The following is a 56056-nucleotide window of genomic DNA, read 5'->3' as shown; positions in this document are numbered from 1 at the left end:
ATCGACTGGCCACCGCGGGCATTGGCCAGCGCGAACATGGTTTCGTCCGTCAGGTCGTCGCCGATCGCGATCGGCAGGCGGCCCAGAAAGGCGGGCTGCTCCAGATAGGAGGCGACGGCTTCTCCCTTGTCGGCACGGGAGGGACGGATCTCGAAGACCATCTTGCCGGGCTGCAATGTCCAGCCGGGGCCTGCCTCTTCGGCAAAGTCCCGCATGATCTTTTCGAGCGTCCGGTCATAGGCCGGCGCCAGCCGGTAATGCGCCGCGACGGCCGCGCCCTTGTCCTCGATCAGCACCCCTTCCATCCAGGCCGTCTGGTCCACGAGGCGTTGTTTCAACCCCATAAACGCCGCGGTCGCCGAGACGGACGAGACCGTCCCGTCGGCCCCCCTGAAATCCGCGCCGTGCAGGCCCGCGATGGGAAAGCGGAAGGGCGCGAACAATCCGTCGGCGAAGGGAAGGCTTCGCCCGGTGACCAGCGCCAGCGCGCCGCGAAGGCGGGCCGAGACCGCATCGAGGTCAGCGGGAAGCGACAGGGGGACCTGGATCGCATCCGGCGTCGCCGCAAGATCGATCAGCGTTCCATCGATATCGAGGAAAAGCGCCCAGCGCTCCGGCTCGTCGACGAGGCGCCGGACGAGATGGCGGATCGCGGCGTCCGACGGCTGCAGTTTCTCCAGTTCGTTCATCGGCAAGCAAGTAGATCGCAATCGCCGGGCGGCAAGGGCTGATGCGATAGTCGCCGCCGGAACAAGTTTTTCCCCGGCGCATTTCGCCTCACACCGGACAGAGGAGCCGACATGGACAAGCAGGCGAAAACCGAAGAGAACGGCGCCCCTGTCGCCCACGGGGCCGCCGGCCTGCCAACCGTCGACGTGACCAGCTACAATCTCGAACTGCGCGACAAGGACGGCTTCATCGGCGACAGGGCCAACAAATCCGCTTTCCGCGATGCCATCGAGGCCTGGCGGAAACGGGTCCGCGCGGGCGGCTCCGATCCCCTCGGCGACGTGCCGACCGACGATCTTTCCAAGAAGGAGGTCGATGCCCTGCTTGCGGAGGAGAAGACGGAGGCCGCGTCCCTCGTGCTTGCGGCGATCGACGACTTCGCGACGAACCTCGCGGACATCCTTGCGCGCTACCTGAAAGAGGAGACGTGGAAGGGCACCGAGCGGATCGTGGTCGGCGGAGGGTTCAAGGACAACCGGGCCGGCCTCATGGCGATCGCCCGCGCCCAGATCCGTCTCAAGGCCGACGGCCTGAAGGTGGAGATCGTGCCGATCGCCCATCATCCGGACGAGGCCGGTCTGCTCGGCGCCGTGCACCTCATTCCCGCCTGGATGCTGAAGGGCCATGACGCCATCCTCGCCGTCGATATCGGCGGCACCAACATCCGCGCCGGCGTCGTCAAGCTCAACCTCGACGACAAGCCCGATTTCTCGAAGGCCAAGGTCTGGAAGTCGGACCTGTGGCGTCACGCCGACGACGAGCCCCGCCGCACCGCGACCATCGAATATCTCGTGCGGATGATCGAGGCGCTGATCGCCAAGGCGAAGAAGGCGAAGTTCGCGCTGGCGCCGGTCATCGGCATCGGCTGCCCGGGCATCATCGCCTCCGACGGATCGATCGCGCGGGGCGGCCAGAACCTGCCGGGCGGCAACTGGGAAAGCACGCATTTCAATCTTCCCGAGGCCCTGCGCAAGGCGATCCCCGAGATCGCCGGCCAGCCGACCTTCGTCATCATGCATAACGACGCCGTCGTGCAGGGCCTTTCGGCCGTGCTGGACATGGCGGATGCGACGCGGTGGGCGGCCGTCACGATCGGGACCGGGCTCGGCAATGCCAGCTTCGTCCGCAAGGACATGTGACCGGGGAGAGCATTTCCAGTAAAAGCGGAATCGCTTTTACGTCCGGACAATGCGTAAAACAAATGGCTGAAGCGTTTTCGCTTTTCGGAGAAAAGGGGAAACGCTCTACGGCGCCCGCCGCGTGATCTCGCTTGCGGCCAGCGTCCTGTCGCGGCCCGCTGCCTTGGCAGCCAGAAGCGCGGCATCGGCGCGCGCCACGAGCGTTTCGACCGAGCCGCCCGCGGGCGAGGCCGCCACGCCGATCGAGACCGACACCTTTCCGAGGATGCTGCCCGCATGGGAAAGCACGGCGCTGCCGATCTTCTGGCGGATCGCTTCCGCGACTTCGATCCCCTGCTGCTCGCCGAAGGCCGGCAGGAGCGCGGTGAATTCCTCCCCGCCGAAGCGGAAGGCCTCGCCGACGGACGCGCAGCCATCGCGCAGCGTCTGCGCGACGAACTGCATGACGAAATCGCCCGCATCATGGCCGAACTGGTCGTTGAAGCGCTTGAAATGGTCGATGTCGATCATCAGGCAGGCCAGCGGTTCGCCGTTCTGCGCCCGGGCGTGCCGGTGCAGCGTTTCGTCCAGGAAGCGGCGGTTGAAGAGCCCGGTGAGCGGATCGCGCACTGCAAGCCTGGTCAGTTTCTCGCGCAACTGGAGGTTCGCGATCGCCAGGCCGACATTCTCGGCGATCAGTTCCAGATAGAGCCGCGGTCCCGCCGCGCCGAGAACCCCTTCGCCGCGCTCCTCCAGATAGAGCAGGCCGATCATCTCCCCCTGCGCGGTCAGGGGCACGCAAAGGGCCGCCGCGCCGGACGGCGCGACATGCTGGCAGGGGACGTCCGAACCGTCGTCGTTGCTGCGATGCGCGCGGCCGCGCCTCAGTCCCCAGCATTCGGCTGCGGGAAAGGCTGCGGGCGAATGCTGCGGCTCGAGCCAGGCCCCCGCGCGCGCCAGGCACGCGTCGTCGTCGCGCAGGACGTAGAGCCCGCCCGGAAGCCCGGGAAAGATCTGCGGCGCGAAGCGGACGATCACATCCGTCAGTTCCTCCTGGTTCTGGCAGGCCTGCACGCGGTGCATCATCTGCAGGATCAGGTCCTTGGTCTGCTGGTCCGCCCGCCGTTCGGCGTCGAGCCGTTCCCGCTCGATCAGGTTCGTGCGGAAGATCTCGATGGCCTCGTTCATCTCGCCGATCTCGTCGGCACGGCGGTCGACCGGGACCTCGACGCTGTAGTCCTGCCGGGCGAGCCGGCTGACGACACCCGTCATCCGCCGCAGGGGCATCGCCACGCGCCGTCTCAGGACGAAATAGAGCACGGCGACGAACAGCGCGCCCGTCAGGGCCAGCATGAGCTTGGCGACGAGGCTCCACCCGTTGGCGCACAGGCGGGCGGTTTCCAGTTCGGATGCCGTGCGCGTCGCCGTCAGGTCGCGGAAATGGCCGACCGTCTGGAGCAGTTCCCTTTGAAGCCGCTCATGCTCCGGGCCGAACAGGGCCGTCCGGGCCGCATCCCTGTCGCCGCGCCGGAACGCTTCGACCGCAGCCGATTCGATCCTGTTGAGTTCCTCGGCGTCCTTGTCGACCGCCAGCAGGGCCTGCGCCTCGGCGGGCCTCAGTTCCTGGGCGGCAAGCTTCGTCGCGGCCGCCTCCCGCCGCCGCTCGGATTGCTCTTCCGCATGAAACGCCTGCAGGTGGCGTTCCTCGCCGCGCATCACATAGAGCCGCGCTTCGTCGCTCCTCACCTCCGCGCCAAGGGCGAGTTCCTCGGCCAGCGTATCGAGCAAGAGATGCTCCTCGGCCGCCGCGCGCTCCTGGAGCGCGGCGCGCGACGACAGGATGAACGACGCCCCGGACAGCGCCGTCAGGATGACGGTGATGCCATAGGCCCAGTTGGTGATGGTGGTTATCCGCATTCACCTACACTGTCAGATGCGGCTTGAGCGAGGATTGAGAAAGAGAGCGGGCGGCAACGGCGCGGCGGCGGCCGTTCGCGCACCCTTGCCGCGAAAAACAACCCGGAACCGGGCGAAGAGACGGCCGGTCTCATCCGTTGAACAGGTAGTCGCTATGAAATCGACCTTGAAAGCACCAATGAAGTGCTTTATATACTTAGGCATGGCAACAAAATTCACATCCAGCCTCAGGCTCGACCTTCAACCCTCCCCGGACATGCACCGGGCGCTGTCCGAGACACTCGCGGCCTATCGGCAGGCCATGGCGATCCTGGACCGGACCAAGGGCGCCAATGTCGTGGCGCTGCATCAGGCGGCCTATGAGGAGATCCGCATGGCGACGGGGCTTCCCGCCCGCCTCGTGACGCTCGCCCTGCGCGATCACGGCCGCCGCAAGCCGGGCGAGGAGGTCGCGGACATTCCGCTCGATTCCAAGCTCTTCGCCGTCAAGGGCCCGGACAGCGTGAGCATCGCGACGCTCGACGGCCGTATCCTGCTGCCCTATGCCGCGAACGGCTATCGCGACGGCTGGGCGGATTTTGCCGAAGCGCGGCTCGTCTTTTCCGGGTCGTCCATCTGTCTCTATGCCGGCATTCAGCCCGGCATCCATTCGAAGAAGGAGGCTTCCATGTCCAACGAAGGTATCCTCGCCCGCCTCGGGCGCGTCATCGCCGGCGTCGTCAACACCGCGGTCGATGCCGCCGAGGCTTCGAACCCGGTCGCCGTGGCGCAGCAGGCCGTCCGCGAGATCGGTGCGATCGCCGAGGAGGCCCGCACCGCGCTCGGCGTTGCCATGGCCGCCGGCCACCGCCTGAAGGCCAAGGCCGACGATCTCGACGCGGAGATCCGCGACCTCGACGACAAGATCAAGGTCGGGCTGGAAAGCGGCCGGGAAGACCTCGCCCGCGCCGCCACCGGCGTCCAGATCGACCTCGAGGCCCAGCGCGACGCCCTCTCCAGGGCAATCCTCGAAAATGCCGGCGAGATCGCCGAGGCCGAGGCGACGTTGCGCAGCATCGCCTCTGCCCGCGCCGACGCGGCGAAGCGGCTGGAGGACGCGCGGCGCGCCGAGCGCGCGACCCCGCCCGCCGCCACCCCCTCCCAGCGCAACGACCGGCGCCTTGCCGACGCGCTCGAAGCCGTCGAACGCGTCACCGGCGTCCCGTCCAAGCCGGCCATGGAGGGCAACACGGAGGTGGAGGAGCTCGGGCGCCTGCAACGCCTGAAGGCGATCGAGGCGCGCCTTGCCGCCTTCAAGCACGGTGAGCGCTGATGGACTCCATCGTCCACCCGGGCACGGCCCCCTTCTGGATCGCCCTCCTGACGGTGGCGGGCCTCGGCATCGTCGAACTGGTCTCGGTGCTGCTCGGCGCGTCCGCCTCCGGGCTGATCGACGACGGCCTCGACTTCAACGGGCCGGGGGATGCGGAAACGGGCCTTCTCGGCGGGTGGATGTCCTGGCTGAACGCCGGCGGCGTGCCGATCCTCGTGCTCGCCGTCATCCTGCTCTCCGCCTTCTCGGCGGCCGGCTTCGCCCTGCAGGCGGTCATCTCGCAGTTCCGCGAGCCGCTGCCGCTCTACGCCGCCGTCACCGGCGCGCTCGCCGTCGCCATTCCCGTCACCCGCTGGTCGTCGCGCGGGCTGGCGCGGATCATCCCGCGCGACGAGACGAGCGTGCAGGAACAGGCCGATTTCATCGGCCTCGTGGGAACCGTGACGCTCGGGCCGCTCGACCAGGGCCATCCCGGCACGGTGCGCATCAAGGACCGCTACGACAACATCCACACGCTGCGTGCCCGGGCCATCTCCGGACATGTGATCGAGACGGGCGCATCCGTGCTCATCGTCGACGGCAAGGACGGCCTCTTCCAGGCCATTCCCGCCCCGAGCGCGCTCGAAGACAGCCATTATCCCAACAACGGAGGGTAAACGATCATGGACTTCCTTTCGGTAGGAATCATCGCCGCAGTCATCGTGACGGCGGTCGTCGTCATCGGCATCATCATGACCTCGCTCTATACCCGCGCCACGCGCGACAAGGCCTATGTACGCACGGGCCTCGGCGGCAAGAAGGTCGTACTTGACGGCGGATCGGTCATCCTGCCGATCTTCCACTCCTATTCCTGGGTGTCGCTCAGCACGCTGCGGCTCGAGGTCAAGCGCGCCGAGAATGAATCGCTGATCACCAAGGACCGCATGCGCGCCGACATCACCGCCGAATTCTACGTCCGCGTGAAGCCGGATTCGGAGAACATCGCCCTTGCCGCCCAGACGCTCGGCGACCGCACGAACGACGCGGATGCGCTGAAGACGCTGGTCGAGGCGAAGTTCGTCGACGGCCTGCGTTCGGTCGCCGCCACCATGTCGCTGCGCGACCTCCAGGAACAGCGCGCCGAATTCGTCAAGTCGGTGCAGGCCGCCGTCGCGCACGACCTGCAATCGAACGGCCTCGAACTGGAATCGGTATCGCTGACCCGCCTCGACCAGACGGATATCAAGCATTTCAACCCGAACAACAGTTTTGACGCCGAGGGCCTGACCGCACTCACCAAGATCACCGAGGAGCGCAAGCGCGAGCGCAACCAGATCGTCCGCGACAACGAGGTGGAGATCGCCACCAAGGACCGCGAAGCCAGTTTGCGCCGCCTTACCATCGAGCGCGAACAGCGCGACGCCGAACTCACGCAGGAACGCGACATCGCCAACAAGACGGCCGAAACCCGCGCAGAAGCGGCAAGAGCCGAACAGCTTGCCCGCCTCAGCGAGGAAACCGCCCGGCTCGACACGGAAAAGGGCATCGCCGAACGCGACTCCCAGGCGCGCCAGGCCCGCGAGACCGCCCGCATCGATGCCGAGCGCGGCATCGCCGAGCGCGAGGCGGAAGCCCGCCGCGTGACGGAGACGGCCCGCATCGACGCCGCCATCGCCGTCGCCGAGAAGAGCGAGCAGGAACAGGCCGCCCGCGCCAAGGCCGACGAGGCGAAGGCCGCCGCCATCACCGCCGAGGAACAGGTCACGACGGCACGGGAGGTCGAGATCGCCGAACGCGCCAAGCGCATCGCGGTGCTCGACGCGCGCAAGGCCGCCGAACAGGAGGCGACCGCCATCACCGTGAAGGCCGAGGCCGAGCGCCAGGCCGCCGAAAACCTCGCCGCCGCGACCAAGATCCAGGCGCAGGCCGATGCGGAAGCCGCCAAGATCAAGGCGACCGGCGTCGTCGAGCTCGGCCAGGCCGAGGCACAGGCCGAACGCGCGCTCAACGAAGCCCGCAACGCCCTGTCGGCCAGCATCATCGAGTTCGAGCTTGCCCGCGCCCGCGTCGCCATCATCCCCGCGGCGCTCGAACAGGCCATGAAGCCCATCGAGAAGATCTCCGATATCCGCATCTTCAGCGCCGGCGGCCTCGCCGGTGCGCTGGCGGGCAACGGCGGCAATGGCGCGGGACATGCCGTCGGCGACCTCAGCAGCCAGCTTCTCAGCTTCACCGCCCAGAAGCCCATCCTCGACGAGATCCTCGCGCAGGCCGGATTCAAGGGCGAGGACCCGACCCAGGCCCTGCTCGCCGCTTCCATCGGCAATGCGGCAGCAAAGCCGGTCGGCGACGGGCCCAAGGCCGGCAACGCCGACTGACCATGCGGCCGCCAGACGACCGGCGCGCTGTTGCGGCTCATTGGGGCCGGCCTCGACTATGTCGTGACCGGCCACAGCGACTACACTGTGGAAACTGATATACGACACCTTCGCGAGGCTAAGGCTTGTCAGTTGCTTTCAGCGGATGAAAAGCGCCTGGAAGCTCACAAAGCGCTTCCTCGACCGCCGGGTGCCGGACGCCAAGCGGCACAAAAGGCCGAAAGGCCGAAAGGCCGAAAGGCCAGGCGCCACCGAACTGGCGCGCAACATCCGGAAGATATCAAGGCAAGATACCGAGAGGTCTCTCGTTTAGGACTGACGCTCTGGTACGCGAACGATCAAGCCATCGAGAGCGTCGGAAACTGTGATCTGACAGGAGAGCCGCGAGGCGTGGCGGACATCATGCGCGAAGTCGAGCATGTCCGCCTCGATCGGACCGGGCGAGCCAACCTTCTCCTGCCAGGCTTCGTCGACATAGACGTGGCAGGTCGCACACGCGCACGCTCCTGCGCATTCGGCTTCAATGCCTGGCACGGAATTGCGGACGGCGTTCTCCATGACGCTCGTCCCTGGCTCGGCCTGGATTTCGAATGACGCGCCATCCTTTGCGACAACAGATATTTTCGGCATGGAACACCCGATGCTGATTGCCGGCCGCTGCCGGGCAGGATTACAGAAGCAGGGCCTTGAGATCGGTGGCCGGGTCGCTGACGGTCTCCGCGGAGGGTGACCTGCCGGCTTCGATCAGCCTTTTGGCCACCATGTAGACCCGCGGCTCGTTCATCGCGTCAACCGCCAGGAGTTCTTCGCCGCGATAATACCAATAGGACACGCCGCCCGCCGCGCCGACCCGCGTCGCCACGCTGTCGTAGCCGGCCGAAAGCCCTGCGATCTGCAGCTTCACATCATACTGGTCGGACCAGAACCAAGGTTTTGCGTCATAGCGGCTGAGCGTTCCGGTGAGGGATCGCGCCACCGCTTCCGCCTGTTCGATGGCATTTCCGACACTCTCGAGGCGAATGCGGCCAGCCCGCCAGGGAAAGGAGGCGCAATCGCCGGCGGCGTAGATTGCCGGATCGGAGGTCCTGCAGGTCTCGTCCACGGCGATACCATTGTCGATCGAAAGGCCTGCGGCTTCAGCCAGTTCGGCGTTCGGAGCGACGCCCACTCCGGCAATGACGAAATCGACAGGGACGCGCGCGCCGCCGACGAGCCGTGCCGAACGGACATGCCCGCCTTCGCCTTCCAACGCCTCAAGGGCTGCGCCTTCGAGCAGCGTGACGCCTTTCTGCTCGTGCAGATTTCGGAAATAGGCAGCGGTTTCAGGACAGGCGACGCGTTGAAGGATGCGCGGCGCGGCCTCGATCACCGTCACCGTCAAGCCCAGCTTGGCCGAGACGGCCGCCGCTTCGAGGCCGATATACCCTCCCCCGACGATGAGCACGCGTTGTCCCTCGCGGAAGCGCTCGGCCATGGCGCTGATGTCGGCAAGATTGCGAACGTAGAAGACACCGGCAAGATTGCCGCCGAGTGCCGCCGGCAAGGTCCTCGGCCGCGCGCCGGTGGTCAGGATGAGGCGGTCGTAGGGGATGGCGGTGCGCTCGGCGAGCGCGATCACCTTCCGCGCGCGATCGATGGCCGATGCGGTCACCGAGAGCCTGAGATCGATGGACCGCTCTTCATAGAAGGACAGCGGGCGGAAATAGAGGCGGTCCTCGGTGATCTCGCCGAGAAGATAGCCCTTCGACAAGGGCGGCCGCTGATAGGGCGGATGCGCCTCCTCGCCGATCAACGTGATCGGCCCCCGATGCCCGAGGTCGCGCAGCTTGGCGCAGGCGGTAAAACCCGCCTGCCCCGCCCCGATCACCACGATGCGGGCGCAGGAATCGATCGGCTCGTCACGCATGGACCACCTCTTTCCGTTTCAGTTCGCGCGAAGCGGCGCCATCGCCTTCTGGATGCTGGCGATCAGCGCATCGCGATGGGCCGAAAGATCCGCCGGCGACTGGCCGTTGGCCTCCTCGGTGACGCCGGCGACGAGCGTTTCGGCGACCGCGGGGTCGAGGTGGAGCACGCCGAGATCGTCCCACCAGCGATTGAAGCTGTCGGTGTAGCGCTCGCAGAAGGCCGCAAGGCCGCCCTCGCCGGCGCCAAGGTGGAAGAGCATGGTCGGCCCCATCGCCGCCCAGCGCAGGCCGGGACCGGCCCACATCGCCTTGTCGACGTCCTCGACACTGGCAACCCCGGATTTGACGAGATGGATTGCCTCGCGCCACACCGCCGCCTGGAGGCGGTTGGCCACATGGCCCGGTACCTCGCGGTTGACGCGGATGGTGACCTTGCCCACCGCCTCGTAGAAACGCTCGGCCGCTTCGACGACACCGCCCGCCGTCCGCTCGTTGCCCATCACCTCGACGAGCGGGATCAGATGCGGCGGATTGAAGGGATGGCCGAGGACGAAACGGCCGGGGTCCTGCCAGCCTTCCTGCATTTCACTCAGCGTCAGGCCGGAAGCGGAGGTCGCGACCACGGCGTCTTTGCCGAGCGACGGTTCGATTTCCTTGAAGAGCGCGTGTTTGATCCCGATGCGCTCGGGCACGTTCTCCTGCACAAAGGCGGCACCTTCGACGGCCTCGGCGGCCGACGTGCAGAAGCGGACCCGATCCGGGCTGCCGCCCTTCACGAGGCCGAGGCTTTCAAGGGTCGGCCAGGCGCGGGCAACATAATCCCGCACGGTCTTCTCGGCGGTCGGCGAATTGTCGTAGACTGCGACGTCGCGGCCGGACGCGAGGAAAAGAGCCGTCCAGCTTGCGCCGATCACACCGGCACCCAGTACGGCGGTTTGCTTGAATTCGGTCATCAGAATAATCCTGGTTGAAGGGGTGATGCGGCGGTCAGGCCGCCGTCGATGGTGATGCAGTGGCCGGTGACGAAGGCGCTTTCGGTGGAGATCAGCCAGGCGACGACATTCGCGACGTCCTCCGGCTTGCCGAAACGGCGGGCGGGATGGCGGGCGATGGAATCGGCGCGCGCCTTTTCCGGGTCGTTTGCCAGCGCAAAGCCGCTTTCCGCCATCTCGGTCATGATCCAGCCGGGGCTGACCGCATTGCAGCGCACCTTCGGACCATGATCGACGGCGATCGACCGCGTGAGGCTGTGAACGAAGCCTTTCGAGGCGTTGTAGATCGCCATCGACGGATCGGCCACCATGCCTGAGATCGAGCCGAGATTGACGATGTCGCCGCCGCCTTCCGCCATCAGCGGGATGACCGCACGGCACATGTTGAAGACGCCCCGGCAATTGATGCCGACAAGCCGGTCCCACTCGTCGTCGGTCGTATCGGTCACCGTCTTCTCGATCTGGATGCCCGCATTGTTCACCAAAACGGCGATTTCGCCGTGTTCAGACGCGGAGGCCGCGATGCGACTTGCGTCTTCCGCGCGGGACACGTCAGCCGTGACCCAGATGATATCGGTCGGAAGATCTCCGGGACGCTCACCGCGCCCACAGGTGACGACGGTCGCCCCGTCCCGCCGCAGGCGCTCGACGATGGCGCGGCCGATGCCCCGGCCACCGCCCGTGACGATCGCGATCTTGCGTTTTGCTTCTGCCATCAGCCGCCCCTATCCGTGCGAGACCATGACGTGGCGGACCGAGGTATAGGCATCCAGCGCATGGATGGACATGTCGCAGCCCGTGCCCGACCCTTTCATGGCCGACCAGGGCATTTCCGGCGTGGCGACGCCATGGGTGTTGACCCAGGTGAAGCCGTAACGCAGGCGGCTCGTCACCTCCATCGCCCGGCCGACATCCCGCGTCCATACCGAGGAGGCGAGCCCGTAGCGACCGGCATTGGCGATGGAGAGCGCCCCGTCGACATCGGAGAAGCGGGAGAGCGTGACCACCGGGCCGAACACCTCGCTGGTGGCGATCTCGGCATCGTTGTCGACATTGGCGATGACTGTCGGCTTGTAGAAGAAGCCCTGTCCTTCGCCGCGTTCGCCACCGACGACGATCTCGCAGCTCTTGCGGGCGCGCTCGACGAAGCCGGCTACACGATCCGCCTGGCTGGCCGAGACCACCGGCCCCATCTGGGTGCCTTCGGCCTTCTGGGCACCGATACGGATTTCCCCGACCGCACGCGCGGTCGCGGCCACGAGTGCATCGTAAAGACCGTCCTGCACCATGATCCGGCACGGTTGCGCGCAATCCTGCCCGGCGTTGAAGAAGCTGCCGTAACGGATCGTCTGCGCGACCGCATCCACATCCGCATCGTCGAACACGATGACGGGAGCCTTGCCGCCGAGTTCCAGATGGACGTGGCGGATCTGCTGCGAGGCCGCCCGCATCGCCGCCATGCCCGTGGCGGGCGAACCGGTTACCGCAATCGCTTCGATCTGCGGCGCGTTCATCAGCCTGTCGCCGATCGTTGCCCCGCGGCCATGGACGACGTTGAAGACGCCCTTGGGAAGAATGTCGGCGAAGAGTTCCGCCACCTTCAGCGTGGAGAGCGGCGTGATCTCCGATGGCTTGAGGACGATCGTGCAGCCGGCCGCAATTGCCGCGGCGATCTTCCACGCCGCCATCATCAAGGGGTAGTTCCAGGGCGTGATGGCCGCGACCGGGCCGACGGCCTCGCGGCGGATCATGCTGGTGTGGCCGGAAACATATTCACCGGCGACCGGTCCCGTCATCGTGCGGGCGGCACCGGCGAAGAACCGGAACGTGTCGATGGTCAGCGGCATCTCGTCGTCATGGGCGGATGGCCAGGGCTTGCCGACGTCGAGGCTTTCGAGTTCGGCCAGTTCCCGGCTGTTCCGTTCGAGCACGTCGGCCATCTTGAGGAGGAGGCCCGCTCGCTCGGACGGCGTCGTGCGGGAAAACCTGTCGAAGGCGGAAGACGCTGCCGAGACCGCAGCATCCACCTGCTGCGGGCTCGCCTCGTTGATGGCGACGATCTCGCCGCCCGTCGCGGGATCCAGGATGGGAAGCGCCTCGCCGCCACCGGGGACAAAGGCACCGTTGATGAAGAGGTTCGTCTGCATCAGAAGCCCACCTTGTCGCCGCCCTTGAGGCCGAGCCGTTCGCGCGCTTCGGCGGGTGTCGCGACGGTGAGGCCGAGCCTCTCGACGATCTCGCGGATGCGGCGCACCTGCTGGGCATTCGACGTTGCAAGCTCGCCCTTGCCGATGAACAGGCTGTCCTCCAGACCGACCCGCAGGTTGCCGCCGAGCAGCGCGCTCTGGGTCGCGAACGGCATCTGGTGGCGACCGGCGGCCAGCACGGACCATTCGTAGTTTTCCGGGCCGAACAGCCTGTCGGCGATCTTGTGCATGTGGACGAGGTTTTCGAGATCGGCGCCGACGCCGCCGAGGATGCCGAACACCATCTGCACGAAGAAGGGCGGCTTGATCAGGCCCTGATCGATGAACCATTTGATGTTGTAGAGATGGCTCAGGTCATAGCATTCGAACTCGAACTTCGTGCCATGCGCCTCGCCGAGGTTCTTCAGCGCATATTCGATGGTCGCAAAGGTGTTCGGGAAGATGAAATCCCGCGTCATCTCCAGGAATTTCGGCTCCCAGTCATGCTTCCATTCCTTGTATTTGCCGAGCAGCGGAAAGATGCCGAAATTCATCGATCCCATGTTGAGGCTCGCCATTTCAGGGCTGGCAGTCGTCGCCGCAAGCAGGCGCTGGTCCATCGTCATGCCGAGGCCGCCGCCGGTCGAGATGTTGATGACCGCATCCGTGGACTGCTTGATGACGGGCAGGAACTGCTGGAAGATTTCGGGGCGCGGATCGGGCTTGCCCGTCTCGGGATCACGGGCGTGGAGATGAATGATCGAGGCGCCCGCTTCCGCCGCCTCGATGCTGGCCGTCGCGATCTCGGCCGGCGTGATCGGCAGATAGTCCGACATGGTGGGCGTGTGGATGCCGCCGGTCGGAGCGCAGGTGATGATAACGGATCTTGCCATGTCAGAGCCTCATTTGCTGGACCTGAGCGGAAAGGCCGCCGTCCAGCACCCATAGTTGTCCGGTTGCGTAGCGGGCTTCGTCGCTCGCCAGCCAGTTCACGAGATTGGCGATGTCGTCGGGCGTGCCGTAGGTACGGATCGGATGAACGTTCCGGACGGCCTCCTTCAGGCTGTCGATCGTCCCGCCCTTGCCGCCCGAGCCGGCGCCGGAGAAGAAGCTTTGCAGCATCGGCGTATCGACATAGCCGGGGCAGATCGCGTTGACCCGGATGCCTTCCGGCCCGTGATCGACGGCCATGGCCCGGGTCAGCGCGTGCACCGCACCCTTGGTCGCGCAATAGGCCGCAAGGCCCGGATCGGCGATGAACCCGTCATAGCTGCCGAAATTGATGATCGAGGCGGTCGTGCCGCGCGATGCAGCCCTGCGCAGCAACGGCAATGCATGTTTTGCGGCGAGGAAGGTGCCCGTCACATTGACGGCGAAGCTCCGGTTCCACTCTTCCAGCGTCGTATGCTCGATCGTCTTCTCGAGCTCGATCCCGGCGGCGTTGACCAGGATGTCGAGCTTGCCCGACAATCGCTCCGCCTCGGCCATCGCGGCGATGGCCTCGTCCTCGGACGTCACGTCCAGACGGACGAAACGGCCGTCGTTCGCCGGCGCCGCGCCCATGCTCCCGGCATCGGAGAGATCGGCGGCATAGACCGTCGCGCCCTCCCGCACGAAGCGGGCGCAGATCGCCCGGCCGATGCCGCCGCGCCCGCCCGTGACGAGCGCGATCTTTCCCTCAAGACGTCCAGTCATCCCGATGCCTCCCCATCCGGCTTACGCAGCAGTCTTCGCATAGGCGCCGAGGACAAGGCCGTGGAAGTGATGCACGGCGTGCTCGGATTGGCCGGAGCCATCCGGGTCATTGACGATGCGGCCCTGCGTGAAGGCGGGGGTGTTCATGCCCTTCTGGACGCTCTCGACGATCTTGATGTCTTCGACCTGGAGCACCTCGTCGAGATACTTGATGGTCTGAAGCTCCATCTCGTTCGGCTCGGTGTCTTCGAGGAAGAAATCGTAGGTTTCGAGCGTACGATCGGGGCCGGCCGGGATGATGTTGAGGATGATCATCGAGGAGCGGCCGGGGTAGCGCATGATGCAGGTGTTCGGCCACAGCCACCAGACGGCATGGGTCGTTACGGTCGCGTTCGAGACGTCATAGGCGCTGTTGCTGTTCTTGCCGGCGTCCGCCATATGGCTGGAATAGATGCCGTGCGTCGTCACCTTGTAGGTGTCCATGTCGACGAGCGTGCAGAAATCCTTGTGCGCGGTCGGGCAGTGGTAGCATTCGAGGAAGTTGTCGACGACGTTCTTCCAGTTCGACTTGATGTCGTAGGTGAGGCGACGCGCGAAGGTGAGCTTGTCGATATCGGGCGCCCAATGGCGGATTTCGGTTTCGAGATCGCCGCTCTGCGACGCCAGCGACGGCGCGTTCGGGTCGAGATTGACATAGATGAAGCCGCAGAATTCCTCGACCTGCACCTGGTCGAGACAGATTTCCTTGGTGTCGAATTCTTCCAGCGTCTCCGTATGCGGGGCCCGCACGAGCTGGCCATCCAGGCGGTAGACCCATGCATGGTATGGACACATGATACGGGTGGACTGGCCCTCGCCTTCGAGCAGGGCATGGGCCCGGTGCTTGCACACATTGTAGAAGGCCCGCAGCACTCCTTCGCGGTCACGGACAACGGCGATCGGCTGGCCGGCGATTTCGACGGTCACATAGCGGCCCGGCTCGCGAACCTTCTCGACATGACAGACCCATTGCCACGTCCTGGCGATGATCTCCTTGAGATCGACCGAATGCCAGCGCGGATCGGTATAGGCGGCGGCGTTCAGCGACAGCGAGCGAGAGGCATTCGGCGAATAGCCCTTCTGGATGGCGGCGAACTCGTCCTTCGACGGAAGCAATGTCATGGCGGCGTCTCCCAGGTCCGAGGCAACATGTTGTTACCCTTCACGATGACCTAGCTTCCCGCCAACCGAAGCCCCTTTCTATGCGCGGTACGCCGTCGATTTAGCTTTTTTCGCCGCCCTCAGGTGCTGCCTGGTTTGCGATGCATAGGCCATGCCCGGAACTCGAAAGGAATTCTGCCGTCTACCCGATCCGTACGCGGCGGCAAGCCGAAGCGCTCCCGGTAAGCGCGGCTGAAATGCACCTGGCTTGCAAATCCCGACGCGATCGCGATCTCCGACATGGGCATGTCGGTTTGGGTGACAAGGCCGCGGGCGCGATCCAACCGGATGTCGCGATAGTAGATGGCCGGCGACTTTCCGACATAGCGCATGAACAGCCTGTTGAGCTGGCGGTGGGAGATTTCAACCTCGTCTGCGATCTCCGGAATGGACAGCGCGTTTTCGAGATGCTGCTCCATCACGATGATCGCCTGCCGGATGGTGTTCGGGACATGCGTGCCGAGAGGTTCGGAATTCGCGGGATTCTGCGATGTTCCCGCTGCGCGCAGGAAGGGATGGAAAATATAGCGGGCAGAGGCATTGGCGAGCGCGTCACCAGAAATCGCGCGGATGATATGAAGGGCGATGTCCGAGGAAGCGATACCGCCTGAACAGGTGAACCGCTTCTCGTCCCGGACGAAGATATCCTCTGAGACGTCGACGTCGCTGTGCAGTTCCTTGAAGGCGTCGATGTGCTCGTAGTGCACGGTCGCACGATGGCCACGCAGCAAACCTGCATCGGCCACGATGAAAGCCCCGGTATCCAGGGCACCGACGATGCTGCCTGCACGGGCCCATTTGCGAAGCGCCGCCAGTAGCTGCGGCGTCTTCTCGGTCTCCGGCGTCCAGCTGGCGGACATGACGACGATGTCTGAGGGATCGCTCTGGACGTCGGTGAGCTTCTGCGTTTCGACCACCAGACCATTGCTCGCCCGGCAGGGACCACCGGGCGCGGACGCCAGTACCCAGCGAAAGCGGGTGACGCCTTCGAGATAGTTCGCGGCGCGGAACGGGTCGATGAATGCCGTCGTTGCAGCCAGATTGAAGTTCGGCGTGACGAGGATGTGAATCTGGATTGCGGTCTGGTCCATCTCGGCGCCGTCCAAATATGTAAAATCGATGGCGTGAATAGTTAAAACACGACGTCGCTTTGTGCAACACTTTCATCGGGAACTAAAACACCGGGAGAGTGACAATGCGAAATTTCTACAAGCTCGGCATCTCGACCTATATCGCGGCGCTGTCTGTAACCTCGCTGCAGGCCGCCGAACTCGGCGCCAAGGACGAGCCCATCAAGCTCGCCGTCAACGAGTGGACGGGTCAGCAGATCACGACGCGCATCGCCGGCCACATGCTGGAGACCGCAGGCTACAAGGTCGAATATGTGACCGCCGGCTATCAGAACATGTGGCAGGCCGTTTCCGAAGGGCAGCTCGACGCGGCGATGGAAGTCTGGGGCTCCAACGTCACGGACCAGTATCGCCAGCTCAACAAGGAGGGCAAGGTCGAGGACCTTGGTGAACTCGGCCTCGTGGCGCGTGAAGGTTTCGTCTATCCGCCGCATGTCGCCGAGCTTTGTCCCGGCCTGCCGGCATGGGAGGCTTTGAAGGAATGCGCGGCCGCCTTCGCCACCGCCGAGACGCTGCCCAATGGGCGGCTGGTTGACTATCCCGGCGAATGGGGCACTCCCGGCGCTGACCGCATCAAGGCGCTCGGCCTTCCCTTCAAGGCGCTGCCGGCCGGTTCGGAAGGCGCGCTTGTCGCCGAGTTCCGCGCCTCGGCCGAGCGCAAGACGCCGCTCATCGCCGTGTTCTGGCAGCCGCACTGGGCAATCCCGGCCTTTGACCTGAAGTTCGTCGAACTGCCGAAGGGTGCCCAGGAGTGCTACGACGATCCGGCCTACGGCCCGAACAAGGATGTGACCGGCGACTGCGACTTCATCCCCACGCGCGTCTTCAAGGCCGCCTGGCCGGGCCTGAAGGACAAATGGCCGGCGGCCTATGAGATCCTCAAGAACTTCACGCTCACCACCGAACAGCAGCAGCCGCTGATGGGCGCGGTCGATGTCGACGGCAAGCAGACGGAGGCAGTCACGGCCGAATGGCTTGAAGCCAATATCACGACCTGGAAGCCCATCGTCGAAGCCGCAACGAAATAAGGAGCGCGTCCATGTCCCAGCCCTCCTCTCCCGCGGCGATCTCCTGCAAGGGGGTCTGGCAGGTCTTTGGCGCGGATGCGCCCGATCAGCTGAAACGGGCGCTCGCGGAAACCGGGAACGACGCCCGCGCGGCAGCCAGCCTGCTGCGCGAGCGCGGGCTCGTGCCCGCCGTGCAGGACGTCACCTTCGACGTTCGGGAAGGAGAGGTCTTCGTCATCATGGGCTTGTCCGGATCGGGCAAGTCCACGCTGATCCGTACGATCTCGCGCCTTGCCGAAGGCACCGCCGGCTCGATCCTCATCCACGCAGAGGACATCCTGACGGCCAGCAAGCAGCGGCTGATCGAGCTGCGACGAAACAAGCTGGGCATGGTCTTCCAGCATTTTGGCCTCTTCCCGCATATGACGGTGGCGGACAATGTCGGCTTTCCCCTGAAGATGCAGGGCCTCAATCGCCCGGGCCGACGGAAGCGCGCCCTGGAAATGCTCGAGCTTGTCGGCCTTGCCGACCGCGAGAATGCCTTCCCGCGTGAGCTTTCGGGCGGCCAGCGCCAGCGCGTCGGCATTGCCCGGGCGCTGGCGGTCAATCCTGACCTGCTGTTCCTGGACGAGCCCTATTCCGCCCTCGACCCGCTCATTCGCCGTCAGTTGCAGGACGAATTCCTGAAGCTGCAGGCCGGTCTCCAGAAGACGTCCGTCTTCATCACGCATGACATTACCGAAGCCCTCAAGCTGGCAGACCGCATCGCCATCATGCGCGACGGCGTCGTCGTCCAGATCGGCACGCCGGACGAGATCATCGTCAATCCGGTCGACGACTATGTCCGCGAGTTCACGCGCGACGTTCCCAAGGGCCGCTACTCGCATGTCAGCGCCATGATGACGATGCCCGACACGCTGCCCAGGATGCCCGACGATCCGAAGATCGGAGAAGACATGACGATCGACGACGCGCTCGCCTCCTGCATGGCGCTTTATCAGCCCGTTCCGGTCTGGGGACGCGACGGCAAGATGGCCGGCATCGTTCACCCGAGCCAGTTGGCCGGCGCGCTCCAGGCGGAACGGACATGATCGACATCAGCGCGAGTGGAACCGTGGGGTTGGCCAACGGCAGAAGCGAGAGCGGAACGACGCGAACGAACGGGTTGACGCCGGGCGTGCGGGTCGCGCTTCTCTGCGTGCTCGTCGGTGCCGCCTGTCTTCTGCTCGCCCCCAGCCAGGCGTGGATCAAGACCTGGCCGGAGGCGTTGACGCTTCCGGCCACCGCATGGATCGGCAGGGGCCTGACGGCGGCGTTCGAGTTCCTGAAGCCCGCCGCACGGCTCACCGCCAGACTTCTCGAATATCCCATGGCCGGCGCGAACCGGCTTCTCGTCGGCTCGCCCTACGGCTTGACGATCGGTATCCTCGCCGCACTCGGCTGGCATATCGGCGGCAGACGCATGGCCGCGCTCGTGCTTGCCGGGCTCGGTTTCATTCTCGCCAGCGGTTATTGGATCGCCAGCATGAACACACTGGCGCTGGTCCTCGTCTCCGTGCCTCTCGCGCTCATCGTCGGTGGCCTTATCGGCGTGTTCGCCTATGAGTTCCGCTCGGTCCGGCGCGCGGTCGAGACCGTGCTCGACATCATGCAGACGGTTCCGACCTTCGCCTATCTCACGCCGCTGCTGCTGCTCTTCGGTTTCGGTCCCGTGGTCGGTCTCATCGCGTCGGTGATCTATGCCGCACCGCCCATGGCGCGCAACATGCTGCTCGGCCTGCAGCGCGTGGAGCCCGACATACGGGAGGCCGCCATCATGAGCGGCGCGACGCGTGCCCAGCAACTCGTCCTCGTCGAGATCCCGTCGGCTGCCCAGCAGATCATGGTGGGCGTGAACCAGACCATCATGGCCGCCCTTTCGATGGTCATCATCGCCGCGGTCATCGGCGGCTTCAACGATATCGGCTGGGAAGTGCTCCTGACGATGCGCAAAGCCGCCTTCGGCCAAAGCCTGATCGCCGGCGTCGTCATCGTTATCTTCGCCGTGCTTGCCGATCGCATGAGCAGCGGGCTTGCAAAGGACTGCAAGCGGCATTCGTGGAAGGTCACGGCCGCGATCCTGCTCACGGGCATCGTCGTTGCCGCGCTTCAGAGTTCGTTCCTCCCCGCCGCGGGCGACTTCGCCATGTTCAAGGGCGCGACGGCCGTGATCGATCGCCATCTCGGTGCCTTCACCGCGGCAAACGGCGCTCTTCTCGAAGGGATCAAGAACACCACCATGTTCTTCGTGCTGCTGCCGTTGCGCATCGGCCTCGACGAAGCCGTGCTGCCCTTCACCTGGGGCTTTCAGTGGACCAGCGGCATCAGCATTGCCGTCTTCAGCATCGCGGCGGTCGTGGCGATCGTTCTGGGCTTGCGCAACCGCGCCATTGCCGGCCTGTCCGTGCTGGTCGCGACCGGCATCCTCGTGACCGGCATCACCAACCTGCCCTGGCCGTTCGTGCTCGTCGCGCTCGGCGGGCTCGGCTGGCTTGCCGGCGGCCCGAAGCTCTCGGCCTTCGCCGTTCTCATGGTGAGCGTCGTCCTCCTGATCGGGCTTTGGGAGCCCGCGCTTCTCTCGCTTTATCTGTGCGCCGCCTCGGTCCTCATCTGCGTGGTCGTCGGAGGTGGCGTGGGACTGGCCTGCGCCGTCAGCCAGAACGCCTGGCGCGTCATGCGACCGGTCTGCGATTTCCTGCAAACCATTCCGCTCTTCGTCTTCCTCATCCCCGTGCTGATGTTCTTCCAGATCGGCGAGTTTTCCGCCTTCCTCGCCATCTGCGCCTACGCCATCGTGCCGATGATCCGCTATACGCATCACGGCCTCACCTCCACGCCGGAGGAGCTGATCGAGGCCGCCGTCGCGTCGGGGGCAAGCGAATGGCAGGTCATGCGCGAGGTCCGCATCCCCTACTCCGCGCCGACGATCCTCCTCGGCCTCAACCAGACGATCCTCTATGCCTTCTCGATGCTGGTGATCGCCGCCCTGATCGGCACCACGGACCTTGGCCAGCAGATCTACCTTGCGCTCGGCCAGGGCGATGTCGGGCTCGGGGTCGCGGCGGGCGCATCGATGGCGATCCTCGCCCTGGTGGCGGACCGGCTGATCCAGGGGTTCGCGGCCCGTCAGCGGCTCGCCCTCGGTCTCTGAACAACGCCGCGCGGAAGCAACCCTCAGCAGGGAGAGAAACCCATGAACGCCGTTCCCGGGCCGAAGAGCGTGTTCTATTTTCCATCACGCCCGAATTCACGATGCTCGCCTTCACGACCGCGCTCGAAACGCTCCGTCTTGCCAACCAGGTCCTTGGTCGCGACAAATATGCGTGACGGATCGTCTCGGCCGACGGCAGGCCCGTGCGCGCCAGTTGCGGCCTCCAGCTCGGCGCCGATCTGTCGCTCGATGAAGCCAGGGCGCAGACGCGGGCCGCATCGGCGCGCATGGTCATCGTTTGCTCAGGCCAGGATGTCGAGCGATATGTCAACCGAGGCCTCGCAAGCTGGCTCCGCGAATGCCGCAAGGCGCGCATTGCGCTCGGCGCCGTTTGCACGGGCGCACATCTGCTTGCCAAGGCGGGCATCCTCGATAAGCGTCGATGCACGATCCCCTGGGAGAACCTGGCCGCGTTTTCCGAACGCTTTTCCAACGTCCAGCCGAGCCCCCGGATCTTCGCGGTGGATGACGAGATCTACACCTGCGCCGGGGGCAGCTCCCCGCTGGAGATGATGCTGGAGATCATCGGGCGCGAGGAAGGCGCAAGCACGGCCGCCGCGATCTGCCAGCTCGCCATCGTCGCCAGCCTTCGCGACGGGGCCGAACGGCAAAGGCTACATGCCGCCGCTCGGTATCGACAATCCGACTTTGCGGGTGCCGGGCTGTCAGGAAACGGTGGCCGGAGCCGGCGCCTGCAGCGTCGAAGCCCTTCTCGCTCACAGGAAAAACCGCACCGCATTCGCCTCTCGCCGCCTGAGAACATCTCCCACCGATTGTGTGGCAGCCGGCTGTTCGCCGGCCGGTCGTGCATGCCTAGTCCGTTCTGCTCCACGCTCGAATCTGGAATCGGCCAGCGACGAAAATCCTCAAATTGATGTCCAGAATGGTCATGTCACGTCCGGCAGACATGCGAGCCTTCAGCACTGGCCAGGCGCTGAAATCGCCACGGTGCTCGGGATGCGAAAAGGAACCGCCGACGCCGGGAAGCCAGTTTGGGAGGAGCCAACATGTCTGATGAATTGAAGTATCTGGCCAATCTGGTCGCGCGCGGCAAGATGGATCGCCGGTCCTTTCTGGGCCGCGCCGCGGTGCTGGGCGCCTCCGCGCTGGCATCCGGTCTCCTGACGCAGGCGGCACGAGCCGAAGGCCCTGTGAAGGGCGGCACGATGCGCGTCGGCCTTGGCGGCGGCCAGACCACCGATACGCTCGATCCTGCCCTGGCGGCGAGCGAGGGGCCGAACACCCTGATGGCGCAGTTCGGCGAGAAGCTGCTCGAAGTCGACGCCAAGGGCGAGATCGTTCCGCGCCTGGCAACCGCGTTCGGCTCTTCGAAGGACGCCAAGACCTGGACGTTCAAGATCCGCGACGGCGTGACCTTTCACAATGGCAAGTCCGTGACGGCTGAAGACGTCGTGGAGACGATGAAGCGCCACGCCGACAGCACGAGCAATTCGGCCGCCCTCGGCCTGATGGCCGGCATCACGAAGATGAGCGCCTCCGGCAACGAGTTCATCGCGGAACTCAAAGATCCGAATGCCGACTTCCCCTACATCATGGCGGACTACCATCTGCTCATCCAGCCCGAAGGCGGCCGCGCGAACCCGGCGGACGGCATTGCCGCAGGCCCATACAAGGTCGTCAGCCAGCAGCCCGGCGTGCGCTACGTCTTCGAGAAATATGCCGATTACTGGGACGATACCCGCGGCCATGCCGGCACCCTCGACGTGACGATCATCAACGACGACACCGCCCGCATCGCTGCCGTGCAGTCCGGCCAGGTGGACATGATCAACCGCGTCGCGCCGAAGGTCGCCGAACTCGTGGCGAACATGAAGACCGTCGCGGTCAAATCGGTGCCCAGCCGCGGCCACTACGTGCTCGTCATGCGCACGAACGCCAAGCCCTTCGACAACAACGACCTGCGCCTCGCGCTGAAATACGCGATCGACCGCCAGTCCCTGCTCGACCGGGTGCTGCTTGGCCACGGCACGCTGGGCAACGACGTCCCGATCAACAAGTTCTATCCGTTCTTTGCCGACGACCTTGAGCAGCGCGCCTACGATCCGGACAAGGCGAGCTTCCATTTCAAGAAATCCGGCCACGACGGCCCGATCCTGATCGAGACCTCCGAGGTCGCCTTCCCAGGCGCCGTCGACGCCTGCCAGCTTTTCCAGCAGAGCGCCGCGGCGGCGAACATCCCGCTCGAAATCAAGCGCATTCCTGGCGACGGCTATTGGTCCGACGTCTGGAACAAGCGGCCCTTCTGTGCCTCCTACTGGAACGGGCGGCCAACCCAGGACATGGTCTACTCGACGATCTACACGTCGGGCGCCGCCTGGAACGAATCCGCCTATTCCAGCCCGGAATTCGACAAGACCGTCGTCCTCGCCCGCGGCGAGCTCGACGCCGGCAAGCGTGTCGAGCTCTACCGCAAGCTCGCTCTCATGATCCGGGACGAGGGTGGCACCATCGTGCCGATGTTCAGCAACTTCATCGACGCCGTCGGCCAGAATGTCGGCGGATGGACAGACGATCCGAATGCGCCGCTGATGAACGCGCTCGCACCCGTCAAGTGCTGGCTGACGAACGTGTAGCAGCCGATCTGCACGGCGGGCGGCGTGTGATGGCGCCGCTCGCCTCAACCTCATTGCGGAGATCGCCGAACAATGTCCACTCCCCTCACCGTCGTGATAACCGCCGCTGCCTCCGGGATCGGGCGCATCGTCGCCGAAACCTTCGCCGCGGCCGGCCACCGGGTCTTCGTCTGCGATGCCAATGCGCAGGCGGTCGAGGCGATCTCAGCGGCAAATCCCGGCATTTCCGCAAGCCGGGTCGATGTCACGTCGGCCGAAGAAATCGAGACGTGGTTCGCCACCGTGAAGGTCGCGGCGGGCGGCGTCGACGTTCTCATCAACAATGCCGGCATTGCCGGCCCGACCGAACGGCTCGAGAACATCGCCGTCGAGAGCTGGCACCAGTGCATCGATGTTTGCCTCAACAGTCAGTTCCTGACGAGCCGATGCGCGATCCCGCTGATGAAGGAAAAACGGAGCGGCAGCATCATCAACCTGTCCTCGACAGCCGGCCTCTTCGGTTACGGCTTGAGAACACCCTATGCGGCGGCGAAATGGGCCGTCATCGGCCTCACGAAATCGATGGCCATCGAGCTCGGCGACTGGAACATCCGCGTCAACGCGATCTGCCCGGGATCCGTATCCGGCGACCGGATGGACCGCGTCATCGCCGCCGAGGCAGCCCTGCGCTCGACGCCTCCGGAAGACATCCGACGCGAATATACCAGTGGCCAATCCATCAAGCGCTTCACGGAACCGAAGGAGATTGCCGATCTCTGTGTCTTTCTGTCCTCGCCGGCCGCCAGCATGATCAGCGGGCAGGCCATCGCCATCGATGGACATACCGAAACATATCACATCTAGCCCGTGGCGAGGTGCTTGGCCATCCGACCCCGGTTCTCATCTGTCCACATCACAAGCGCCAGTCACGACCGAGACGCAAAGGCAAGTCGTCAAACCGACTGGCGCAAAGGGGAGGTTTGCGATGGGTTCAGCGATTTCATTGCGAGAGGATTTCGACGGCGCTCCGCTTCGACGACTTGCACGGCAGACGAAGGACGCCGCGCAGGCCCGGCGTCTTTTGGCGCTTGCCGTTATTTATGACGCTGGTTCTCGCTTGGATGCCGCTCGTCTGGGTCATGCGCTTTAACGAACGCGGCCCCAAGGGCTGATCGATGGCAAGGCTCCCGGTCGGCCGTCGCGGTTGAACGATCAGCAGCGTGTGGCCCTGGCGCAGGCTATCGAGGACTTTAAAAAAGCGTCCCCGCCGCAGTGGCCGAGATTGCCGCCGGAGCAGCCCGGGGAAAACGGATAGAAATTCACGATGCGCCCGTATCGGACAGAAGAACAAGATCACGCGCCGCTGGGCCAGACGCGGAACGCGGCCCTCAGCGCCGCACGATCAGCACACGAGGCCGGCCTCCATCTTCGGCGCTATCTGCCCGAAGCTTGGCAAGGCGGCCGGCCGGGCCGCTTGCCAATCTCTGGACGAGGGATGTACCCTCGTCTGCATAAGGAGAAAGCCGGCCCGGGGAGGAACGGGTACGGTGGGAACGACGATGTTCGAGGAACACGATCCGTATCTCGTCGCACTTTCGGTGCTGGTCGCGATACTGGGAGGTTATACCGGCTTCGGCCTCGCGGCGCGGATCCGCAATTCGGTTCATACCGGCCGGCGGCTGCTTCTTTCCGGAGCGGCCGGCTTTCTGGCGGTCGGCATCTGGACGATGCATTTCGTCGGCATGATGGCCGTCCCCCTGCCGCAGGATGCGGCCTATCTCGTGCTGCCGACGCTTGTCTCCTTCCTCATCTGCGCCCTTGTCGTCGGCATTTCGCTCTATTTCGTCAGCATCGGCGGTCCCTCGCGCATACGCGTGCTCTGGGCGGCGCTGCTTCTCGGCTTCGGCATCGCCTCCATGCATTATGTCGGCATCCATGGGCTGGCGGGTCCCTTCGCGATTCGCCATGATTATCCGATGGTGGCGCTGTCGCTGCTGATCGCCATCGGCGCGGCCTATGGGGGCCTGCGCATCTATATCGCGCGCCATGGCGGCCTGCGGCTGGCGCTTAGCGCCGTCGCCTTCGGCATCGCCGTTTCCGGCATGCACTATACGGCGATGTACGGCATGCATTTCGAGCCCCACTCCGCCGGCGGGCATGCCATGGCCATGGACGGGCTCGTCGCCTCGCAGCAGGTCCTGTCGCTGGTCGTGGCGCTGCTCTGTTTCCTGGTCGCCGGCGGCTTCCTGCTTCTCCTCGTGCCGGAAGCCCATCTCAAGGCAGAGGCCGAGCGACCCGATCCGGCTGTCTCCGCCGTCCGGGCGAACAGGGCGGCCCCGCTGGCCGGCCTCGGCCAGCCGGCCCGGCCGTTGGTCACCAGGGTTCCCGTCGACGGGGCGGACGGCATCCGGTTCATCGAGACGGCCGATATCCGCAGCATCCGCGCCGATGCGCATTACACGCTCGTCCATGACGGGCAGCGCGAGCGCATGTGCGCCTGGTCGATCTCGGAAATGGAATCGCAGCTCTGTCCCGAGACGTTCCTGCGCGTCCATCGCAGCCATATCGTCGCCGTGCCGCACATCGTGCTGATGCGGAAGGAAGGGGATGGCGCGGTCGTTGAGCTTGGCGGCGCCGTCCCGCACCTCGTTCCGGTGAGCCGGACGAAGATCTCCGAACTGAAGGCGCGGCTGGGCCTCGGCCGGCGCGACGGCCCGCGCCGGGACGACGCCATAGGTCAAAGTGCCTGACGCAATTCGTGCGGGCGAAGCCGCCTTTCGTGCAGAAATCCGGCGCTGGTGCCGGAAAGCCGGCCGTCTCCTTGCCTGTCCGCTCCCCAGGGAAAATGCTGATCCTCCGTATATAGCGGAGGAGACCCATGATACCCGGCCCATTCCAGTTCCATCGGCCGCAATCGGTTGCCGATGCGGTGAAACTGCTCTCCAGCCTCGGGGATGAGGCGCGCCCGCTTGCCGGCGGCCACAGCCTCGTTCCCATGATGAAGCTGCGCCTCGCCTCGCCCGAACATCTCGTCGACCTGCACGGCATCGGATCGCTGAAGGGCATCCGGCGCGAGGGCGACACGCTCGTCATCGGCGCCATGACCACCCAGCATGAACTGGTGACCTCGCCGGAGATCGCGGCGCTCGTGCCGATCGTCAAGGAAACCTCGCTGCAGATCGCCGATCCGCAGGTGCGCTACTGCGGCACGCTCGGCGGCAATGTCGCCAATGGCGATCCGGGCAACGACATGCCGGGGCTGATGATGGCGCTCGGCGCCCGCTACCGGCTGGAAGGGCCGGACGGCGCGCGCGAGGTCGAAGCCGTCGATTTCTACCAGGGCGCCTATTTCACCGCGCTGGAACCCGGCGAACTCCTGACCGAGATCGCCATCCCGGTCCCGCCCGCCGGCCACGGCTACGCCTATGAGAAGCTGAAGCGCAAGATCGGCGACTACGCGACGGCCGCCGCCGCGGTGGTGCTGGCGCTCTCCGGCGGCAAGGTGGCGACCTGTCGCATCGGCCTCACCAACCTATCCGAGACGCCGCTTCTCGCCGAGGACGCCGCCGCCTGCGTGATCGGCACCGCGCTCGACGAGGCAACGCTGGCCAAGGCCGCCGACCTTGCCCGCGCCGTCATGCAGCCGGCCGCCGACGGGCGCGGCCCGGCCGAATACCGCACGCATGTCGGCGGCATCATGGTCATGCGGGCGCTGAAGCGCGCCGCGGCCAGAGCCGCCTAAAGCATTTCCAGGAAAAGTGCGAAGCGGTTTTCCGTCCGGAAATGCGTAAAAACTCTAGGAGGAAACGATGGCAAAGACCCATGTGACGATGCGGGTGAACGGCAGCGAGGTCGAGGGCCTTGTCGAGCCGCGCACGCTGCTCGTGCATTTCATCCGCGAAAACCTCGCCCTGACCGGCACGCATATCGGCTGCGAGACCACCCATTGCGGCGCCTGCACCGTCGATCTCGACGGCATGTCGGTGAAAAGCTGCACCGTCTTCGCCGTGCAGGCCGAAGGCTCCGAGATCACCACCATCGAAGGCATCGCCAATGCGGACGGCACGCTGTCGGCCCTCCAGGAGGGTTTCCGCCAGATGCACGGGCTGCAATGCGGTTTCTGTACGCCCGGCATGATCGTGCGCGCCCACCGCCTGCTGAAGGAAAACCCGACCCCGAGCGAAGAGGAGATCCGCTTCGGCATCGCCGGCAATCTCTGTCGCTGCACCGGCTACCAGAACATCGTCAAGGCGATCCAATACGCTGCCGCCAAGATCAACGGCACGGAGTTCAGGGAGGCCGCAGAATGAACGACATGACCATCACGCGCGCCGAGCGCGAGGCCAAACTCGAAGGCATGGGCTGCAAGCGCAAGCGCGTCGAGGATGTCCGGTTCACGCAAGGGCGGGGCAATTACGTCGACGACGTCAAGCTGCCCGGCATGCTGCACGGCGATTTCGTGCGCTCGCCGCATCCCCATGCCCGCATCAAGTCCATCGACAAGGAGAAGGCGCTGAAGGTGCCGGGCGTGCTCGCCGTGCTGACGGCGGAGGACCTGAAGGGCGTCAACCTCGCCTGGATGCCGACGCTCGCCGGCGACGTGCAGATGGTGCTGGCGGACGGCAAGGTGCTGTTCCAGAACCAGGAAGTTGCCTTCGTCGTCGCCACCGACCGTTATGCGGCCGATGACGGCATCAATGCCGTCGAGGTGGAGTACGAGGCCCTGCCGGTCCTCGTCGATCCCTTTCATGCCATGGACGCGGATGCGCCGGTGCTGCGCGAGGACCTCGCCGGCAAGACGGAAGGCGCGCACGGCCCGCGAAAGCACCACAACCACATCTTCGAATGGACCGTCGGCGACCGGGACCTGACGGATGCCGCCTTCCGCAAGGCAGAGGTGACGATCAAGGAGATGATCTCCTATCACCGCACCCATCCCTCGCCGCTGGAGACCTGCCAGTGCCTTTGCGCCTTCGACAAGGTCAAGGGCGAGCTGACGATCTACGGCACCTTCCAGGCGCCGCATGTCATCCGCACCGTCGTGGCGCTGATCGCCAAGATTCCCGAGCACAAGATCCATGTGATCGCGCCGGATATCGGCGGCGGTTTCGGCAACAAGGTCGGCGCCTATCCGGGCTATATCTGCGCCGCCGTCGCCTCGATCGTCACGGGGCGACCGGTCAAATGGGTCGAGGACCGCATCGAGAATCTATGCGCCACCTCGTTTGCCCGCGACTACCACATGACGACCGAGATCGCCGCGACGAAGGAGGGCAAGGTCACGGGCCTGCGCGTCCATGTGCTCGCCGACCACGGTGCCTTCGATGCCTGCGCCGACCCGTCGAAATGGCCGGCCGGCTTCTTCAACATCGTCACCGGCTCCTATGATTTTCCCACCGCTCATCTCGCTGTCGACGGTGTCTATACCAACAAGGCGCCGGGCGGCGTCGCCTATCGCTGCTCCTTCCGGGTGACGGAGGCGGCCTATTGCATCGAGCGGGCGATGGATATCCTCGCCCAGAAGCTCGGCATGGACCCGGCCGAACTGCGGCTGAAGAATTTCATCCGCCAGGAGCAGTTCCCCTATCACTCGGCGCTCGGCTGGGAATACGATTCGGGCGACTACCACACCGCCATGAAGAAGATGATGGAGGTGGTGGATTATGCCGGCCTGCGCCGCGAGCAGGCGGAAAGGCGCGCGGCCTTCCAGCGCGGCGAGACCCGCGAGATCATGGGCCTCGGCATTTCCTTCTTCACCGAGATCGTCGGCGCCGGCCCCTCGAAGAACTGCGACATCCTCGGCATCGCCATGTTCGACAGTTGCGAGATCCGACTCCACCCGACCGGCGCCGGCATCGCCCGCGTGGGCACGAAAAGCCAGGGCCAGGGCCACGAGACGACCTGGGCGCAGATCATCGCGACGGAGATCGGCATTCCCGCCGACGACATCATGGTGGAGGAAGGCAACACCGACACCGCGCCCTACGGGCTCGGCACCTACGGCTCGCGCTCCACGCCCGTCGCGGGTGCTGCGATCGCCATGGCGGCGCGCAAGGTGAAGGCCAAGGCACAGATGATCGCCGCCTACCGGCTGGAGGTGCACGAGGACGACCTCGAATGGGATATCGACGGTTTTCGCGTGAAGGGCCTGCCGGAAAAATTCCTCGGCATGAAGGACATCTGCTGGATCGCCTACAATGCGCCGCCGCCCGGCATGGAGCCCGGCCTTGAGGCGGTGAACTACTACGATCCGCCGAACATGACCTATCCCTTCGGCGCCTATCTCTGCGTCATGGATATCGACGTCGACACCGGCGTCTACAAGGTGCGCCGCTTCTATGCGCTCGACGATTGCGGCACGCGCATCAACCCGATGATCATCGAGGGGCAGGTGCATGGCGGGCTGACGGAGGCCTTCGCCATCGCCATGGGCCAGGAGATCCGCTACGACGAGAACGGCAATGTGGTGACCGGCTCCTTCATGGATTTCTTCCTGCCGACGGCGGTGGAAACGCCCCATTGGGAGACCGATTTCACCGTCACGCCCTCGCCGCATCACCCGATCGGCGCCAAGGGTGTCGGCGAAAGCCCAAATGTCGGCGGCGTGCCGGCCTTCTCCAATGCCGTCAACGACGCCTTCTCGTTCCTCGGATCGACGCATATCCAGATGCCGCACGATTTCTGGCGCAACTGGCAGGCGGCGAAGAAACTCGGCGCGCTGGCGTGAGGGCGAGGCTGTCATGTCTCACGGTTCCCTCACCCTTTCCCGCACTGAGATCGGCGAGCGGCTGGCGAAAGCCGGCTATATCGCCGACCGGGAGCTGACGGTCGCGCTCTCGCTGATGCAGCGGCTCGCCCGGCCGCTGCTGCTCGAAGGCGAGGCCGGCGTCGGCAAGACGGCGGTTGCCTATGCCATCGCATCGGTGCACGAGACGGAACTGATCCGGCTGCAATGCTACGAGGGGCTGGACCAGTCGGCCGCCCTCTACGAGTGGAACTACCAGCGCCAGCTTCTGGCCATCCAGGCCCGGCAGGGCGAGGCGGCCGGCGGGCTGGAAGACGCGGTCTTTTCCGAAAAATACCTGATGGAGCGCCCGCTGCTCGCGGCGATCCGCCGGCAGAAGGCGCCGGTGCTGCTGATCGACGAGATCGACCGGGCCGACGAGGAGTTCGAAGCCTTCCTCCTGGAACTGCTCTCCGATTTCCAGGTCTCCATTCCCGAACTCGGCACGATCACCGCGGTGACGATCCCGCATGTCGTGCTGACCTCGAACGGCACGCGCGAGCTTTCCGACGCGCTCCGGCGGCGCTGCCTCTATCACCATATCGACTATCCGGATGTCGAGCGCGAGGCGCGCATCATCCTCGCCCGCATCGAGGGGGCCGGCGCGGCGCTCGCCCTGCAGATCGCCCGCATGGTCGAGAACATCCGCAAGGAGGACCTGCGCAAGGTGCCGGGCGTCGCCGAGACGCTGGACTGGGCGGCGGTGCTGGTCGGCCTCGATATCGCCGACCTGAAGGACGATCCCGAAGCCGTGCACGAAACGCTCGCCTGCCTCCTGAAGACCCGCGAGGACAAGGCGCGCTTCCGCCGCGAGGTCACCGAGCGCCTTTTGGGGAGGGTGGCATGAGCTGTTGCGGCGCGCCCCTGACCCCGGAGGAATCGAGCGCGGTCGCCCGCCTCGTCGCGGAAAAGCTCTCGGCCTTCCTGAAAACGCTGCGCGACAACGGCTTTTCGGTCGGGCTCGGCGAGGGCCGGGATGCCGCCGCGCTGATGGCCGCCGGCTATGCGGAAAAGCCCCGCTTGCTGCGCTCCGCCCTGAAACATCTGTTTTCCGCCCGCCGCAGCGAATGGGAGCGGTTCGACGGCATTTTCGATGCCTTCTGGCTGGGAAAGCGCGTCCGCAGCCGGAGTGCGACTTCGGGACATGCCGGCCCCGGCCTGAAAGCGCTGGAAGGCGGCGGGGCGAAGGGCGGCGCGGTTTCGGATCAGGCCCCCGCCGACGGCGGAGAGGGCGCGGGCGGCGGCGAAGGCCGGATGGAGGGCGCCTCCGCGGTCGAGACGCTTTCCGGCATCGACGTCAGGAAACTCTCGGATCCGGCGGATATGGCGCGGGCGCATGATATCGCGGCCGATCTCGCGCGGGCGATGCGCACGCGGCTCACCCGCCGCGATCTTGCCCGCAGGCGCGGCTATCGCATCGACCTGCGCCGCACGATCCACGGCAATATCGGCCATGGCGGCGTGCCGCTGGATCTCGTCCGGCGCCGGCGCAAGGAAAAGCCGCTGCGTCTCGTCATGCTGCTCGACGCCTCCGGCTCGATGACGCCCTATACGGGGCTCTTCCTGCGCTTCATGCATGGCGTGCTGGACGCCTTTCGCGAGTCGGAGGCCTTCCTGTTCCACACCCGGCTCGCCCATGTCTCCGACGCCATGAAGGAGCGGGACGCCCAGCGCGCCCTCGACCGGCTGTCCATGATGGCGGAGGGCACCGGCGGCGGCACGCGGATCGGCGAGTGCCTTGCCACTTTCAACCGCTGGCACGCCGCCCGCGTCATCCATTCGCGCACCTGCGTGATGATCGTCTCGGACGGCTACGAGACGGGCGATGCCGCGCAGCTGGCTCAGGAGATGGCGGCGCTGCGCCGCCGCTGCCGGCGCATCGCCTGGCTGAACCCGATGATGGGCTGGGACGGCTATGCGCCGGAGGCCGCCGGCATCCGCGCCGCCCTGCCCTTCGTCGACCTGCATGCGCCGGCCAATACGCTCGAAAGCCTCGCGGCGCTCGAACCCTATCTTGCGAAACTCTGAGGGAGGTCCCGATGAACGCCCATGTCGATGTGATGGATCTCGCCAACCGCCTCAAATCCGCCGAGGAGGCCTTCGTACTCGCCACCGTCGTGCGCACCGTCTCGGTGACGGCGGCCAAGGCCGGCGCCAAGGCGGTGATCCGCCCGGACGGCACGATCGTCGCCGGCTGGATCGGCGGCGGCTGCGCCCGTGGCGCGGTGCTGCGCGCCGCCCGGCAGGCGCTGATGGACGGCAAGGCGCGGCTGATCTCGGTGCAGCCGAAGGCGCTTCTGGCCGAACACGGCGTTGCGGCCGGCGAGTTGCGCGAGGGCATCCAGTTCTCCGCCAACATGTGCCCCAGCAAGGGCACGATGGACATCTTCATCGAGCCGGTGCTGCCGCGCCCGGCGCTCGTCGTCTTCGGCGCGAGCCCCGTCGCGATCGCGGTGGTGGAGCAGGCCGCCCTGCTCGGCTTCCACATCACCCTCGCCGCGCCCGCCGCCGACCGCGCCGAGCCGCTCGCGGCGGATGTGGTGGTGGACGGATTTGCCATCGCCGAGCCGCCGGCCGGCAAGATTTTCGCGCTGGTCGCGACGCAGGGCAGCGGCGACCTCGCCGCGCTGCAGGCGGCACTCGCCCTTGAGGCCGACTATTACGGTTTCGTCGGAAGCGGGCGGAAGATGGCGGCGCTGAAGGCCGATCTGTCCCACGCGGGCGTCCCGCCCGAGCGGCTCGACCGGATCAAGGGACCGGCGGGCCTCGATCTCGGCGCCATCACCCCGGAGGAGATCGCCCTGTCCATCCTCGCCGAAATCCTCGTCATCCGCCGCCGCGACCAGCGCGGCGAGGCCACCGCACACTGAAAGGACGACCTCATGGACATGAACGGCCGCGAACGGATCGAAGCCCCGGTGCAAGCCGTCTGGCAGGCGCTGAACGACCCGGAGATCCTGCGCCAGTGCATTCCCGGGTGCGAGACGCTGGAAAAGACCTCCGACACGGACATGACGGCGACCGTCGCGCTGAAGGTCGGACCGGTGAAGGCCCGCTTCCAGGGCACGGTCCAGCTCCTCAACCTCGACCCGCCGCATTCCTACACGATCAGCGGCGAAGGCAAGGGCGGCATGGTCGGCTTCGCCAAGGGCGGCGCGGATGTGGCGCTGGCCGAGGACGGGCCGGACGCGACCCTGCTCACCTATGTCGTCAAGGCCGAGGTCGGCGGCAAGATCGCCCAGCTCGGCAGCCGGCTGATCGATTCCACGGCGAAGAAACTGGCGGCACAATTCTTTGCCGATTTCACGCAGAAAGTCGCAAGAGCGCAGGAAGAGGTTGCGAGTTGAGTCGTGAACGCTGCGGTTGCGGCGGCGTGGGCGAGCAAGCAGGCCGCCTGAAACAGACAGGGCGCTCGACCCTTTCGGGGAGCGCCCTGTCAACCCGGACGACGGCGCGCGGCAGGCAAGCTGCGGCGACAAGCGGTCATCAAAACGGGTGGTACGTCCTAGATGATGATCGACATGTCGGTTTTCAAGGCCTCGTGACCGAGTCAATCATGGCGGTTCGCCGACGCGCTCCAGTTCGAAGAAGAATAGCCGATCGTCATCGCTGATCACCATCGCTCCGATCACGCGCTTGTCGTCGATCCGCCGGAAGTGGTCGACGATGGGCTGCGCGTCGTAGACCATGGCGGCGCTCGCCACGCCGTCGAAGGGAAGCGTCCTGACCGAAGCGACGGGACCATTCGCACGCAGGCGACGCTGGAGATAGGCGAAGAGGTTCCGTGCGAACCTCGTCCTGCCGAGGTGATGGAAGCGGAGCGCCAGCCGAAGGGGTATCCACCTGGGGTCTATTGCGACAAGACGGCGCTCCCCCGAGCGGAACAATAGCGCGTCCGCTCTTAGCTCCGCGGTGAACCGCTTGCCGAACCATCCGAGATTTTCCAGCACGCCGTCGAAGGGATGATCCGACGGGATGCCCTGCCCTCGCCACAGGCCGACGAGTTCGTGGGGCTCGATCGGCGGAAGCCGCCGGAACCTCTCGAAGGCTTTATGCTGGCTTTCCAATGGACGATCCGTTCTGGTCATTCCGACTGAACCTGCCCCTCCCTATCGGTCTAGGTCGGCGTGATCCAGGCCGAAGTGGTCCATGACGAGATCGAAATTCCGGCGATTGGATTTGAAGTAGACGTCGAAGACATCGCCAACGACAGGGACGCTGCCGGCCGCAGCGTCGAAACCGACATTGATCAGCATCTTGACGAGCTTGTCGTTCGGAACGCCCAGACGGCGCGCTTCATTGACGATGACGAGGCTGATGGCGGCGGTTGCGAAGTCGCCGATCCCGGGGATCAGGCCGAGCACCGAGTCCGCACCAAACGATATCCGGGTTCCAGGAATGCGCACGGCGGTATCGAGCAGCCGCGCCAGGCCGCGCATGCGCCGGATACGCCTCAACCGCTCAATCGGGTGGCCGCCACCCGTCTGCGTCCCCGATCCTGCACCCTGCCACTCATATGTCATACTGCTGTCATACTGCCGCCTTGTCGCCCCCATCTCCCACTCCGATCACCAGATCCTTCTATCGAGTTGCGTCGCGATCATCGGAACGGCCGCCGCGCCGGGTGCGCCGAGACGAAGGCGCTGAACGAGGCGGCCGAGAAGATAGGTCGTCGCGACCGTCGCAGCAATCCTCAGCCAGGGATGGAGTTCGCCGCGCGGCCGACCGGCGTCAAGGCCCTCCGTCTCACCTCGGATCGCGGTCAGCCGCCTGCGCAGGTCGGCCACCTCCCGGCGAAGCGCCGCGATCTGCTGCTCGGCGGATGGATCGCCGTTTGCCATGCCGGGATCGTCCGCTGGGCTTTCCTCGTCGAGTTCGGCGAGATGTTCCCGCAACTGCGCCGGGCTATCAAATCCCCTTGCTCGAAAATCGGTCATTCTGCTCTTCTCCTACCGAAGGATCGCGGTTTCGGAATGAGGAACCCGCGCGCAGGATGGTTGTTCCCTTGTGATCGCACCACAACCGGCGTCACGATCACCGGGAACCGCACATGTCGTATGCACCGCCGGAGTCCACCCTGCAAAGTGCGCGCGAGGCTCCGTAAAGCCTTGGAGCTTTGGATGGATTCGAAGTAACCTGCGCTCTACTCTAGGTGGAGGGAAGCGCGATGGATTTCACGCCTCTTCGACACCGGCCGTTTTTCAAGGAAAACCCGACGATCGCGCTGCTCAAGGGGCATGGCGTGGTGCGCCAGAGGAAGGGCCTGGCAGGCGTGCTGGATGCCTTCCAGGTCGCATTCCGCGCATCGCCCGACGACGTGGCGGTTCTCAAGTCCAAGGATCGCGCAAAGCTGCCGCTTGCCGGCACCTCCGATTTCGGCGCGTATTTCGAGGGCGAAAGCGCGATGCGCGACCGGCATGACAGGCGGCGCAGCTTCGACAACGGCGTGTCGGCGAATGCCGGCGATCCGCGCACCCGCGAGCAGGCCCGCGCTGCCGATGTGGACAGCGCGGGAGATCGATTTCAGGACGGAGTATCTGAAGAAGACCGAGCAGGAAGCGCAGGGTCGCCTCGGCCCCGCAGCATAGGGCTCAAGACAGGGGACCCATACGGATGAAGATCGGCATCTAGTTCTGCCTGTTGCTGCCGACGGCCAGCAGCCTTGCAAGCTTTCCCGAATCGACCAGCTCGCCGCTCTCCAGTTTCGTGATCTCCATCTCCGTGAGGCCGGATATCAGCGACAACTGCTCGACGGTATAGCCCGTCGTCACCCGCAGTTCGGCAATCGGATTCTTGATATTGATCGTCACGCGTCTTCTCCTGTTGTTGCGTCGCAATATAAGTGTTTTGCAGCGCGCAACAAGAGAGGCAGGCCACGCCGACGACGGACGAGCCCCGCGCGATCCATCGGATAGATCAAACTGCTTCGCATCACGGCAAAACTGACTGGCCCCAAGCGCAGATTTTCGATCGCGGCACGGTCGGACGTGATGCTGGTGGAAGGGCCTTGGCGCTTCCCGGAACTCTCTGGAGTGCCGCCCTGACGACCTCGATGTCGACGCAGCCGGCCCGCCAGCCGCCGAGCGGAATGCAGGCATCGAGGATCGTGCGTCCGAAGCGACGGATTTCTTGTGTTCGAAAAGGGTCCAGTCGCCTAGCCTGATCCTGGCGCCTGGCTTGTCCCAAATAATGGCGAAAGACCAGGATCGCTCTGAAAGTAAAAGGATTTATTCAAATAGATCCTCGATTTCAGGATGCCGGGGCGGCTATTGCCAACCCCTAAAAATAAAAATGTTGAAAATTCTGGAATAGTGCCTACATTCGCCCCATCGAACTTTGCTTGCGACCTTTGTCTTTCGCCATTTTGGCCCGGTCAGATTTCCTATCATCGTCGATTCTCACATGCTCATCTCTAAAAGCGATCGAAAGGAAAGCGTTATGAACACCGGCACTGTAAAGTGGTTCAATGGCACCAAGGGCTATGGCTTCATCGCACCGGATGACGGCTCGACGGACGTTTTCGTTCACATCTCGGCCGTCGAACGCGCAGGACTGGGCGCCCTCGCCGATGGGCAGAAAGTCACCTACGATATCGTTCGTGATCGGAAGTCCGGAAAGGACTCGGCCGACAATCTTCGCGCCGCATAACGAATTGTCGCACCTCTGCGCTGACCACGGATGTACTGGCAGCGAGACGTGATCGACAGGAAGAGGTCGGGTAATGCCCGACCTTTTTGTTTTCAGGGCCAGGAGTCGACTATGAGCCGAAAAATCCACGCCATCGGCGACAAGGTGATGCTCAAGGCTGATCTGTTCCGATCCGCCGATGGGGACAGGAGTTGCCGGATTGTCGGCGTTCTCCCCGCCGATCACGGAGAAGCACAATATCGCGTCCGTCTCGGCAGCGAGGCCCACGAACGCCGTATCGTGGCGAGCGACATAGAACCGGTCGCCGCCCCAGCAGTCCGGAGCACATCGGCTAACGCCTCCTCTCGACATTCTCCGGGAGAATCCTGGCTCAACCCTTCGAGCATCCGGATCAAAAAGTAACTCATAACGGCCGGCGCTGGGCGCCAGCGAAAGGATATATTTTGCAGGTACTTGTGAGAGACAACAATGTCGATCAGGCACTTCGCGTTCTGAAAAAGAAAATGCAGCGGGAAGGTCTGTTCCGCGAGATGAAGGCGCGTAGCGCCTACGAAAAGCCCTCCGAAAAGAGAGTGAGAGAAAAGGCCGAAGCAATTCGTCGGGCGCGCAAGCTTGCCCGCAAGAAGGCGCAACGCGAAGGGCTTCTTCCGGCTCCGAAAAAGGCCCGTTAAACCAACCAGAAACGTCATCTGGGGCAAGAAATGACCGCCACACGAGAGCAGCTTTTCAAACCTGCAAAGTTGAGTGCCGCACAGAAGGCCGAGGAAACCAATTCGGCTGCGTTGAGCATTATCGCGCAGGAAACGGCCGCGAGGGACAAGAAGACGGAAACTCTTCGAGCACTGCGGCTCGCCAAAGAGGCGACAACACCGGCGCCGGCATCAACGAAGGCCCGCCGCTAGAAGCGCGATGGCGGCCGGCCTGTGGAAATCAGACGCCCATCGATGACGGGACAGTCCGCCTCCAACGCCTGCAATCCCGCAGAATGTGATGTGTTCGGAACGATCATCATGATACGGGATTTCCAAACAACGTAACGAGGCGCTTCGATGCTTCCCTGGATTCATCTCGATCGCGCGAGCATTCCCGGCAATGCCGGAGAACTTCGCCTGAAACAGCGCGGTAGCGAGTTCTCCATCATGCTCGGCTCGACGGAGCTCATGAACAGCAGGCTGAGCGGCTCGGAAGAAGCGCTGGCGGTATTGAGCTGCGAGCGGATCGCCAGCCGGACGAACCCGAGCATGCTGGTCGGCGGCCTTGGCATGGGGTTTACGTTGCGGGCCGCTCTGGGCGCGCTGCCTCAAGACGCCCGTGTCGTTGTCGCCGAACTCGTTCCGGCTGTCGTCGAATGGGGGCGCGGGCCGTTGAAGGATATACACGGCGGAACACTCGACGATCCACGGGTCGATATTCATCTGGGTGATGTCGGTGCGCTCATCCGGTCGAAAAGAGCCGCTTACGATGCCATTCTGCTGGATGTCGACAACGGTCCCGATGGACTGACGCGAGCCTCGAACGACAGCTTGTATAGCCATGACGGTCTTCGGGCCGCCAAGACTGCCCTGCGTCCGAACGGCGTACTTGCCGTCTGGTCCTCCGCTCCGGACCGTGCATTCACCCGCCGATTGCGCGAGGTTGGTTTCGCCACGGACGAGGTGAGCGTGCGCGCCAGCAGTAGGAACAGCGGCGCGCGTCATGTCTTGTGGATAGCGACAAGAGGCTGACGGCACTCCGTTATGGCATTGCGACCCGGGCGATCCTGATGGATTCGGGAAATCGGCGGGTTGCCCGTCCCTTCACGAACGCAAATCTGCCGCCCTCGATCCTGTTGTGCTGTCGGTCAGTTCACAACCATCTGGAACCAGATGTCGAGGAACTTGGTGCGTTTTATCGTGTCGCGAAACACGAGAAGCTCGGGACCGAGTTCAATCCTCTGCAGGCTGTCGAAGGCCGTGAAGTCGGCAGGATAGCTGAAGCCGGTGGCGGCAAGCGCCGGCTTGATCTCCGGCGAATGCAGCGCATGAAGGACGATGCGTGCACCGCGAAGGTTCGCTGCGCCCTTTGGCATCAGCACGGTCCACGGAACCGCAAGTACATAGTCCTGCGGCACGGCAATCTGCACGCCCTGCGGCATCGTCCCCCCGGCCGAGAGCGCGGACAGGGGCACATTGTACAAAACATCGACCTCTCCGGCCCGGAATGCGGCCAACAGATCGTCCGTCGTATCGTAGATCCGCGCACTCGCGGCGCCGAAGGCGCGCATCAGCCGCCAGTAGAGCGAGGTGCGGATGGAATCCTGCGAGGCCAGCAGATAGCTGACGTCGTCTATGCCGATATTGACGATGCCGACGCGGCGCGAGAACCGGCCATTGTTCTGTTCCAAAGCACGCACGAGCTCGATGCGGGTGCGGGGCATGCGATCGGGAAACGCGTCCCGTCGCAGGACCATGACGGCGGGATCCGACCAGAAGCCGAATACTTCATGGCGCCATTGCGCATCCGCGGCGATGCCGGTGGGCTCGTCTCCGGCGGCATAGCCCTCATTGGCGACGGAGACCGCGATGTCCGGCGAGGAGAACAGTGCGATGTCGAAGGGTGCATGCGCGCGTTTTGCATCCGCGGCGATCTGCGCGGACGAAAGCCGGACATAGGAGAGATCCGCTCCTGGCAGGCGGGCGGCAAGCGCCGCCATCAGGGGCGCGATCCGCTCTTCGGCAATGACGCCGGCAAGCCGAACCGCCCGGTCCTGCGCCATCGCGGGCGTCGGCAGCATCCAGCCGATCAACAGGAGGCAGAGCGCCGCATTCCGCAGCCGCAGAGCGTTTCGCATCACACGCCCCCGCTTCTTGCGACAACCGGCAGGGCCACCTCGACGACAAGGCCGCCGCCGGCACGATCGGCAACCGAGATCGAGCCGCCGAAAGCGACGGCGACATCCTTGGCGATGGCGAGGCCGAGCCCCGTTCCGGGATGTGAGGAATCCGCCCGCGCGAAACGCTGGAACACCTTGTCCTTGGCCGCGTCCGGTATGCCCGGCCCTCGGTCCATGACCTGCAGGGTTGCCCGCCCCTCCACGACGGCAAGGTTCACATCCGTGGGACCGGGCGCATGGATGAAGGCGTTCTCGATGACGTTGCGCACCATTTCCCGCAGGACGACCGGTTCGGCGACGACGGGGACGGGGGTTTCCTGCATGACGAGAACCAGGGATCGCATCAGGCGCACATAGGCGCTTTCCGCCCGGAGCATCTGCAAGGCGTCCCGGACGGCGTCGCCGAAGTCGACGATCTCGCGGTCCTGCGTTTCGAGGCGGTGCATCGTCGTTGCGTCGGAAAGCAGCATGTTGGCGAGCAACCCTGCCTCGCGGGCATTGTGGTGGATGCGCGAAAGGCGGCGGCGCACCTTCGGCTCCTGCGCCTCTTCGAGACCCACCTCGGCCTGCGCCTGAATGGCCGCGAGCGGCGTGCGAAGCTGATGGGCAGCGTCGGCGGTGACGCGCTTGACGCCGTCCAGCACGGAGCCCAGCCGGTCCATGAATTCGTTCAGCGCGGAAACCAGCGCCGAGACCTCGGCCGGCACCTCCCGCTCGATCCGGCTGAGATCGGACGGGCGCCGCGCCCTGAGATTGCTTTCGATGAGACGCAGAGGCGAGAAGGCCGACCGCACGGATACGAGGATAAGGCCGCCGGACAGGAGCGCGATCGCCACGGCCGGCAGCATGCCGTTGAAGGTCAGCTGCCCGGCGAGTTCCCGGCGGGCCTCCCGCGTTTCGGCGACCATGACGCCGATCCAGCCGCCGGTCCCCGTCGCGGGATCGGCACGGTAGCGCCGGACCGAGGCGATGCGCACCGGGTCTCCCCGATAGACCGAATCATGGAGATGCAGCATCCCGTCCTCGGCGACCGGTATGTCGAGCGCCAGAATGGGGGAGCCGGTCACAAGGCTGCCGTCCGGCGCCGTGACCCGGTAGAAGACCCGGTTGAGACGGGAGGTGCCGAGGATGGCGAAGGCCGAATAGGGAATGTCGACGGTGACGGCGCCCTCCTCGATGCCGACCGTGTCGGCGATGGAGAGGGCCGAGGCCGTCAGCACGCGGTCGAACGCCTCGTCGGCGGCACGCCGGGCATAGGCGCGCACCGTCAGGGCAAGGACGCTGCCGATGACGAGGAAAAGACAGGCCGTGGTGATGAGCAGCCGCCGCTCGATCGACAAGCGCGCCATCAGCTCACCGCATCGTCCCTGACGCGCAGCATGTAGCCGGCCCCGCGATGGGTGACGATCTCGACATCCACGGCTTCCAGCTTCTTGCGCACGCGGGAAACCAGCAGCTCGACGGCATTGGGCGTTCCGACGTCGTCGTGGCCGAAGAGCTTCAGGTAGAGCCGGTCCTTGCTGACGGTGTTGCCGGCATGTGAGGCAAGCGTTTCCAGCACCTCGAATTCCCGGCGCCCCAGCTCGAACGGCCTGCCGTCCACCTTCGCGGCGCGCGAGGACAGATCGACCTCCAGCACGCCGACGCGGATCACGGATTTGGCAAGCCCCCTGTGGCGGCGCGTGACGGCCCTCAGCCGCGCCTCCAGTTCACCGAGATCGAACGGTTTGACGATATAGTCGTCGGCGCCGAGATCGAGCAGGCTGATCTTGTCGTCCAGCTGGTTTCTCGCCGTGATGACCAGGACCGGCGTCGGGGAGCTGCGTTCGCGCATGTGCGCCATCACCTCGAAACCGCTGCGGGCGGGAAGGTTGATGTCGAGGACCACGACGTCGAACTCGCCATGGATCGCCAGTTCCTCGCCCGATATGCCGTCCTGCGCGAGCGTGACGTGGTGTCCGGCCCGCACGAGCTTGGATTCGATCGCCTCGGCAATATCAACGGAATCTTCTATGACCAGGATGCGCATGAGGCTGACAGGACTCTGACAGGAATTTCGCGATACCCGTCATCCTACAGCAAGGGCTTTGCCGAACGCGAGATGGTAAAGTCCTTCGGGAGGAGAAAATGACATACCACCGCAGCCTTGCCGCATGGGGCATGCTGATCGTGTTCCTTGCGACCGGCAGCGCCGCTGCCGATGCGAAACCGTGCCATCAGCGCGCGGCCCTCGACCAGGCCTATTGCGACGCCGACGGGGACCTCGTCGCGGACCTGCCGACGGACGGGTCGAAGCTGCGCGATCCCGACACGCTCGTCTGGGCCTTCGCCCCGATCGAGGACCCGGCCGTCTACGCGCAGCTGTTCCGCCCCTTCACGAAACACCTTTCGACCTGCCTCGGTCGCCAGATCGTCTATTATCCGGTCCAGTCGGTCCCGGCGGAAATCGCGGCCATGCGCACCGGCCGCCTGCATTTTGCAGGCTTTTCCACCGGCCCGACGGTCGAGGCGGTCAATACGGCCGGCGCCGTGCCCTTCGCCGCGAAAGGACAGGGCGGCAAGGTGCGGGGCTATCATCTCGTCGCCATCGTGCGGGCGGATTCGCCCTATCGAACGCTCGCCGACCTGAAGGGCAAGCGGGTCGCCCATGTCTCCGCCGCCTCGAATTCCGGCAACCTCGCGCCGCGAGCGCTCTTTCCCGCCGAAGGTCTCGTCCCGGACACGGACTACCGGCCGATCCTGTCCGGCGCGCATGACAGGTCGATCATGGGTGTGCTTTCCGGCGACTACGACATGGCGGCGGTCGCCTCCGACGTTCTCCAGCGCCTGATGGAACGCGGCGCAATCGACCCCGCCGCCATTCGCGTCCTCTATGAAAGCCCCCTCTTTCCGACGGCGGCCTTCGCCCACGCCCACGATCTCGATCCGGCGCTGGCGGGCAAATTGAAGCGGTGCTTCTTCTCCTTCCGCTTCCCCCCGGACATGACCGCCGCCTTCAACGGCGACGAGCAGTTCCTGCCCGTGCGCTACGACGAGGCCTGGCGAACGGTGCGAGCGGTAAACGACGCGGTCGGCGCCTTGCCGGACTGAAGCCCAAATACACCGTCCAAAACCGGAAGTGATCCCATGACCCTGCAAACCACCTTGCCGGAGGAGCCTTCGCGTCCCCGGCCTGCCTGGAAGAAACTGTCCTATCTCGTCCGCGTCAACAGCGCCGACCCGACGCTCCTGCTCGCGCTCCTGCTGCTCGTCGTCTTCGGCTATCTCATCCTCGCCCCGGTCCTGCTCCTGCTCGTCGATGCGGTGACGGTGCATTTCGCCGATCTTGCACGCACCCGGCAGGATCTCGGGGACCTGACCCTCTACTACCTGAACCGCGTGCTCCTCTCGCCCATATCGCGGGATCTCTTCTGGTGGCCGCTCGCCCACACGGCCATCATCTCCGCGGCCGCGATCGTCATCGCCTTCCTCGTCGGCGGGCCTATCGGGTGGATGCTCAGCCGCACGGACCTCATCGGCAGGAAGTGGTTTTCCACCGCGCTGCTCCTGCCCTACATGCTGCCGTCCTGGACCTTCGCACTGGCCTGGCTGACCCTCTTCAAGAACCGCACGACCGGCGGCGAGCCCGGCTGGATGGAGACCTTCGGCTACACGCCGCCCGACTGGCTGTCTTACGGCGCCCTGCCGATCGCACTCATCCTGGCGCTGCACTACGCGCCTTTCGTCATCCTGCTCTTCGGCAACGCGCTGAAGCAGTTCGACACGCAGCTGGAGGATTCGGCGCGCAGCCTCGGCGCCAGCCCCGTCGTCGTCGCGCGCCGGATCGTCCTCCCGCTGATGATGCCCTCGCTGATCTCGGCCGCGACGCTCATCTTCGCCAAGTGCCTCGGCGATTTCGGCGTCGCCTATGTGCTCGGCGTGCCGGTCGGCTTCGACGTGCTCGCCACATCGCTGTTCCGCACGATATCGACCAGCCAGGCGGGCGCCTCGGCCGTGCTTGCCGGCATGATCGTGCTGCTCGGCACGCTCTCCATCGTGATCGACATGCGGCTTCTGAGAGAGGCCAGGCGCTTCGTGACCATCGGCTCGAAGGGCGCGATAGTCCGCCGCACGCCGCTGGGCAAATGGCAGGTTCCGGCGCTCGCCTGGGCCGTCGCGGTCTTCGTCGTCAGTGCGGGCATCCCCCTCTTAGCGCTGGCCCTGACGACGGTGATGCGCGTGCCCGGCTCGTTCAGCCTCGACAACTTCACCCTCGACTACTGGATCGGCACCGATCTCGGCACCACCGCGCTCCACCAGGGGATCCTGCTCACCGGCGAATTCTGGCTGGCGCTGTGGAACACCGTCTGGATGGTGGGGCTCGCGTCGATCGGCGCCGGGGTGCTCGGCCTGCTCGTCGGCTACAGCGTGGTCCGCTCGCCGGTGGGCTTCGTCTCCGCGGCACTGCGGCAGATCACCTTCCTGCCCTATCTCGTCCCCGGCATCGCCTTCGCCGCCGCCTATCTTTCGATGTTCGCCGTCGCCCGCCCGCCGCTTCCGGCGCTCTACGGCACGCCGGTCATCCTCGTCCTCGCCATTCTCGCGGACCAGATGCCCTTCGCCTCGCGGGCCGGCATCTCCTCGATGATGCAGCTCGGCCGGGAGCCGGAGGAAGCCGGCCAGATCGTCGGCGCCGGCTGGTTCCGCCGCATGCGCTCCATCGTCCTGCCGATCCAGCGCGGCGCGCTCGTCTCGGCGATCCTGCTGCCGTTCATTTCCGGCATCAAGGGCCTCAGCCTGGTCGTCGTCCTCGCCGTTCCCGGCACGGACCTCCTGACCACCTACGCAATCCGCCTTGTCGACTACGGCTACAGCCAGGCTGCCAATGCCGTGGTCGTGATGCTCTGCGTCGTCGCCTTCACCGGCACGATGCTCGTCCAGAAGATCGGAAAGGCCAACCTCTCAGACGGCATGGGAAGCAAATAATGTCCAGCATCACCTTGGAAAACATCCGCAAGAGCTATGGCCGCGGCGGCCCCGCCGCGATCGGCAACCTCAGCATGGAAATCGGCGCGTCTGAATTCCTCTGCCTGCTCGGCCCGTCCGGCTGCGGCAAGACGACGACGTTGCGCATGATCGCCGGCCTCGAGCATCCGACCGACGGGCGCATCCTTGTCGACGGCAAGCCGATCGTCTCCGTGGCGGACGGTGTCTTCACCGTGCCGGAGAAGCGCAACATGGGCCTGGTCTTCCAGAACTACGCGCTCTGGCCGCACATGACGATCCGCGACAACGTCGCCTTCGGATTGACCCTGCGCAAGACACCGGCAGCCGAACGCGATGCCATCGTCGAACGGGTCATGACGAAGCTCGGCATCGCCCGCTATGCCGGCCGCTATCCCGCGCAGCTCTCCGGCGGCCAGCAGCAACGCGTGGCGCTCGCCCGCATGCTGGCGCTGAACCCCTCCATCATCCTGCTCGACGAGCCGCTCTCCAACCTCGACGCCAAGCTCAGGCTCGAAATGCGGGCGGAGCTGAAGCGTATCCATGCCGAGGCGGGCTCGACCATCGTCTTCGTCACCCACGACCAGTGGGAGGCGATGACGCTCGCCACCACCATCGCGGTGATGAGCGAGGGCGAATTGCAGCAGGTCGGCACGCCCGACGACATATACGAGCGTCCCGCCAATCGCTTCGTCGCCGAATTCGTCGGCAGCCTTCCCATGAACATCATCGAGCGGGGACAGGGCGAGGCCGGACCGCTGCACGCCTGGCTTGACCGTCTGCTGGCGCATCTGCGCGTCGATCCGGCACCCGTCGCATCCGCCGGCATCCGGCCGGAGGCAACCCGGCTGGGCGTGCTTGCCGACGAGGAGGCCGCCCGGCATGCGGCCGCGCAGGGAACCATCGTCGACATCGTCCCGACGGGCGGAAGCTGGATCGTCGAACTGGACGTTGAGGGCAGCCGCGTCTTCGCCATCGCAACCGAGAACCCGCGCATGGCCGCGGGCAACCGCATCCATTTCTGGGTCGAAAGGCAGCACCTTCATCTTTTCGACCGGGAGAAGAAACGCATCCCCCCCGGGGATGCGCAATCAGAAGCAACGGAGGAATACCATGCTTAAGACATCCATCCACATCGCGACGGGCGTTTGCGTTCTGTCGATCGGCCTTGCAGGCGCCGCGGCGCAGGAGGCAGGCGAGATCGGCATACCCGACAGCGCCTATTCGCTGGAGGCGCTGATCGAGGCGGCCAGGAAGGAAGAGCCGATCACCGTCATCGACGCGACCGGCAAGATCGTCTCGATGGCCGAGAACTTCTCGAAGAAATACGGCCTGAAGGCGACGGGCGTGAAGATGAGCGGCCAGGACCAGGAACAGGTCATCGCCCGCGAAGCGGCCGCCGGCAACGTGCGCACCGACGTCTTCAACATGAGCAACCTGCCGTCCGTGACGTCGCAGATCCTGCCGCAGGGCTTCGGCGTCTCCTGGCTTGCACCGGACCTCAAGGACAAGATCCCGGCGCAATACCAGAGCCCGGCGATCACCAGCAACAACCCCTGGGTCTTCGCCTACAACACCGACGTTCATGGCGACACCTGCCCCGTCGACAATCTCTGGGCGCTGACGACCGAGGAATGGAAAGGCCGCGTCGCCATTCCCGATCCCCTGCTGCGCAACGAGACCATGTTCTGGTTCAACCAGCTCGCGACCCACGAGGACGCGGCCATGCGCGAGGCCTACAAGGCGCAGTTCGGCGAGGAGCTGAAGACCGACGAAGCGAGCGCGACGGCCGAATGGGTCAAGCGCCTTGCCAAGAACAAGCCCAAGGTCACCAAGAGCGACACGGATGTCGGTCCGATCGTCGGCGCCAAGGAGGAGAAGCCGCCGATCGGCTTCCTCAGCGCGGCCATCTTCCGCGACGCGAAGAAGGACGGCTACGGCATGGGCATCTGCAAGGAGATGAAGCCCTGGATCGGCCAGCTCACCCCGCGCGTGGCGGTCATCGCCAGCGGCACCAAAAGCCCGAACACCGCCAAGCTCTTCGTCCGCTTCATGATGACGGAGGAAGGCATGGCGCCGCAGCTCGGCGATGGGAAGATCTCCACGAACACCGATGCGAAGATGCCCGAGAGCGAAGCATCGGGCGTGGCGAACGTCATCGACCGGCTCTACGTCAACCACTCGGAAACGACGCAGGACGATTTTGCCAGGTTGCAGGACTGGCAGGATTTCTGGCTGATGAACTCGCGCTGAAGCATTTCCGGCAAGGCGCGGAAATGCCCTGGATATCTTTGCCCCACGCCAAATCGCGTGGGGCATTCCAGATCAAGCGCACGTTCCGGAATGCTCGTCCTCGCAAGCTTGGTGGCGACGTTCTCCGCATCGCCCAGCCGTGCGGCATCGATATCAGATTTTCGCCGCAAGACCGGCGGCGGCGATCAGGTCCGTGAGCACACGCCGCAGCATCTCGTAGGGCGCGGTGGTCTCGACGGCCTTGTGATACAGGATCCCCGCATCAAAGCTCCAGATTTCGCGTGTCGTCTCCACCTGGCGAATGCCGATATCGCGAAAGCTCCCGAACAGCGGTGCGGCGAGGCAGGCGAGAAAATCGCCGCTGCGCACCAGTTCGACGACCGCCATGAGGGAGCTCGATTCGACCGCGATCCGCGGCGGGCCAATTCCCAGCGACTTCAGGAAGGCGCTCAGGCGCTCGATGGCGTCCGTATCGGCCTGGTAGAGGACCCATTGAAACCGGGACAGATTGTTAAGGTCGAGGGGCGAGCGCGCGAAGATCGGATGGGCATCGCGCGCGAAGATCCCGCTCTGGATGGTGATGAGCGGCCGAAAGCCGATATGGTCCGGAAGCGCCGACAGGTCATGCGGACTGGCCGAGACCACGAGGTCGAGTTCGCCGGCGAAGAGCTTGGGGTGAATGACGGTGTTGACCCCGACATCGAGGGTCGTGCGGACATCGGGAAAGCGCTGGTGCAGCAGCGTCAGCGCCTTGGGCAGCAGCGTACCGCCCCAGAACGGCCCTCCGCCGATCCTCAGGTGTCCCCGGTGCCCGCTGCGCATCGCTTCCAGCTCGGAAGAGGCAAAGCGGCATTCCGTATCGATCATCTGCGCATAACGCAGCAGCGTCTGCCCATAGATGGTGAGGGTGACGCCGCGCGTGTGCCTGTCGAACAGCGTTATCCCGCATTCTTCTTCAAGCCGCCGGATGTTCCGCGTCAGGGCCGGCTGGCTAAGCCCCATCTTCTCGGCGGCGGCGGTCACGTTGCCCTCCCTCGCAACGTTCAGGAACGATCGCAGCAAGCCGATATTGCGCAGCAGGTCCATAACTCCTCCGTATGGCTTTCGAGCATTTAAGTATTATACGGCATGGCAAAGCTTCACTAGTGTCTGCGACACGAGACGAGGCGGATGCGAACCGACATGGCGGAGAACCCGGAAGCGAAACGAAGCTGCTGCAGCCTGCCGCGACGCGAAGGCGCCGGCAGCGCACCGGCGCGAAACGAAGAGGGCCTGCCGACGACGCCACCGGCGCTTGCGGACATCGCCTGGTTCGACGCGGGCATCGCGACCGTCGGCACCGACAGGCCCGTCATCGACGCGGACGGAGAGGGCCCGGCGCGCCAGGTGGCCGTGCGGGCGTATGGCCTGGACAGGCATGCCGTCACGAATGCGCGTTTCGCCCGTTTCGTGGCGGATACCTGCTATGTCACGGATGCGGAACGTTTCGGCTGGAGCTTCGTCTTCAAGGACTTCGTCGCATCGGGAACCGTGACGAGCCAGCCGGTCGGCCTGCCCTGGTGGCATCGGGTCGACGGCGCGACATGGCGCCTGCCGGGCGGCCCCGGTCCGCTCCGCGCGGATGACCGGCACCCGGTCGTCCACGTCTCCTGGAGCGACACACAGGCCTTTGCCCGCTGGGCGGGCGGCCGGCTGCCCTCCGAAGCCGAGTGGGAGCACGCCGCAAAGGCCGGCCGGGCGCAGATGCGGTATCCATGGGGAGATGACGAGCCCAGCGACCGGGCCATCCGCTGCAACATCTGGCAGGGCCGTTTCCCGCACATCAACTCCCTTGCCGACGGCTATGGCGGCACGGCGCCGGTGGACGCGTTCGAACCGAACCCCTCGGGCCTCTTCAATATGTGCGGCAATGTGTGGGAATGGTGTGCCGACGCGTTTCACGTCCAACCCCTCACGCAGGCCGCAAAGGCGCGCAATGCGCTCGCAGGGCGCAATGCCGAACGCCTTCTCAAGGGGGGCTCCTATCTCTGCCACGTCAGCTACTGCTACCGCTATCGCATCGCCGCCCGCATGGGGCACAGCGCCGACACGTCGACGGGCCATATCGGCTTCCGCCTCGCCTATGACCGGCCCTGACATCCCTCCACAGGACGCCCGGGGCTCATTGGCTGCCTGACGGCCTTTGCCTGTGTCTTCAGGGAGCCCGCGCCTCCTCTGCGCACCAGATCGTCCCGGAACAGCGTCCGCAGGTCGCGGAACGAGCGATAGCCGAGAACGCCCGCGAGGCGGGAGACGGTCGTCGCCGACACGCCGGCCCGCCGCGCGATCGACGAGCAGGTCCCGAAGGCGATGATATCCGGATGCTGCAGGGCGAAGTCCACAAGCAGGGCCAGTTGCCGCGGAAAGGCGGAACCGCTCGCCATGGCGAGGGCATGCAGCTCACCGCAGGTCCGGGGAGGTTTGTGGCCGTGGTTCATGATCCGCTCCTTGCCTGGTGAAAACGGAAAAACGGATATCAGGACCGGCCCGGAATCCCGCGTGCCGGCCATCCGGTGCGGGGCCGCGAGAGGACGCGAAAACCCCCTGCCCTAGAGACGCCGCCCGCTTTGCGGATCGAAAAGATGGATGCGGCCCGGATCGGGCGACAGCCGCACCGCCTGCCCGACCCGCACATCCAGGCGGTCGCGGGCGACGCAGGTGACCTCCTGCCCCGCGAGCTTTGCGACGAGATAGGTTTCGGCGCCCGTCGGCTCCACCACGCAGACCTCCGCGGCAACGCCGTCTTCGCCAATACCGATATGTTCGGGCCGGACGCCGTAGACCGCGCGCCGGCCGACCAGTTCCGGCGCCGGCGCGGCAAGCGGCAGCCGGACGTCGCCGACGAAGAATCCGTCGTCCCGGATCTCTCCCGTCAGAAAATTCATCGCCGGCGAACCGATGAAGCCGGCGACGAACATGTTGACGGGACTGTCGTAAAGCGCCAGCGGCGCACCGACCTGCTCGACGACGCCGTCGTGCATGACGACGATCTTGTCGGCCATCGTCATCGCCTCCACCTGGTCGTGCGTCACGTAGACGGTGGTCGTTCCGAGGCGCTGGTGCAGGCTCCTGATTTCCGCCCGCATGGAAACGCGCAGCTTCGCGTCGAGATTGGAAAGCGGCTCGTCGAACAGGAACACCTTGGGATCGCGAACGATCGCCCGTCCCATCGCCACGCGCTGGCGCTGGCCGCCGGAAAGCTGGCGCGGATAGCGCTCCAGAAGCTTGTCGAGATTGAGGATACGCGCCGCCCGCTCCACCTTGCCCTGGATCTCGCGCTTGTCCGTGTTCTTGAGCTTCAGCGCGAAGCCCATGTTCTCCGCCACGGTCATGTGGGGATAGAGCGCGTAGTTCTGGAAGACCATCGCGATGTCGCGGTCCTTGGGAGGCAGCTCGTTCACGACGGTATCGGCGATCCGTATCGTGCCGCCGCTGATCTCCTCGAGGCCCGCGAGCATGCGCAGGAGGGTCGACTTGCCGCAGCCCGAAGGGCCGACGAGCGTGACGAACTCCCCGTCGTCGATCTGGATGGAAACGCCGTGCAGGGCCTTGAGCGTGCCGTAGGACTTCTGGACGTTGTGAATTTCGACCGAGGCCATCGTCGTGACTCTCCTTGACAGTCTGAAAGGGGAGCCGGTCCCAACCGGGGACCGGCCCGATGGCAGCGGCAGATCAGCCGGCGGCAAGGCTCGGGTGCTGCCCGCGCTCGACATAGATGCCGACCGTCACGTCCCACGGGATGACGCCCACCCGGGCCGCCCAGGCCTGCCACCGGGCCGCAAGGTCGGCGACGATATCGGGATTGTCCGCCGCGAGATCGACGAGCTCCGTGCGGTCGGCCGCAAGGTCGTAGAGCTCCCAGCCGTTCGGCTCTTCGCGCACGAGCTTCCAGCGCCCGACGCGGATCGCGGCATTGCCCGTGTGCTCCCAGTAAAGCGGTGCTTCGAGCAGCGACCCGCCGCGCAGGAGCGGCAGCAGGCTTCGCCCTTCCAGCGGCACGACCGCTCGGCCGAGCGCCGGCGGCGGATAGCTGGCGCCGGCCACGTCCAGGACCGTCGGCGCGATGTCGACGAGCTGCGCCGGCGCATCGAGGACCGCCCCGTCCGCGAAGCCGCCGGCCGGCCAGTGCACGATCAGCGGCGTCGCGATCCCGCCTTCGTGCACCCAGCGCTTGTAGAAGCGGAACGGCGTGTTGGACAGGTTCGCCCAGGCGCGGCCATAGCTCGAATAGGTGTCTTCGGCGCCCGGCACGATGTCCGGCGTGTTGCCCACGCGCATCGGCCTGCCGTCGCGCGTCGCCCGCGGCAGGATGTCGGCCCGCTGCATGAAGGTCTCGACGTCGAACTGGGGCAGGTCCTCCGGCGAGGCGCCGTTGTCGGAAAGGAAGACGAACAGCGTATCCTCGAACGTGCCGCTCGCCTTGAGCGCCTCGACGATCCGGCCGATGCCGCGATCCATGCCTTCGATCTGGGCCGCATAGGCCTGCATGCGCTTGGCCTGCCACGCCTTGTGCTGCTCGGCCGTCCAGGCCGGCTGCGTCGGGTCGCGCTCGCTGAGCGTGGTGCCGGCCGGCAGGATGCCCTCCGCAACGAGGCGCTCCATGCGCTTTTCGCGCAGGGCATCCCAGCCCTCGTCGAAGCGGCCCTCGTAGCGGGCGATATCCTCCTCGGGCGCATGCAGCGGCCAATGCGGCGCGGTGAAGGCGGCGTAGAGGAAGAAGGGCTTGCCCGCGGCCGCCTGCTCCGCGATGAAATCGGCACCATGGGCGGCGATGGCGTCCGTATAGAAGAAGCCGGGATCCAGCGCTTCCGCCGAGGCGTCGCTCTCCCCGCGCGTCAGCGTGCCGGGGGCGTAGAAGCTGCCGCAGCCGGTCAGCGTGCCGAAGAAGCTGTCGAAGCCGCGGCGTGTCGGCCAGGTGTCGTTCGGCGTGTGCATGTCGGTCGCCAGATGCCACTTGCCCGACAGGCATGTGGCATATCCGGCCGCCTTCAGCATTTCCGCCAGCGTCGCGCAACTGCCGTTGAGGTTGCCGGGATATCCGCGCGGCAGGTCATTGTTCGTGAGGATGCCGACCCCCGTCTGGTGCGGGTGGAGGCCGGTCATCAGCGAGGCGCGCGAGGGGCTGCAGCGCGCGGTGTTGTAGAACTGCGAAAAACGAGCGCCGTTGCGCGCAAGGCCATCCAGATACGGCGTGGATATTTCTCCGCCATAGCAGCCGAGATCGGAAAAACCCATGTCATCGGCAAGGACAAGGACGATATTGGGACGCTTGGTCATCGATGCTCTCTCAGTTGATTGCGCCGCCGAAGCGGCTTCGCTTCGGCTGGAAGTGCTCCAGGCACGGCAGGATCGTTCCGCCGGCCCGGGGACCGGCAGTCGCAGGTGTTCGAAATGTCCGTTCCGGAGCCGTCCTGTTCGCGCAGCCCGCCGCACCGCGGCGGGCTGAAGGGATCAGCCCTCGCTACTTCGCAAAGCCGCTTGCCTTGGCGATGTCCGCGAGTTTTGCCTGCAGGCCGTCGAGCGCCGCGGCGACCTCCACCTCGCCCGAGCCGATCTGGCCGACGACCGGCTCGACGGCCTCGAGCATCTGGGCGGCGAAGACGTATCGGATCGAGCCGCGGGCCAGGGGCGCGGAATCGCGGGCCGCCTCCATGATCGGCCGGAGCGCGCCGGCGCCCGAAACGTCGATGTCCTTGCGCGTCGGAATGCCGCCCGCGCCGGCAAAGACCTCCTGCTGCTTCTTTTCCAGCATCCAGACGATGAACTCGGCGGCCGCGCGCTGGCGCTCCGGCGCCTGGCCTGCCGGCACGCAGAGGGACCACACGCCGCTGGCCGGAACCGGCTGGTCGAGCGATCCCGCCGGCACGACCGCATAGCCGCATTTTCCGACGACGGAAGAGCGGGACTCGTCTTCGAGCTGCGGCATGCCGGCCGCCACGAAATGCCCCTGCAGGGCCTGGCCGCTCTGCATGAGCGCGATGCAGTCCGCCTGCCCGACCGTCTGCGGCCGGGACGGCCCCAGTTCCAGAAGGCGGCGGAAGGTCGTCGCCGCGGCCTTTGCCGCCTCGCTGTTTATCGCCGGCACGAGCGAGCCGCCGTCGACGGTGAACCAGTCGGCGCCGAAGCCGTAGAGCACATGCATGAACTCGTAGCTGACCGACTGGCCGCCCGTCGTCGGCTGGCCGCGCGTGACATAGCCGTACCGGACCTCGCCGGCCTCCACCGCCTTCTTTCCGTTCTCGATCGCCTCGTCCCAGGTGCGCGGCACCTGCAGGCCCAGCTTGTCGTAAATGTCCTTGCGGTAGACGAAGAGATCGACGTTGCCGTTGATCGGCAGGCCCATCACCTGCCCGCCGGCCACGCCCAGCCTTCGCTGCCTGTCCCACAGCGGCAGGTTGTCGTAGGTCAGGATGTTCGGATCGAGCGCATAGCCTTCGATGATCTCGTCGATCGGCTTGATCCAGCCGTTGTCATAGAATTGGCCGGTCCACGGCTCGTCGAGCTGGAACACGTCGAAGGCGGCGTTCTTGCTCTGGATCGCGTTGGTCATCTGGGTGCGCATGCCGCCATAGGGGAACGGCCGGAAGGTGATCTTCACGCCCTTTTCCGCCTCATAGGCCGCGGCCGCCTTCTGATAGGCCGGCAGCCAGGGCGTCGTGCCGGTCAGCACGATCAGCTCGCTGACCTCGGCAGCGGCCGCCCCCCATGCCGGAAGGCCTGCCACGCCCGCCGCGCCCGCGGCGGCGATCCCCTTGAGAACCTGGCGCCGGGATAGGGGCAGGCGCACGGTTTCGGTTTGCTTGATCATCTGTTCCTCCCTGAGATCAATCGATGCATTTACTTGACGGAGCCGCGCGTCATGCCGGCGATGATGCGCTTGCTGGCGAGCACGCTCGCAATCATGATCGGCACCACGGCAAGGCTGCCGACGGCCGAGAGCTGGCCCCAGCGGACCTCGTAGGGCTGCACCAGCGATGCGATGCCCACGGAGAGCGGCGAGGTCGTGCCGCCGGATGTCATCGTCAGCCCCATGAGAAACTCGTTCCATGTCATGATGGCCGTGAAGAGCGAGCTGGTGATCAGGCTCGGCGTGACGAGCGGCAGCATGATCGTCCAGAAGGATCGCGCCTCGCTCGCGCCATCGATGGAGGCCGCCTCCTGCAGGGCGGGCGGGATCTCGTCGAAGCCGATCTTCATGAGCAGCGTGGCGAACGGCAGGTTGAGGATCGTGTTGAGGATGATGAGGCCGCCGAGCGATCCGAGGAGCCCCGTCTGGATCAGCGTCACGTAGAAACCAGGCACGAGCGCCATCGGCGGCAGCATCGGGACCACGGCGCAGCTGGCGCCGACCGTGGCGGTCAGCCACCACGGCAGCCGCAGCTTGGAAAGGCCGTAGGCCGCAAGGGTCGAGGCGATGCCGCACAGGACGACCGTTCCCGCCACGATGACGAGGCTGTTGACGAGCTGCGCGCGGAAGGGCTGGTCGTCCGCCAGGATGGCGGTCACATTGTCCAGCGTCAGGTCCAGCTCCCAGAACATGGAGATGATCGCCCGGTCCGACTGGAAGGAAAGCACGATCATCCACGCGATGGGGGCGATGAAGAGCAGCAGCAGCAGCGCCAGGACGCCATCGCAGGTGAGGTCGGCAAGATCCTTGCGCCGGCGCAGCCGCGCGTCGGCAAGGGTCCCTGTCTTGATGGCTTGGCTGCCGGCGGTCATGCTTCCACCTCACGCGTTGCAGAAAAGGGCCGGATGGCGCGCAGGTGCTTGACCAGCAGCCCCACGCCGATCACGAGCGACATCAGCGCGACGAGCAGGACGCTGAAGGCGGAGCCGTAGCCATAATTCAGCTGGTCGAAGAAGACGTCGCGGATATGCAGCGAGACCAGCGTCGTGGCGCCGTTCGGGCCGCCTGCCGTCAGCAGATACATCTCGTCGAACGCCTTCACGCCCATGATCGCCCGGATGAAGACCGTCCCGACGATCGCCGGCATGAGCATGGGGATCTTGATGTAGCGGATCACCTGCCACTCGTTGGCGCCGTCGCAGCGCGCCGCCTCGATGGCCTCCTCGTCGACCGCGCAGAGCGCCGTGTAGAGCATGAGGAAGGCGACCGGCGTCCAGTGCCAGACGTCGACGATGATGATGGCGACGATCGCGCCGGCCTCCGTGCCGAGCCAGTCCTGGGTGGGCAGGCGCACCGTATCGAGCAGCTTGTTCAGCACGCCGATGTTGGGGCTGAGGATCAGGAGCCAGATGAGGCTCACCACGACGGGCGCCACGATCGCCGGCCACAGAAGGACGACCTGCGAGATGCGGTTGAGCCGCCTGCTGCGCTGGACGAGCAGCGCCAGCACCAGGCCGAGGACGACCGACAGGACGACGGTCGCGACCACGAAGAGAGCCGTGACCGCCAGCGAGTACATGGCCAGCTCGTTGGCGAGGATCTCGCGAAAATTGTCGAGCCCGGCCGGCTGCCAGACGAACTCCCCCGCCTCGATGCGCAGATGGGAGAAAGCCATGAGCACCACCTGCGCCCAGGAATAGCCGCCGACCCCGACGATCAGGACGAGAAAGGGAAGCGTGGCGGTCTTCGCGAAGACGCTGGACCGCCGCCAGAATGTCAACGCCATGTCGTCAGATACCCCTGCCGCGCTCGGGCGAACCCGTCGCCGCGCGTTCCGGGCAGTCTGGCGCCCATGGCAGGCCTGTGCCGCTGTGCGGACATTTCATTTCCTCCCAGATAATGTTCCGCCTCATCCTTGCGTCATCTCAGCCATAAACTGAAATGCTTTCTTCCTTAAAAGCCATAACCAAAGCGCATGGCGACGGATAGGATGCTGCCACACGTGGAGTGCGCTCCAACCTCGCCCGTGGAAGCCTTCATCGACGGATTTACAGAGCGGCCTCGACGCATTCCCCTCGTTGCATCGTCAGAACGTCGACGGGGTGACCTGAACCACTGCCTTCCTAGGGGCGCTCGACACAAAACCCTTCAGCGCACCCGATTATGATCTGTTCCTTTTGACCTCGGCCGCCGCCACGGCTTCCTCCTGCACACCTTTCCGGCCGAGCAGCCCGGCATCCTGCAGCGCCTTGATGTC

The 56056-nt window shown here is 65.4% G+C and carries 54 protein-coding genes and 2 pseudogenes (1 of these 56 cut by a window edge); 31 read left to right on the top strand and 25 right to left on the bottom strand.

The window, feature by feature from the left end:
* Positions 1-689: the 5' portion of a trehalose-phosphatase gene (gene otsB, locus AB3G45_RS02190; RefSeq protein WP_367829330.1), read on the bottom strand. 127 nt of this gene lie to the left of the window's left edge; only the first 689 of its 816 coding nucleotides appear in the window; its start codon is at positions 687-689; its stop codon lies off the left edge, out of view.
* 111 nt (positions 690-800) lie between these two features.
* Between otsB and AB3G45_RS02185 the strand changes: the two genes are divergently transcribed.
* Entirely contained in the window at positions 801-1868 is a 1068-nt protein-coding gene (locus AB3G45_RS02185; protein WP_367829026.1) for an ROK family protein, read from the top strand.
* Between the two features lie 105 nt (positions 1869-1973).
* On the opposite strand, the gene AB3G45_RS02180 is transcribed toward AB3G45_RS02185, so the two are convergent.
* Positions 1974-3764, bottom strand: a complete 1791-nt coding sequence (locus tag AB3G45_RS02180; RefSeq protein WP_367829025.1) for a diguanylate cyclase — start codon at positions 3762-3764, stop codon at positions 1974-1976.
* A gap of 202 nt (positions 3765-3966) precedes the next feature.
* Between AB3G45_RS02180 and AB3G45_RS02175 the strand changes: the two genes are divergently transcribed.
* Genes AB3G45_RS02175 through AB3G45_RS02165 form a run of 3 tightly spaced genes read left to right on the top strand, consistent with a single transcriptional unit; the run spans position 3967 to position 7433 of the window.
* Positions 3967-5076 (top strand): PspA/IM30 family protein, encoded by a 1110-nt coding sequence (locus tag AB3G45_RS02175; protein ID WP_367829024.1) that lies wholly within the window; start codon positions 3967-3969, stop codon positions 5074-5076.
* A complete protein-coding gene (locus tag AB3G45_RS02170) occupies positions 5076-5732 on the top strand; it encodes an OB-fold-containig protein (RefSeq protein WP_367829023.1) in 657 nt (218 codons plus the stop codon). Before AB3G45_RS02175 ends, AB3G45_RS02170 begins: the two co-directional genes overlap by 1 nt.
* A gap of 6 nt (positions 5733-5738) precedes the next feature.
* Positions 5739-7433, top strand: coding sequence for a flotillin family protein (locus tag AB3G45_RS02165; protein WP_367829022.1), 1695 nt, complete (start codon positions 5739-5741; stop codon positions 7431-7433).
* A 309-nt stretch (positions 7434-7742) separates the two neighbouring features.
* Here the strand turns inward: AB3G45_RS02165 and AB3G45_RS02160 are convergent, their stop codons facing one another.
* From AB3G45_RS02160 to AB3G45_RS02120, 9 genes are all read right to left on the bottom strand, one after another.
* Positions 7743-8063 carry a 2Fe-2S iron-sulfur cluster-binding protein gene (locus tag AB3G45_RS02160; RefSeq protein ID WP_367829021.1) on the bottom strand — a complete coding sequence of 107 codons (321 nt, stop codon included), beginning with the start codon at positions 8061-8063 and terminating at the stop codon, positions 7743-7745.
* 40 nt (positions 8064-8103) lie between these two features.
* Positions 8104-9339 (bottom strand): NAD(P)/FAD-dependent oxidoreductase, encoded by a 1236-nt coding sequence (locus tag AB3G45_RS02155; RefSeq protein WP_367829020.1) that lies wholly within the window; start codon positions 9337-9339, stop codon positions 8104-8106.
* Positions 9340-9357: 18 nt separating this feature from the next.
* Positions 9358-10293: a 3-hydroxyacyl-CoA dehydrogenase NAD-binding domain-containing protein gene (locus AB3G45_RS02150; RefSeq protein WP_367829019.1), complete on the bottom strand. Its 936-nt coding sequence runs from the start codon at positions 10291-10293 to the stop codon at positions 9358-9360.
* Positions 10293-11048 (bottom strand): SDR family NAD(P)-dependent oxidoreductase, encoded by a 756-nt coding sequence (locus AB3G45_RS02145; protein ID WP_367829018.1) that lies wholly within the window; start codon positions 11046-11048, stop codon positions 10293-10295. The genes AB3G45_RS02150 and AB3G45_RS02145 overlap by 1 nt, the downstream gene beginning before the upstream one ends.
* A 9-nt stretch (positions 11049-11057) precedes the next feature.
* Positions 11058-12479 carry an aminobutyraldehyde dehydrogenase gene (locus AB3G45_RS02140; protein WP_367829017.1) on the bottom strand — a complete coding sequence of 474 codons (1422 nt, stop codon included), beginning with the start codon at positions 12477-12479 and terminating at the stop codon, positions 11058-11060.
* Positions 12479-13411, bottom strand: a complete 933-nt coding sequence (locus tag AB3G45_RS02135) for a 3-keto-5-aminohexanoate cleavage protein (RefSeq protein WP_367829016.1) — start codon at positions 13409-13411, stop codon at positions 12479-12481. The genes AB3G45_RS02140 and AB3G45_RS02135 overlap by 1 nt, the downstream gene beginning before the upstream one ends.
* Before the next feature lies 1 nt (position 13412).
* Positions 13413-14213 carry an SDR family NAD(P)-dependent oxidoreductase gene (locus AB3G45_RS02130; RefSeq protein WP_367829015.1) on the bottom strand — a complete coding sequence of 267 codons (801 nt, stop codon included), beginning with the start codon at positions 14211-14213 and terminating at the stop codon, positions 13413-13415.
* Positions 14214-14234: 21 nt separating this feature from the next.
* Positions 14235-15374 (bottom strand): SRPBCC family protein, encoded by a 1140-nt coding sequence (locus AB3G45_RS02125; RefSeq protein ID WP_367829014.1) that lies wholly within the window; start codon positions 15372-15374, stop codon positions 14235-14237.
* Between the two features lie 119 nt (positions 15375-15493).
* Positions 15494-16504 (bottom strand): GlxA family transcriptional regulator, encoded by a 1011-nt coding sequence (locus AB3G45_RS02120; protein ID WP_367829013.1) that lies wholly within the window; start codon positions 16502-16504, stop codon positions 15494-15496.
* Between the two features lie 104 nt (positions 16505-16608).
* Here AB3G45_RS02120 and AB3G45_RS02115 point away from each other — a divergent pair, with 104 nt between their 5' ends.
* The 16 genes and pseudogenes from AB3G45_RS02115 (at position 16609) to AB3G45_RS02040 (ending at position 33504) form a co-directional block, all read left to right on the top strand.
* A complete protein-coding gene (locus AB3G45_RS02115; protein WP_367829012.1) occupies positions 16609-17571 on the top strand; it encodes an ABC transporter substrate-binding protein in 963 nt (320 codons plus the stop codon).
* Positions 17572-17582: 11 nt separating this feature from the next.
* Positions 17583-18641: a glycine betaine/L-proline ABC transporter ATP-binding protein gene (locus AB3G45_RS02110; RefSeq protein ID WP_367829011.1), complete on the top strand. Its 1059-nt coding sequence runs from the start codon at positions 17583-17585 to the stop codon at positions 18639-18641.
* Positions 18638-20740: an ABC transporter permease gene (locus tag AB3G45_RS02105; RefSeq protein WP_367829010.1), complete on the top strand. Its 2103-nt coding sequence runs from the start codon at positions 18638-18640 to the stop codon at positions 20738-20740. Before AB3G45_RS02110 ends, AB3G45_RS02105 begins: the two co-directional genes overlap by 4 nt.
* A gap of 179 nt (positions 20741-20919) precedes the next feature.
* Positions 20920-21675, top strand: coding sequence for an AraC family transcriptional regulator (locus AB3G45_RS02100; protein ID WP_367829329.1), 756 nt, complete (start codon positions 20920-20922; stop codon positions 21673-21675).
* Positions 21676-21807: 132 nt separating this feature from the next.
* A complete protein-coding gene (locus AB3G45_RS02095; RefSeq protein ID WP_367829009.1) occupies positions 21808-23394 on the top strand; it encodes an ABC transporter substrate-binding protein in 1587 nt (528 codons plus the stop codon).
* Positions 23395-23466: 72 nt separating this feature from the next.
* Positions 23467-24237, top strand: coding sequence for an SDR family oxidoreductase (locus tag AB3G45_RS02090; protein WP_367829008.1), 771 nt, complete (start codon positions 23467-23469; stop codon positions 24235-24237).
* A 121-nt stretch (positions 24238-24358) separates the two neighbouring features.
* Positions 24359-24508, top strand: a pseudogene (locus tag AB3G45_RS02085) (IS630 family transposase); the annotation flags it as partial.
* A 193-nt stretch (positions 24509-24701) separates the two neighbouring features.
* Positions 24702-24836: pseudogene (locus AB3G45_RS02080) on the top strand (IS630 family transposase); the annotation flags it as partial.
* Positions 24837-24932: 96 nt separating this feature from the next.
* Entirely contained in the window at positions 24933-26123 is a 1191-nt protein-coding gene (locus AB3G45_RS02075) for an MHYT domain-containing protein (protein WP_367829328.1), read from the top strand.
* 128 nt (positions 26124-26251) lie between these two features.
* Positions 26252-27115: a xanthine dehydrogenase family protein subunit M gene (locus tag AB3G45_RS02070; RefSeq protein ID WP_367829007.1), complete on the top strand. Its 864-nt coding sequence runs from the start codon at positions 26252-26254 to the stop codon at positions 27113-27115.
* Positions 27116-27182: 67 nt separating this feature from the next.
* The gene (locus AB3G45_RS02065) at positions 27183-27683 is read left to right on the top strand and encodes a (2Fe-2S)-binding protein (protein ID WP_133036332.1); all 501 of its coding nucleotides are present in this window, start codon (positions 27183-27185) and stop codon (positions 27681-27683) included.
* Positions 27680-30100: an aerobic carbon-monoxide dehydrogenase large subunit gene (locus AB3G45_RS02060; RefSeq protein ID WP_367829006.1), complete on the top strand. Its 2421-nt coding sequence runs from the start codon at positions 27680-27682 to the stop codon at positions 30098-30100. Before AB3G45_RS02065 ends, AB3G45_RS02060 begins: the two co-directional genes overlap by 4 nt.
* Positions 30101-30113: 13 nt before the next feature.
* On the top strand, positions 30114-31004 hold the full coding sequence (locus AB3G45_RS02055; RefSeq protein ID WP_367829005.1) for an AAA family ATPase: 891 nt from the start codon (positions 30114-30116) through the stop codon (positions 31002-31004).
* Complete coding sequence (locus AB3G45_RS02050) at positions 31001-32185, top strand: VWA domain-containing protein (protein WP_367829004.1); 1185 nt, start codon at positions 31001-31003, stop codon at positions 32183-32185. The genes AB3G45_RS02055 and AB3G45_RS02050 overlap by 4 nt, the downstream gene beginning before the upstream one ends.
* Before the next feature lie 11 nt (positions 32186-32196).
* Complete coding sequence (locus AB3G45_RS02045; protein WP_367829003.1) at positions 32197-33027, top strand: XdhC family protein; 831 nt, start codon at positions 32197-32199, stop codon at positions 33025-33027.
* A gap of 12 nt (positions 33028-33039) precedes the next feature.
* The gene (locus AB3G45_RS02040; RefSeq protein WP_367829002.1) at positions 33040-33504 is read left to right on the top strand and encodes a carbon monoxide dehydrogenase subunit G; all 465 of its coding nucleotides are present in this window, start codon (positions 33040-33042) and stop codon (positions 33502-33504) included.
* Positions 33505-33711: 207 nt separating this feature from the next.
* Here AB3G45_RS02040 and AB3G45_RS02035 read toward each other — a convergent pair whose 3' ends face one another.
* The 3 genes from AB3G45_RS02035 to AB3G45_RS02025 are packed head-to-tail and all read right to left on the bottom strand — an operon-like array spanning position 33712 to position 35094.
* A complete protein-coding gene (locus AB3G45_RS02035; protein ID WP_367829001.1) occupies positions 33712-34245 on the bottom strand; it encodes a DUF4334 domain-containing protein in 534 nt (177 codons plus the stop codon).
* 21 nt (positions 34246-34266) lie between these two features.
* Complete coding sequence (locus AB3G45_RS02030; RefSeq protein ID WP_367829000.1) at positions 34267-34680, bottom strand: DUF4112 domain-containing protein; 414 nt, start codon at positions 34678-34680, stop codon at positions 34267-34269.
* Between the two features lie 45 nt (positions 34681-34725).
* Entirely contained in the window at positions 34726-35094 is a 369-nt protein-coding gene (locus tag AB3G45_RS02025) for a hypothetical protein (RefSeq protein WP_367828999.1), read from the bottom strand.
* A gap of 230 nt (positions 35095-35324) precedes the next feature.
* On the opposite strand from AB3G45_RS02025, the gene AB3G45_RS02020 reads away from it, so the two are divergent.
* Positions 35325-35774, top strand: a complete 450-nt coding sequence (locus tag AB3G45_RS02020; RefSeq protein WP_367828998.1) for a hypothetical protein — start codon at positions 35325-35327, stop codon at positions 35772-35774.
* Positions 35775-35784: 10 nt separating this feature from the next.
* Here AB3G45_RS02020 and AB3G45_RS02015 read toward each other — a convergent pair whose 3' ends face one another.
* Positions 35785-35967 (bottom strand): XRE family transcriptional regulator, encoded by a 183-nt coding sequence (locus AB3G45_RS02015; RefSeq protein WP_367828997.1) that lies wholly within the window; start codon positions 35965-35967, stop codon positions 35785-35787.
* 628 nt (positions 35968-36595) lie between these two features.
* Between AB3G45_RS02015 and AB3G45_RS02010 the strand changes: the two genes are divergently transcribed.
* The 5 genes from AB3G45_RS02010 (at position 36596) to AB3G45_RS01990 (ending at position 38529) form a co-directional block, all read left to right on the top strand.
* Positions 36596-36805, top strand: coding sequence for a cold-shock protein (locus tag AB3G45_RS02010; RefSeq protein ID WP_367828996.1), 210 nt, complete (start codon positions 36596-36598; stop codon positions 36803-36805).
* Between the two features lie 111 nt (positions 36806-36916).
* Positions 36917-37207, top strand: a complete 291-nt coding sequence (locus tag AB3G45_RS02005) for a cold-shock protein (RefSeq protein WP_367828995.1) — start codon at positions 36917-36919, stop codon at positions 37205-37207.
* A 41-nt stretch (positions 37208-37248) separates the two neighbouring features.
* Positions 37249-37476, top strand: a complete 228-nt coding sequence (gene rpsU, locus AB3G45_RS02000; RefSeq protein WP_367828994.1) for a 30S ribosomal protein S21 — start codon at positions 37249-37251, stop codon at positions 37474-37476.
* A gap of 30 nt (positions 37477-37506) precedes the next feature.
* On the top strand, positions 37507-37707 hold the full coding sequence (locus AB3G45_RS01995; RefSeq protein WP_367828993.1) for a hypothetical protein: 201 nt from the start codon (positions 37507-37509) through the stop codon (positions 37705-37707).
* 147 nt (positions 37708-37854) lie between these two features.
* On the top strand, positions 37855-38529 hold the full coding sequence (locus AB3G45_RS01990) for a hypothetical protein (RefSeq protein WP_367828992.1): 675 nt from the start codon (positions 37855-37857) through the stop codon (positions 38527-38529).
* A 116-nt stretch (positions 38530-38645) separates the two neighbouring features.
* Here AB3G45_RS01990 and AB3G45_RS01985 read toward each other — a convergent pair whose 3' ends face one another.
* From AB3G45_RS01985 to AB3G45_RS01975, 3 genes are read right to left on the bottom strand one after another with little or no spacing between them, the layout of a single operon-like run.
* Positions 38646-39635, bottom strand: coding sequence for an ABC transporter substrate-binding protein (locus tag AB3G45_RS01985; protein ID WP_367828991.1), 990 nt, complete (start codon positions 39633-39635; stop codon positions 38646-38648).
* Positions 39635-41026 carry a sensor histidine kinase gene (locus AB3G45_RS01980; RefSeq protein ID WP_367828990.1) on the bottom strand — a complete coding sequence of 464 codons (1392 nt, stop codon included), beginning with the start codon at positions 41024-41026 and terminating at the stop codon, positions 39635-39637. Before AB3G45_RS01980 ends, AB3G45_RS01985 begins: the two co-directional genes overlap by 1 nt.
* Entirely contained in the window at positions 41026-41706 is a 681-nt protein-coding gene (locus AB3G45_RS01975; protein ID WP_367828989.1) for a response regulator transcription factor, read from the bottom strand. The genes AB3G45_RS01980 and AB3G45_RS01975 overlap by 1 nt, the downstream gene beginning before the upstream one ends.
* 98 nt (positions 41707-41804) lie before the next feature.
* Here AB3G45_RS01975 and phnD point away from each other — a divergent pair, with 98 nt between their 5' ends.
* The 4 genes from phnD to AB3G45_RS01955 are packed head-to-tail and all read left to right on the top strand — an operon-like array spanning position 41805 to position 46913.
* Entirely contained in the window at positions 41805-42767 is a 963-nt protein-coding gene (gene phnD, locus AB3G45_RS01970; protein WP_367828988.1) for a phosphate/phosphite/phosphonate ABC transporter substrate-binding protein, read from the top strand.
* Between the two features lie 36 nt (positions 42768-42803).
* Positions 42804-44642 (top strand): ABC transporter permease, encoded by a 1839-nt coding sequence (locus tag AB3G45_RS01965; RefSeq protein ID WP_367828987.1) that lies wholly within the window; start codon positions 42804-42806, stop codon positions 44640-44642.
* Positions 44642-45781, top strand: coding sequence for an ABC transporter ATP-binding protein (locus AB3G45_RS01960; protein WP_367828986.1), 1140 nt, complete (start codon positions 44642-44644; stop codon positions 45779-45781). The genes AB3G45_RS01965 and AB3G45_RS01960 overlap by 1 nt, the downstream gene beginning before the upstream one ends.
* Positions 45774-46913, top strand: coding sequence for an ABC transporter substrate-binding protein (locus AB3G45_RS01955; protein ID WP_367828985.1), 1140 nt, complete (start codon positions 45774-45776; stop codon positions 46911-46913). Before AB3G45_RS01960 ends, AB3G45_RS01955 begins: the two co-directional genes overlap by 8 nt.
* Positions 46914-47066: 153 nt before the next feature.
* Here the strand turns inward: AB3G45_RS01955 and AB3G45_RS01950 are convergent, their stop codons facing one another.
* Positions 47067-47999 carry a LysR family transcriptional regulator gene (locus tag AB3G45_RS01950; protein WP_367828984.1) on the bottom strand — a complete coding sequence of 311 codons (933 nt, stop codon included), beginning with the start codon at positions 47997-47999 and terminating at the stop codon, positions 47067-47069.
* Positions 48000-48083: 84 nt separating this feature from the next.
* On the opposite strand from AB3G45_RS01950, the gene AB3G45_RS01945 reads away from it, so the two are divergent.
* Positions 48084-49049, top strand: a complete 966-nt coding sequence (locus AB3G45_RS01945) for a formylglycine-generating enzyme family protein (protein WP_367828983.1) — start codon at positions 48084-48086, stop codon at positions 49047-49049.
* Here the strand turns inward: AB3G45_RS01945 and AB3G45_RS01940 are convergent.
* The 6 genes from AB3G45_RS01940 to AB3G45_RS01915 all read right to left on the bottom strand — a co-directional run bounded on the left by AB3G45_RS01940 (position 49034) and on the right by AB3G45_RS01915 (position 55585).
* Entirely contained in the window at positions 49034-49390 is a 357-nt protein-coding gene (locus tag AB3G45_RS01940) for a MurR/RpiR family transcriptional regulator (RefSeq protein WP_367828982.1), read from the bottom strand. The genes AB3G45_RS01945 and AB3G45_RS01940 overlap by 16 nt on opposite strands.
* A gap of 111 nt (positions 49391-49501) precedes the next feature.
* Complete coding sequence (locus AB3G45_RS01935) at positions 49502-50551, bottom strand: ABC transporter ATP-binding protein (RefSeq protein WP_367828981.1); 1050 nt, start codon at positions 50549-50551, stop codon at positions 49502-49504.
* A gap of 73 nt (positions 50552-50624) precedes the next feature.
* On the bottom strand, positions 50625-52229 hold the full coding sequence (locus tag AB3G45_RS01930; protein WP_367828980.1) for an arylsulfatase: 1605 nt from the start codon (positions 52227-52229) through the stop codon (positions 50625-50627).
* Between the two features lie 184 nt (positions 52230-52413).
* Positions 52414-53760, bottom strand: a complete 1347-nt coding sequence (locus tag AB3G45_RS01925; RefSeq protein ID WP_367828979.1) for a sugar ABC transporter substrate-binding protein — start codon at positions 53758-53760, stop codon at positions 52414-52416.
* A 29-nt stretch (positions 53761-53789) separates the two neighbouring features.
* Positions 53790-54671 carry a carbohydrate ABC transporter permease gene (locus tag AB3G45_RS01920; protein WP_367828978.1) on the bottom strand — a complete coding sequence of 294 codons (882 nt, stop codon included), beginning with the start codon at positions 54669-54671 and terminating at the stop codon, positions 53790-53792.
* Positions 54668-55585 (bottom strand): carbohydrate ABC transporter permease, encoded by a 918-nt coding sequence (locus AB3G45_RS01915; protein WP_367828977.1) that lies wholly within the window; start codon positions 55583-55585, stop codon positions 54668-54670. The genes AB3G45_RS01920 and AB3G45_RS01915 overlap by 4 nt, the downstream gene beginning before the upstream one ends.
* Positions 55586-56056: the final 471 nt, after the last annotated feature.

Origin of the sequence: Shinella sp. S4-D37 (genome assembly GCF_040812195.1) — a bacterium.
GTDB lineage: Bacteria > Pseudomonadota > Alphaproteobacteria > Rhizobiales > Rhizobiaceae > Shinella.
The sequence above is the reverse complement of the archived record's forward strand: the minus strand, read 5'-3'. Positions and strand labels throughout refer to the sequence as shown.

What these genes read in the sequence shown, in the direction of transcription:
- AB3G45_RS01940 (WP_367828982.1), bottom strand. Translation starts at nt 49,390, where the DNA reads ATGAACCACGGCCACAAACCTCCCCGGACCTGCGGTGAGCTGCATGCC.
- AB3G45_RS01935 (WP_367828981.1), bottom strand. Translation starts at nt 50,551, where the DNA reads ATGGCCTCGGTCGAAATTCACAACGTCCAGAAGTCCTACGGCACGCTC.
- AB3G45_RS02160 (WP_367829021.1), bottom strand. Translation starts at nt 8,063, where the DNA reads ATGCCGAAAATATCTGTTGTCGCAAAGGATGGCGCGTCATTCGAAATC.
- AB3G45_RS02030 (WP_367829000.1), bottom strand. Translation starts at nt 34,680, where the DNA reads ATGACATATGAGTGGCAGGGTGCAGGATCGGGGACGCAGACGGGTGGC.
- AB3G45_RS02110 (WP_367829011.1), top strand. Translation starts at nt 17,583, where the DNA reads ATGTCCCAGCCCTCCTCTCCCGCGGCGATCTCCTGCAAGGGGGTCTGG.
- AB3G45_RS02025 (WP_367828999.1), bottom strand. Translation starts at nt 35,094, where the DNA reads ATGACCGATTTTCGAGCAAGGGGATTTGATAGCCCGGCGCAGTTGCGG.
- AB3G45_RS02065 (WP_133036332.1), top strand. Translation starts at nt 27,183, where the DNA reads ATGGCAAAGACCCATGTGACGATGCGGGTGAACGGCAGCGAGGTCGAG.
- AB3G45_RS02175 (WP_367829024.1), top strand. Translation starts at nt 3,967, where the DNA reads ATGGCAACAAAATTCACATCCAGCCTCAGGCTCGACCTTCAACCCTCC.
- AB3G45_RS01950 (WP_367828984.1), bottom strand. Translation starts at nt 47,999, where the DNA reads ATGGACCTGCTGCGCAATATCGGCTTGCTGCGATCGTTCCTGAACGTT.
- phnD (WP_367828988.1), top strand. Translation starts at nt 41,805, where the DNA reads ATGACATACCACCGCAGCCTTGCCGCATGGGGCATGCTGATCGTGTTC.
- AB3G45_RS02130 (WP_367829015.1), bottom strand. Translation starts at nt 14,213, where the DNA reads ATGACTGGACGTCTTGAGGGAAAGATCGCGCTCGTCACGGGCGGGCGC.
- AB3G45_RS01945 (WP_367828983.1), top strand. Translation starts at nt 48,084, where the DNA reads ATGCGAACCGACATGGCGGAGAACCCGGAAGCGAAACGAAGCTGCTGC.
- AB3G45_RS01990 (WP_367828992.1), top strand. Translation starts at nt 37,855, where the DNA reads ATGCTTCCCTGGATTCATCTCGATCGCGCGAGCATTCCCGGCAATGCC.
- AB3G45_RS02125 (WP_367829014.1), bottom strand. Translation starts at nt 15,374, where the DNA reads ATGACATTGCTTCCGTCGAAGGACGAGTTCGCCGCCATCCAGAAGGGC.
- AB3G45_RS02165 (WP_367829022.1), top strand. Translation starts at nt 5,739, where the DNA reads ATGGACTTCCTTTCGGTAGGAATCATCGCCGCAGTCATCGTGACGGCG.
- AB3G45_RS02095 (WP_367829009.1), top strand. Translation starts at nt 21,808, where the DNA reads ATGTCTGATGAATTGAAGTATCTGGCCAATCTGGTCGCGCGCGGCAAG.
- AB3G45_RS01975 (WP_367828989.1), bottom strand. Translation starts at nt 41,706, where the DNA reads ATGCGCATCCTGGTCATAGAAGATTCCGTTGATATTGCCGAGGCGATC.
- AB3G45_RS02155 (WP_367829020.1), bottom strand. Translation starts at nt 9,339, where the DNA reads ATGCGTGACGAGCCGATCGATTCCTGCGCCCGCATCGTGGTGATCGGG.
- AB3G45_RS02120 (WP_367829013.1), bottom strand. Translation starts at nt 16,504, where the DNA reads ATGGACCAGACCGCAATCCAGATTCACATCCTCGTCACGCCGAACTTC.
- AB3G45_RS02075 (WP_367829328.1), top strand. Translation starts at nt 24,933, where the DNA reads ATGTTCGAGGAACACGATCCGTATCTCGTCGCACTTTCGGTGCTGGTC.
- AB3G45_RS01995 (WP_367828993.1), top strand. Translation starts at nt 37,507, where the DNA reads ATGACCGCCACACGAGAGCAGCTTTTCAAACCTGCAAAGTTGAGTGCC.
- AB3G45_RS02050 (WP_367829004.1), top strand. Translation starts at nt 31,001, where the DNA reads ATGAGCTGTTGCGGCGCGCCCCTGACCCCGGAGGAATCGAGCGCGGTC.
- AB3G45_RS02180 (WP_367829025.1), bottom strand. Translation starts at nt 3,764, where the DNA reads ATGCGGATAACCACCATCACCAACTGGGCCTATGGCATCACCGTCATC.
- AB3G45_RS01955 (WP_367828985.1), top strand. Translation starts at nt 45,774, where the DNA reads ATGCTTAAGACATCCATCCACATCGCGACGGGCGTTTGCGTTCTGTCG.
- AB3G45_RS02070 (WP_367829007.1), top strand. Translation starts at nt 26,252, where the DNA reads ATGATACCCGGCCCATTCCAGTTCCATCGGCCGCAATCGGTTGCCGAT.
- AB3G45_RS02185 (WP_367829026.1), top strand. Translation starts at nt 801, where the DNA reads ATGGACAAGCAGGCGAAAACCGAAGAGAACGGCGCCCCTGTCGCCCAC.
- AB3G45_RS01965 (WP_367828987.1), top strand. Translation starts at nt 42,804, where the DNA reads ATGACCCTGCAAACCACCTTGCCGGAGGAGCCTTCGCGTCCCCGGCCT.
- AB3G45_RS02150 (WP_367829019.1), bottom strand. Translation starts at nt 10,293, where the DNA reads ATGACCGAATTCAAGCAAACCGCCGTACTGGGTGCCGGTGTGATCGGC.
- AB3G45_RS01915 (WP_367828977.1), bottom strand. Translation starts at nt 55,585, where the DNA reads ATGGCGTTGACATTCTGGCGGCGGTCCAGCGTCTTCGCGAAGACCGCC.
- AB3G45_RS02010 (WP_367828996.1), top strand. Translation starts at nt 36,596, where the DNA reads ATGAACACCGGCACTGTAAAGTGGTTCAATGGCACCAAGGGCTATGGC.
- AB3G45_RS02055 (WP_367829005.1), top strand. Translation starts at nt 30,114, where the DNA reads ATGTCTCACGGTTCCCTCACCCTTTCCCGCACTGAGATCGGCGAGCGG.
- AB3G45_RS02005 (WP_367828995.1), top strand. Translation starts at nt 36,917, where the DNA reads ATGAGCCGAAAAATCCACGCCATCGGCGACAAGGTGATGCTCAAGGCT.
- AB3G45_RS02170 (WP_367829023.1), top strand. Translation starts at nt 5,076, where the DNA reads ATGGACTCCATCGTCCACCCGGGCACGGCCCCCTTCTGGATCGCCCTC.
- AB3G45_RS01980 (WP_367828990.1), bottom strand. Translation starts at nt 41,026, where the DNA reads ATGGCGCGCTTGTCGATCGAGCGGCGGCTGCTCATCACCACGGCCTGT.
- AB3G45_RS02145 (WP_367829018.1), bottom strand. Translation starts at nt 11,048, where the DNA reads ATGGCAGAAGCAAAACGCAAGATCGCGATCGTCACGGGCGGTGGCCGG.
- AB3G45_RS02035 (WP_367829001.1), bottom strand. Translation starts at nt 34,245, where the DNA reads ATGACCAGAACGGATCGTCCATTGGAAAGCCAGCATAAAGCCTTCGAG.
- AB3G45_RS01925 (WP_367828979.1), bottom strand. Translation starts at nt 53,760, where the DNA reads ATGATCAAGCAAACCGAAACCGTGCGCCTGCCCCTATCCCGGCGCCAG.
- AB3G45_RS02045 (WP_367829003.1), top strand. Translation starts at nt 32,197, where the DNA reads ATGAACGCCCATGTCGATGTGATGGATCTCGCCAACCGCCTCAAATCC.
- AB3G45_RS02140 (WP_367829017.1), bottom strand. Translation starts at nt 12,479, where the DNA reads ATGCAGACGAACCTCTTCATCAACGGTGCCTTTGTCCCCGGTGGCGGC.
- AB3G45_RS02060 (WP_367829006.1), top strand. Translation starts at nt 27,680, where the DNA reads ATGAACGACATGACCATCACGCGCGCCGAGCGCGAGGCCAAACTCGAA.
- AB3G45_RS01930 (WP_367828980.1), bottom strand. Translation starts at nt 52,229, where the DNA reads ATGACCAAGCGTCCCAATATCGTCCTTGTCCTTGCCGATGACATGGGT.
- AB3G45_RS02040 (WP_367829002.1), top strand. Translation starts at nt 33,040, where the DNA reads ATGGACATGAACGGCCGCGAACGGATCGAAGCCCCGGTGCAAGCCGTC.
- AB3G45_RS02115 (WP_367829012.1), top strand. Translation starts at nt 16,609, where the DNA reads ATGCGAAATTTCTACAAGCTCGGCATCTCGACCTATATCGCGGCGCTG.
- AB3G45_RS01985 (WP_367828991.1), bottom strand. Translation starts at nt 39,635, where the DNA reads ATGCGAAACGCTCTGCGGCTGCGGAATGCGGCGCTCTGCCTCCTGTTG.
- AB3G45_RS02105 (WP_367829010.1), top strand. Translation starts at nt 18,638, where the DNA reads ATGATCGACATCAGCGCGAGTGGAACCGTGGGGTTGGCCAACGGCAGA.
- AB3G45_RS02020 (WP_367828998.1), top strand. Translation starts at nt 35,325, where the DNA reads ATGGATTTCACGCCTCTTCGACACCGGCCGTTTTTCAAGGAAAACCCG.
- AB3G45_RS01960 (WP_367828986.1), top strand. Translation starts at nt 44,642, where the DNA reads ATGTCCAGCATCACCTTGGAAAACATCCGCAAGAGCTATGGCCGCGGC.
- AB3G45_RS02090 (WP_367829008.1), top strand. Translation starts at nt 23,467, where the DNA reads ATGTCCACTCCCCTCACCGTCGTGATAACCGCCGCTGCCTCCGGGATC.
- AB3G45_RS02135 (WP_367829016.1), bottom strand. Translation starts at nt 13,411, where the DNA reads ATGGCAAGATCCGTTATCATCACCTGCGCTCCGACCGGCGGCATCCAC.
- AB3G45_RS01920 (WP_367828978.1), bottom strand. Translation starts at nt 54,671, where the DNA reads ATGACCGCCGGCAGCCAAGCCATCAAGACAGGGACCCTTGCCGACGCG.